Source organism: Paenibacillus sp. J31R109 (assembly GCF_059692055.1).
This window is the reverse complement of sequence record NZ_JCAUAR010000002.1, coordinates 861711-919381: the sequence shown is the minus strand read 5'-3', so window position 1 is coordinate 919381 and position 57671 is coordinate 861711. Positions and strand designations below refer to the sequence as shown.

Annotated in this window: 44 protein-coding genes (2 of these 44 cut by a window edge); 37 read left to right on the top strand and 7 right to left on the bottom strand. The window is 44.4% G+C overall.

Annotated features, from left to right (window positions below; translation table 11 throughout):
* The 10 genes from AC58QT_RS09745 to AC58QT_RS09700 form a co-directional block, all read left to right on the top strand.
* Positions 1–3869 carry the 3' portion of an Ig-like domain-containing protein gene (locus tag AC58QT_RS09745; RefSeq protein ID WP_497408744.1) on the top strand. It extends 1534 nt beyond the left edge of the window, so 3869 of the gene's 5403 nt are visible here — the last part of the coding sequence; its start codon lies off the left edge, out of view; it ends in the stop codon at positions 3867–3869.
* Positions 3870–4298: 429 nt separating this feature from the next.
* Positions 4299–7361 (top strand): S-layer homology domain-containing protein, encoded by a 3063-nt coding sequence (locus tag AC58QT_RS09740; protein ID WP_497408743.1) that lies wholly within the window; start codon positions 4299–4301, stop codon positions 7359–7361.
* A 182-nt stretch (positions 7362–7543) separates the two neighbouring features.
* Positions 7544–8359, top strand: coding sequence for a helix-turn-helix transcriptional regulator (locus AC58QT_RS09735; RefSeq protein ID WP_497408742.1), 816 nt, complete (start codon positions 7544–7546; stop codon positions 8357–8359).
* Between the two features lie 109 nt (positions 8360–8468).
* The gene (locus AC58QT_RS09730) at positions 8469–9413 is read left to right on the top strand and encodes a DUF1861 family protein (protein WP_497408741.1); all 945 of its coding nucleotides are present in this window, start codon (positions 8469–8471) and stop codon (positions 9411–9413) included.
* 121 nt (positions 9414–9534) lie between these two features.
* Complete coding sequence (locus tag AC58QT_RS09725) at positions 9535–11829, top strand: helix-turn-helix domain-containing protein (protein ID WP_497408740.1); 2295 nt, start codon at positions 9535–9537, stop codon at positions 11827–11829.
* A gap of 170 nt (positions 11830–11999) precedes the next feature.
* A complete protein-coding gene (locus AC58QT_RS09720; protein WP_497408739.1) occupies positions 12000–12965 on the top strand; it encodes an ABC transporter permease in 966 nt (321 codons plus the stop codon).
* Between the two features lies 1 nt (position 12966).
* On the top strand, positions 12967–13845 hold the full coding sequence (locus AC58QT_RS09715) for a carbohydrate ABC transporter permease (protein ID WP_497408738.1): 879 nt from the start codon (positions 12967–12969) through the stop codon (positions 13843–13845).
* 52 nt (positions 13846–13897) lie between these two features.
* On the top strand, positions 13898–15436 hold the full coding sequence (locus tag AC58QT_RS09710) for an extracellular solute-binding protein (RefSeq protein ID WP_497408737.1): 1539 nt from the start codon (positions 13898–13900) through the stop codon (positions 15434–15436).
* Positions 15437–15506: 70 nt separating this feature from the next.
* The gene (locus AC58QT_RS09705; RefSeq protein ID WP_497408736.1) at positions 15507–16568 is read left to right on the top strand and encodes a glycoside hydrolase family 130 protein; all 1062 of its coding nucleotides are present in this window, start codon (positions 15507–15509) and stop codon (positions 16566–16568) included.
* Between the two features lie 18 nt (positions 16569–16586).
* Positions 16587–17453, top strand: coding sequence for a protein phosphatase 2C domain-containing protein (locus AC58QT_RS09700; RefSeq protein WP_497408735.1), 867 nt, complete (start codon positions 16587–16589; stop codon positions 17451–17453).
* 68 nt (positions 17454–17521) lie between these two features.
* Here the strand turns inward: AC58QT_RS09700 and AC58QT_RS09695 are convergent, their stop codons facing one another.
* Entirely contained in the window at positions 17522–18331 is an 810-nt protein-coding gene (locus tag AC58QT_RS09695) for an HAD family hydrolase (RefSeq protein ID WP_497408734.1), read from the bottom strand.
* A 218-nt stretch (positions 18332–18549) separates the two neighbouring features.
* On the opposite strand from AC58QT_RS09695, the gene pbfA reads away from it, so the two are divergent.
* From pbfA to AC58QT_RS09660, 7 genes are all read left to right on the top strand, one after another.
* The gene (gene pbfA / locus AC58QT_RS09690; protein WP_497408733.1) at positions 18550–19914 is read left to right on the top strand and encodes a (R)-1-hydroxy-2-aminoethylphosphonate ammonia-lyase; all 1365 of its coding nucleotides are present in this window, start codon (positions 18550–18552) and stop codon (positions 19912–19914) included.
* 32 nt (positions 19915–19946) lie between these two features.
* Entirely contained in the window at positions 19947–20744 is a 798-nt protein-coding gene (gene phnX / locus AC58QT_RS09685) for a phosphonoacetaldehyde hydrolase (RefSeq protein WP_497408732.1), read from the top strand.
* A 17-nt stretch (positions 20745–20761) separates the two neighbouring features.
* Positions 20762–21868 carry a 2-aminoethylphosphonate--pyruvate transaminase gene (gene phnW / locus AC58QT_RS09680; protein WP_497408868.1) on the top strand — a complete coding sequence of 369 codons (1107 nt, stop codon included), beginning with the start codon at positions 20762–20764 and terminating at the stop codon, positions 21866–21868.
* Positions 21869–21993: 125 nt separating this feature from the next.
* A complete protein-coding gene (locus AC58QT_RS09675) occupies positions 21994–23106 on the top strand; it encodes a putative 2-aminoethylphosphonate ABC transporter substrate-binding protein (protein WP_497408731.1) in 1113 nt (370 codons plus the stop codon).
* A gap of 183 nt (positions 23107–23289) precedes the next feature.
* Positions 23290–24324, top strand: coding sequence for a putative 2-aminoethylphosphonate ABC transporter ATP-binding protein (locus AC58QT_RS09670; protein WP_497408730.1), 1035 nt, complete (start codon positions 23290–23292; stop codon positions 24322–24324).
* A complete protein-coding gene (locus AC58QT_RS09665; protein WP_497408729.1) occupies positions 24324–26045 on the top strand; it encodes a putative 2-aminoethylphosphonate ABC transporter permease subunit in 1722 nt (573 codons plus the stop codon). The genes AC58QT_RS09670 and AC58QT_RS09665 overlap by 1 nt, the downstream gene beginning before the upstream one ends.
* Positions 26046–26093: 48 nt before the next feature.
* Positions 26094–26879 carry a DeoR/GlpR family DNA-binding transcription regulator gene (locus AC58QT_RS09660; protein WP_497408728.1) on the top strand — a complete coding sequence of 262 codons (786 nt, stop codon included), beginning with the start codon at positions 26094–26096 and terminating at the stop codon, positions 26877–26879.
* Between the two features lie 65 nt (positions 26880–26944).
* Here AC58QT_RS09660 and AC58QT_RS09655 read toward each other — a convergent pair whose 3' ends face one another.
* On the bottom strand, positions 26945–28324 hold the full coding sequence (locus tag AC58QT_RS09655; RefSeq protein ID WP_497408727.1) for an extracellular solute-binding protein: 1380 nt from the start codon (positions 28322–28324) through the stop codon (positions 26945–26947).
* Positions 28325–28469: 145 nt separating this feature from the next.
* On the opposite strand from AC58QT_RS09655, the gene AC58QT_RS09650 reads away from it, so the two are divergent.
* Complete coding sequence (locus AC58QT_RS09650; RefSeq protein ID WP_497408726.1) at positions 28470–30707, top strand: hypothetical protein; 2238 nt, start codon at positions 28470–28472, stop codon at positions 30705–30707.
* Positions 30708–30734: 27 nt separating this feature from the next.
* Positions 30735–31637, top strand: coding sequence for a DMT family transporter (locus tag AC58QT_RS09645; RefSeq protein WP_497408725.1), 903 nt, complete (start codon positions 30735–30737; stop codon positions 31635–31637).
* Between the two features lie 64 nt (positions 31638–31701).
* Here AC58QT_RS09645 and AC58QT_RS09640 read toward each other — a convergent pair whose 3' ends face one another.
* Positions 31702–34140 carry a WG repeat-containing protein gene (locus tag AC58QT_RS09640; protein WP_497408724.1) on the bottom strand — a complete coding sequence of 813 codons (2439 nt, stop codon included), beginning with the start codon at positions 34138–34140 and terminating at the stop codon, positions 31702–31704.
* A gap of 340 nt (positions 34141–34480) precedes the next feature.
* Between AC58QT_RS09640 and AC58QT_RS09635 the strand changes: the two genes are divergently transcribed.
* The 8 genes from AC58QT_RS09635 (at position 34481) to AC58QT_RS09600 (ending at position 44265) form a co-directional block, all read left to right on the top strand.
* Positions 34481–36508: an MGH1-like glycoside hydrolase domain-containing protein gene (locus tag AC58QT_RS09635; RefSeq protein WP_497408723.1), complete on the top strand. Its 2028-nt coding sequence runs from the start codon at positions 34481–34483 to the stop codon at positions 36506–36508.
* A 246-nt stretch (positions 36509–36754) separates the two neighbouring features.
* Positions 36755–37612, top strand: coding sequence for an ABC transporter permease (locus tag AC58QT_RS09630; protein WP_497408867.1), 858 nt, complete (start codon positions 36755–36757; stop codon positions 37610–37612).
* A gap of 1 nt (position 37613) precedes the next feature.
* Positions 37614–38486 (top strand): carbohydrate ABC transporter permease, encoded by an 873-nt coding sequence (locus AC58QT_RS09625; protein ID WP_497408722.1) that lies wholly within the window; start codon positions 37614–37616, stop codon positions 38484–38486.
* A 64-nt stretch (positions 38487–38550) separates the two neighbouring features.
* Entirely contained in the window at positions 38551–40104 is a 1554-nt protein-coding gene (locus AC58QT_RS09620) for an extracellular solute-binding protein (RefSeq protein ID WP_497408721.1), read from the top strand.
* Between the two features lie 147 nt (positions 40105–40251).
* On the top strand, positions 40252–42510 hold the full coding sequence (locus tag AC58QT_RS09615; protein ID WP_497408720.1) for a helix-turn-helix domain-containing protein: 2259 nt from the start codon (positions 40252–40254) through the stop codon (positions 42508–42510).
* 160 nt (positions 42511–42670) lie between these two features.
* Entirely contained in the window at positions 42671–43018 is a 348-nt protein-coding gene (locus AC58QT_RS09610) for a VOC family protein (protein ID WP_497408719.1), read from the top strand.
* Positions 43019–43057: 39 nt separating this feature from the next.
* Positions 43058–43798, top strand: a complete 741-nt coding sequence (locus AC58QT_RS09605) for a WecB/TagA/CpsF family glycosyltransferase (protein ID WP_497408718.1) — start codon at positions 43058–43060, stop codon at positions 43796–43798.
* Positions 43799–43824: 26 nt separating this feature from the next.
* Entirely contained in the window at positions 43825–44265 is a 441-nt protein-coding gene (locus tag AC58QT_RS09600; protein ID WP_497408717.1) for a GNAT family N-acetyltransferase, read from the top strand.
* A 75-nt stretch (positions 44266–44340) separates the two neighbouring features.
* On the opposite strand, the gene AC58QT_RS09595 is transcribed toward AC58QT_RS09600, so the two are convergent.
* Positions 44341–44790: a VOC family protein gene (locus tag AC58QT_RS09595; RefSeq protein ID WP_497408716.1), complete on the bottom strand. Its 450-nt coding sequence runs from the start codon at positions 44788–44790 to the stop codon at positions 44341–44343.
* Between the two features lie 226 nt (positions 44791–45016).
* Here AC58QT_RS09595 and AC58QT_RS09590 point away from each other — a divergent pair, with 226 nt between their 5' ends.
* The 6 genes from AC58QT_RS09590 to AC58QT_RS09565 all read left to right on the top strand — a co-directional run bounded on the left by AC58QT_RS09590 (position 45017) and on the right by AC58QT_RS09565 (position 51426).
* Positions 45017–46642 (top strand): WD40/YVTN/BNR-like repeat-containing protein, encoded by a 1626-nt coding sequence (locus AC58QT_RS09590; protein ID WP_497408715.1) that lies wholly within the window; start codon positions 45017–45019, stop codon positions 46640–46642.
* A gap of 27 nt (positions 46643–46669) precedes the next feature.
* The gene (locus AC58QT_RS09585; protein ID WP_497408714.1) at positions 46670–47368 is read left to right on the top strand and encodes an ankyrin repeat domain-containing protein; all 699 of its coding nucleotides are present in this window, start codon (positions 46670–46672) and stop codon (positions 47366–47368) included.
* A gap of 23 nt (positions 47369–47391) precedes the next feature.
* Positions 47392–47628 carry an NUDIX domain-containing protein gene (locus AC58QT_RS09580; RefSeq protein WP_497408713.1) on the top strand — a complete coding sequence of 79 codons (237 nt, stop codon included), beginning with the start codon at positions 47392–47394 and terminating at the stop codon, positions 47626–47628.
* 331 nt (positions 47629–47959) lie between these two features.
* Positions 47960–48487: a hypothetical protein gene (locus AC58QT_RS09575; protein ID WP_497408712.1), complete on the top strand. Its 528-nt coding sequence runs from the start codon at positions 47960–47962 to the stop codon at positions 48485–48487.
* A gap of 328 nt (positions 48488–48815) precedes the next feature.
* Positions 48816–50960: a pectate lyase family protein gene (locus AC58QT_RS09570; RefSeq protein WP_497408711.1), complete on the top strand. Its 2145-nt coding sequence runs from the start codon at positions 48816–48818 to the stop codon at positions 50958–50960.
* A gap of 118 nt (positions 50961–51078) precedes the next feature.
* Positions 51079–51426 (top strand): hypothetical protein, encoded by a 348-nt coding sequence (locus AC58QT_RS09565; RefSeq protein WP_497408710.1) that lies wholly within the window; start codon positions 51079–51081, stop codon positions 51424–51426.
* A gap of 10 nt (positions 51427–51436) precedes the next feature.
* Here AC58QT_RS09565 and AC58QT_RS09560 read toward each other — a convergent pair whose 3' ends face one another.
* Positions 51437–52603 (bottom strand): FAD-dependent monooxygenase, encoded by a 1167-nt coding sequence (locus tag AC58QT_RS09560; RefSeq protein WP_497408709.1) that lies wholly within the window; start codon positions 52601–52603, stop codon positions 51437–51439.
* Positions 52604–52745: 142 nt separating this feature from the next.
* Here AC58QT_RS09560 and AC58QT_RS09555 point away from each other — a divergent pair, with 142 nt between their 5' ends.
* The 3 genes from AC58QT_RS09555 (at position 52746) to AC58QT_RS09545 (ending at position 55501) form a co-directional block, all read left to right on the top strand.
* Positions 52746–53531: a hypothetical protein gene (locus AC58QT_RS09555; RefSeq protein ID WP_497408708.1), complete on the top strand. Its 786-nt coding sequence runs from the start codon at positions 52746–52748 to the stop codon at positions 53529–53531.
* 95 nt (positions 53532–53626) lie between these two features.
* Positions 53627–54745 (top strand): alpha/beta hydrolase, encoded by a 1119-nt coding sequence (locus AC58QT_RS09550; RefSeq protein ID WP_497408707.1) that lies wholly within the window; start codon positions 53627–53629, stop codon positions 54743–54745.
* Positions 54746–54838: 93 nt separating this feature from the next.
* Entirely contained in the window at positions 54839–55501 is a 663-nt protein-coding gene (locus AC58QT_RS09545) for a serine/threonine protein kinase (RefSeq protein ID WP_497408706.1), read from the top strand.
* Between the two features lie 85 nt (positions 55502–55586).
* Here the strand turns inward: AC58QT_RS09545 and AC58QT_RS09540 are convergent, their stop codons facing one another.
* Both AC58QT_RS09540 and AC58QT_RS09535 read right to left on the bottom strand, forming a co-directional pair.
* Positions 55587–56495, bottom strand: a complete 909-nt coding sequence (locus AC58QT_RS09540; protein ID WP_497408705.1) for a haloalkane dehalogenase — start codon at positions 56493–56495, stop codon at positions 55587–55589.
* 96 nt (positions 56496–56591) lie between these two features.
* The gene (locus AC58QT_RS09535) at positions 56592–57446 is read right to left on the bottom strand and encodes an AraC family transcriptional regulator (RefSeq protein WP_497408704.1); all 855 of its coding nucleotides are present in this window, start codon (positions 57444–57446) and stop codon (positions 56592–56594) included.
* 156 nt (positions 57447–57602) lie between these two features.
* Here AC58QT_RS09535 and AC58QT_RS09530 point away from each other — a divergent pair, with 156 nt between their 5' ends.
* Positions 57603–57671, top strand: partial view of a hypothetical protein gene (locus AC58QT_RS09530; RefSeq protein WP_497408703.1) — the 5' end (the start) only. 180 nt of this gene lie beyond the right edge of the window; only the first 69 of its 249 coding nucleotides appear in the window; its start codon is at positions 57603–57605; the stop codon falls past the right edge of the window.

The following is a 57671-nucleotide window of genomic DNA, read 5'->3' as shown; positions in this document are numbered from 1 at the left end:
AGGTCAAAGCGTTGGCTCAAGGAACCGTAACGATTACGGTGTCGACAATGGATGGCGGACTAAGCGACAGCTGTACAATCGTTGTAGTGGGTTCTCCGTCGTACCGAGCTACTTGGGGCTTCGCTGGTGTACAAGGCGAGAACCATTGGCGTTATCAGTATCGCTCGTTCGGTGACGAGTTTTTCACAGATTTGCCAGTATTCAGTGGAGGCAATTGGTGGAAGACAGGCAACAATTGGGACTGGGGGAAAGTATCTGGCAATGAAGTGACTCCGGGTTCGCAGGCAGATACGTCCCGTACGTTTGTTGCACCAGACTCCGGAAGTTTAACGGTGACTGCGGCTCAGCCGATCACGATTCATCCGAATACGTATGGCGGCGCAAGATTAAAGTTGATGAAGAACGATACGCAGATTTGGCCTGCGACAGGAGAATGGGTCTCGCTTGCTGCAAAAGAAAGCATCGTATTCCCAATGTTACCTGTATCTGTCTTAAAGGGAGATCGCTTATATTTTATTGCAAATAGCGGTGCGGATCGTGCGAATGGCTTTGATGATATTCAGTGGGATCCTGTGCTGAAATACACGGAGGTGACGGAATCGGTCTCGCCAACACAAATTACCTTGGATCAACATCACCTGCAGCCTGGCATAGGTGAAAAGCTTACGCTGCATGCCGCTATTACACCTGCGAATGTAACCAACTCGGCACTCTATTGGACATCGAGCAATCCTAAGGTAGCGGCAGTCCGCAACGGGCTCGTCACGGTTATCGGACCTGGTACGGCGAAGATTACCGCCACGACCGCAGACGGTGAATTAACGGATCACTGTCAGATTACGGTGGACGGTTCAGGAGCTATCAATCGTTCCGAACTGTTATTCATGCTGACACAAACATTGAAACTACCGAGTGTACCTTATCGAGGTATCTTTAACGATGTGGCTGCTGGGACGGGATATGCCGATGATTTGCAAAGCGCGCATGATAACGCACTCATCGATAGTCATCTGATTGAGAATGGCAGCCTGCATCCGATTGCACCCATTACTCGTGAAGAGGCAGCATCGATGCTAATCAATGGTTATAATCGTGCCATGCTGCAAGATGCCGTGCTTGGCGATATCAGCACACTTTCGGATAAGGACCAGATTCAAGCATGGGCTGCAGCTCATGTACAGGCAGATCGCAAGCTTGGCATCGTCTATCCGCAGGATACGTATCCGACGCAGTTTAATCCGCAAGGTGCTGTGACAAGATTCGAAGCGCTGGACATGATGAAGCGTTTGCTTGCTGTCATGGATATTCAAGCGATGATTGCATCTGCTGTTGCAGAAGGCAAGAGTCAGCTTGTTATTCCGCCCAATACGTACCGTATCTCACCGAAATCCGGTTCGACCATCATTCCAATCTCCAATGCGCACAACTTGGACATTATCGGTGACGGCGTGACGGTGATCGGAACAACGTTAACGCGTATGCTCGAAATATCTAACAGCACGAATGTGACGATTAGCGGCATTACCATTAATTATGACCCGCTGCCGTTCACCCAAGGACATGTCAAGGCAATAGCACCTGACCTTTCTTATTTGGATATTGAGCTTTCCGCTGGTTATCCAAGAGAGCTGTTTTCCAGATTGTCCATCTATGATCCCGTTACGAAATTCCAAAAGCACGGCATTAATCATTTATGGGGCACGACGGCCAAATGGAATGAAGACGGCACGATGCGGATATCCCTGAACGGTGTGGGAACCAACGTGAACGTTGGCGATCCGGTCTCGATGGCAGGCGGTCAAGCATCGGGCGGAGCGCCGCACGGTATTACGGTTGGCGGCAGCAGCGGTATTGTGTTCCGCAATGTGACGGAACATACAGCCCCTGGCTTTGGCTTTCTGGAAGCAGGAAGTGAGGGAGGCACAGTGTTGGACGGCTTCAAGCTCGTTCCAGGCCCTGCGCCAGTAGGAGCGACAGAAACACCTTTACTAACGGCAGTATGGGACGGTATTCAGTTTAAAACGTCCTACAAAGGCCCGATTGTGGAAAACTCAGTAGTACGCAACGCTGGTGACGACAGTTTTAGTATCCAATCTGGCGATTACGGCGTCGTGAAGGTGCAAGGGAATGAAATTGTTATCGTTATGCGGGACGGCAGTCAAGGAGTCAAAACGGGGGATAGACTAAGACAATTTAACTCTACCCCAGAAGCGATTGTAACATCGGTGGAAAAAGTGATGAAAGCTTCTGTGGGCATGGATCCAGCACTCCTACGCAAAATTAATGAGGCAGCAGATTGGACGCCATGGCGCTTTACGGAAGAAACGTACTACAAAATTAAGCTGGATCGTCCGTCACCCTTCCAGGTAGAGGACTTTATTTTCAGCCCGGACCGTATGGGCAATGGCTTTATTTTCCGCAATAACGATATCTACAGTCCAGGACGGGGCATGCTGCTGAAAGCCGGTGATGGCCTCATTGAAAATAACATGTTCCATGGTGGTGACAAAGCGATTATTATTTCCCCGGAAGTTGTGACCGATTCGCATGCGGGAGCGGGGAACAATCTCATTATTCGCAATAATACTATTCTTGAGACCGGTTATCATCATTATATGCCTTGGTCCGATCAAGCGGGCGCAATCGGATTTGCTGCCGGCAATGTGAAGAGCGAGAAAGCGTTCTCTCATATCACGATTGAAAATAACACGTTCGATGGTGTCAACGGCCTTAATTTAAACCTAAGCAATGTTAAAAATGTGACGGTGAAAAATAACCAGTTTCTTCGTACGCATCTGCAAGAGCCAGGCAATAACGGCGCAGACAAAGGGATTGATCCTTCTTCGGTCATCTGGGTGAACAACGCGGAGGATGTAACATTTGCTGGCAATGAAATTGACCGGATGGGGGGTTACTCTTCCATGGCGGTGAACGTACGGCCTGACACCAGCGGAATAACGGGTGCGGATGACGGCGTCACCATCGTCAATTCCACAGCGCCGAATAAACTCAGCCAAGTGGTGCTTGCTGTAGACGCTGTTTCGCTGCAACCGGCGGATTTCACAACTGCACGCATCAAAGGCATGTTAAGCAGTGGAGTCTCTACGTCATTGATCGGAGCTAAAATTGTTTACAGCACAAGCAATGCATCGGTAGCCGTTGTAGATGTGCAGGGTAAAATTACTGCGGTTGCAAAAGGTTTAGCGCAAATTGTTGCTGCGGTGACGTGGAACGGTGTAACCGTGGCAACGAATAAAGTTGCCATTCATGTTGTTGTACCTCCCTCAACAGCGAAGCCTGGGCAGCCTGTCCTCTCGGATACGAGCGGACACGCAGCGGGATTGAAGGACGGTAACTACACCGTCACCATGAACATGTGGTGGGGCAATAACGGTACCGAGTACCAATTGTTCGAGAATGGTGTCTTGATCCACACGCAGACCTTGACGGATGGAGCTCCTGCAGCGCAGCAGGCTAAGTTTGACGTGAAGGGCAAAATCAACGGAACGTATACGTATACGGCGGAGTTAATAAATAAATTTGGCAAGTCAACGAGTGCACCGCTGGTCGTTTCCGTAACCGATGCAGCGCCAGGCAAACCGGTGATTTCGCATAATAATTGGGATGGAGACGGAACATATCAAGTGACGATGAACCTGTGGTGGGGGACAAATGCCACGGCATATCGACTTTATGAAAATGGGGTGTTGCTGGATTCAAAATCGTTATCAGCAGCAACGCCGAATGCTCAAACGGTTACCAGCTTAATTGCAGGCCGAGGTATCGGCGTGTACGAGTACCGAGCGGAATTAGTGAACAGCGCAGGAATTACGTCGAGTGAGAAGCTCAAAGTAACCGTGACCAAATAAAGGGAAAAGCTGTCCGATAAGTAGATGATCCTACTTTAGGACAGCTTTTTATTGCCTATAGAATGGCCAATATTTCATGATGATTTCACTTATTTTTTGAATAAAAAAAACTCCCTATAAGGGAGTTATGAGAAAGCGCATTCAAGTCGGAGGAGAAGGCGCTGAACTACCGAAACATGAATTGAAATCCTTGGTTGTTGGGAAGAAGGGTATGTTTCTATTATAGGCAGTTTCTAACCAAAATAGGATGTCGAAAAGGAAGTTTTCCCCTGTTTATTTTGAAGATATTTATCTTCAAATTCACCAGAATCATGTTCATTCCGTACATCACATCTTCTTTAGGCTTCCGCTACACTGAAGAGGACGAATGATGATATCCAGATATCGCTATCGCACGTTTAGCTACAATTGGGGAGGAATTTAGAAATTATGAAAAGACATTTATCTGTGTTGACTTCAGCCGTACTCGCATTTTCCTTATTAACTTCGACGGCTTTTGCTGCTGAACCCGTGCAAGGAACGACAGCACCAGCTGCATCGGTTGCAGCTTCGAAAACGACGGCGGATTTTAAAGATCTGGCAAGTTTGGAGGCGGGGCTGAAAGTTCAAATTGATGCCCTTCTCGCACTGGGTTACATGGACGGAAAAGGTGATACTTTTGACATTGTGGGGCAAATGACACGTGCGGAGGCTGCTAAGCTGGCTGCAAAAGTGTTTAAGCTTGCCGTCGATGAGAAAGCGGTTTCCACCTTCACTGATGTGGATGCTGAAGACGGAGCGGTAGCTTGGGCAATTCCTTTCATCGAAGCGGCAAAAGCAAAAGGCCTTGTTGACGGCGTAGCGGACAATGCTTTTGCACCGAAGGAGCCTGTAACCATTGGCCAGTTAGCGGCTATTCTTGTTCGTGGTTTTGGCGAAGCTAGCGAGGTCAAAGAGACGGATCCTTGGTTTAACGGCTACTTGGAAGTGGCCAAAGAAAACGGCGTAGATCTCGGTCTAGATGGGGCTAAGAAAGCGACGCGAGGCGATCTTGTGGCGGCTGCCTATCTGTCAGCTAAGGTCGTAGAGCAAGCGAGTAAGCCAGCTAAAGCTTCAATTAAAGAAGCGAAGCAAACGGGTGCCAAAACGATTTCTGTCGTTCTGGATCGTGATGTGGATACGGCGAAGGCGACACTTGCTCTGACGAGAGGGACAACCAGCGTCGCAACGACAGCGACGTGGGCAGATGATAAAAAAACAGCTACGCTCGTGCTGAACGATGTCAAGATGATGGACGGTGATTATACCGTTACACTAGGCGGGTTAGATGCAATGGCGATTGACAAAGGGGCAGGGACGCTCAAAGGGGCAGCGGAGAAGGTAGTCAAGCTTGAGTTTGTGAACAGTGGGGATACGATTGCGAAATCACCGAAGGTCAGGGTGGAAGTAAAGCCAACCAATCAATTTGGAGAGACAGCAACGTTCTCTAGCGCGAATTACACGGTGTATGCGACAACGACAAATGCGGCAACAGTGGCCAAAACCGATGACGGCAAGCTATACGTGCAGCTGAACACCTCGGATGCAGGCTTGATTTCTAATGCGAGTCAGATCTCCGTTAACATTTATGATAACATTGAACATCTTTCGGCAACGAAAACATTTACAGTAGGCGTTCAACCACTCCTATCGAAGGTTGAGTTAGGTACGGTAACGTATAAAAATACCAAAACGGCTCTGTCGGTCGCGGGAGATACAGCCGTTATAGCATTGACCCAGTATGACCAATATGGGACTATCATTACGAAAGATTCAGGTTCGGTTGTTCCGCCGATGGTGTCCATTGCTCCATACGAATCAAAGTTAAAAGCGGAAATTACGGATGATAATTTGGATGGTGTGGACGATGTCGTCGTTAGGGTGGATGCGAAGGTGGAGATTGGCGGCGATTATACGGTTCAAGTCTTCGGGGGCAATACAACCGCAACAGCCAAGCTGACGACGAAAGCAACGGCGATGGCGAACAAAGTGGAACTCGTGCAGCCAGGAGACACATGGGCGGCAGGCGACAGCAACAAATATATTGAAATTGTCGCTTATGACGCTGAGGGAAATAAATTAACCCCAGACGATATTGCTCAAAATGCGAAGGATGGCCGATTTACCGTATCTGTGGGTGGTAATGTGGTGACTGGTGAATCTGGAGATGTCCCAGCCGTGATGCTCGATGCCAAACGACTAATCATAACCGATGGTCCGAATAAAGGGAAAATTTACATTAAGAAGCTAGAGGGCAAAGGGATTGCGAATATTTTCATAGCTCTGATTGGCATCGGATTGAATAGTCAGGCGCAGTTGACACTGCCAGTTTCGGATGCTCGTTATCCTATCGGGTTGCGAGTTGCAACGAATCTAGCTTCAAAAGCCGTTAATACCGCAGATAACAACGGAAAACTTCAGCTTGTTGACCAATATGGCAGTACGATTACTAGCTTTGCAACAACGCAATCGGGTAATCGCATTGATCTTATTGAGAACGGGCGCTCCGTGACGTATGACGTGTATGCAACGGTGATACCTTCATCTGACTATAGTGGTACCTATTCAGGTGATTTGACGCTGGCTCCTGGCTCACAAGAGCTTGCGATTGGCACCTTCAGTGATAAGGAGTTTAAATTTACACCCGTTGGCGCAGCGAAAAATGCAACCATAACAGCCAAGTTTCAGCTGCGCAAACGTGATTTTAGCGGCGGTATCCTCGGCAATGTGATGGATGAGGCGGTTAGTACCAAATCAATGAAGTTTCAGGTACTCGACCCTGCGTCTGAAAAATTAACGTACAGCCTCAACGGTGCGAGAGATTTGTTTAGTACGCTCGACAATGATTTGACCAAAAATATTCCGGCTGCTACGGTTGTAGACTCCTCTATTCTGGGCATTTCGCTCTCACTCTCTGCAAAAGATGCTGGGGCTAATGAGGTCAAAATTCCTAACACGATCGTCTCGGTTGTCTCTGACACCTACAACACGGCTAATCTCCAGGTTTCCGGTGGCAAAGTGTATGTGCTGGGGAATAAAGCAGGCACAGCTAACATAACCGCCATCTACACGACGCCGAAAGGAGAAACGGACTTCGTTCGCTCGACGGTAACTGTGAAAAGCGATGCCATTGCGATTCAATCCATTTCAAGCAGCTCCAGCAAGACGTTTAAGCAGTCTGATGCGAATGGGCAACTCGCTTGGGTTATCATGGGCGATGTTGCCGTGAAAGATCAATATGGCGACGAATTTAAAAATGCCAATCTTGCGCTATTCAGAAACGTGGCGCCCGTCATCTATATGGTAAATGACGTATCACCAGGCCTAAACGTGACTTTGTCTAACAGCTCTGAAGGCGTGAATAACCAAGTGAACGTCATGTATGATTCCGGTGTAAGCGGTGGAAGCTTTACGATGACGGCTGTTACAGCTAACGGGAAATCAACTACGACAAGAGTGATTATTAACAATTAATCGCAAGTTCGAAATGCAGTTTGTCTCTAGATGAGACAAACTGCATTTTTTATTAAAATTAAATTAAAAATAACTGAATTTAAATTAAAATTGTATTGTATTTTAAACTAAAATTATATATTGTTATAGTATAAAATAAATGGAAGCGCTATCTATTGGTTGATTCAAAGAAGAGAGGGGTCATGCCATTGTTATCTTACGATATGAGTTCACATCTCGTTCCTGCCCGTTTATCGCTGCCGTTCCGTCTTAACTCGGTGACATATCTTCACCATTCCAATACGGAATATGAGGCAGAAGGCGTTGGTTACAGTCAGATGATCTTATGCTATAAGGGAAAGAGTCAGGTACGGTTTCAAGATCAAATATGTATCTTGCAGGCGGATCAGGTCATGATTATTATGCCCTACACGAAAGTTGAAACTGCCGTATTGGAGGATCAAACGGAGCTTGCTGTCATTCGGTTCGACTGCCATCTGACGATGCTGCTGCAATTCCGTTTGCCGCTGAATAAGCCCCTCTCCGCATATTCAACGCAACGGATCCAAGCGTTAGTCCATACGCTGCACAAATACGAGCATGAGCATGAACGCGCACTGCTAGCGTCGGAGACGATTTATGCCCTATTGGCAGAGCTGAAATTGCAATCGACAAGCGCGGCTGCCCAACCGGCTGCGCCGAAGTTGACGATTCAGAAAATCATCAACTACATTTACATTCATCACTCCACAAAGCTTACGTTAGACGGCATATCCCGGAGATTCGGCTACACAGCTCAGCATTTAAACAAGCTTTTCAAGAATGAATTAGGCGATTCGATCTATCAGTACATATTGAAAGTTCAATTGGACCAGGCGGCACATTTACTTGAGAATGAAGAAATGACCATTGAGCAGGTAGCGGAGAAAGTAGGCATGGAACCAAGATCGTTCTACAGGCTGTTTCAGAAGCTGTATCGTGTTTCCCCAGGAGAGTTTCGGAGGACAGCAAGAAAGTGAGTGTTAGGTCAGTGCTTATTTTCAAAGTCATTCCTAATATTCGAAATTTACTTTTCACTATGCCTACTTTATGATCAAAATCATCTCAGTTAGGAATGGAGAAGGTAAAGTGACACTTTCTATAGGTAATGAAGCAAAGTCTTCCAAGCAGCTGCTGGAGACATTTAATAGACAGCCTTACCATGCGGAAAAGCTTGTATTCGCAAACGTTGGCAATAGGGATGTCTATAATATTGCGGCTCCTTTTTTAGACGATGGCGAGATGGTCCTTGCGGGTCGTGTGGAGGCTCGTGATTCAGAGCGTTCAGAGGTTATGTTTTTCGTTAATCGGGGTGGCACATGGATACCGAGGGAAGGATGCGCATCTTTTGCTTTACAGGATCCTTTTTTCACGTTCATCTCGGGGGAGTTAGTTTTCGGTGGTGTTGAGGTCGTCTTTGATACGGAGAATCCGAAGAAAGTCTTAACATGGCGTACCTTGTTCTATAGAGGGGCAGATATACAATCGTTAACTTATTTTGCCTGCGGTCCAGATCATATGAAAGACATCCGTCTTGTTGAGCTTGCAAGCGGCAGAATTGGTGTATTTACGCGTCCGCTGGGTGTAGGTGATGCTAGGGGCTTAATTGGATATACCGAGATTGAACGGCTGGAGCAGCTGAATGAATCCGTCATCGATGCAGCCACGTTATTTACTGATCAGTTTCGGAAGGACGAATGGGGAGGCGTCAATGAAGCGCATTTACTTAAGAACGGGCTTGTCGGTGTTCTTGGTCATATCGCTTACATGGAGGAAGGCGACATTCGCCATTATCATGCGATGACGTTTGCAATCGATCCGACGACATTTGAACGAAGTCCAATTAAGATTATCGCAACACGCAATCAATTTCCTCAAGGACCTGCCAAGCGGGATGATCTGATGGATGTGATTTTTAGCGGGGGACTTCATCGTTTGAGGAATGGTAAGGCGATGCTGTATGCTGGGGTCAGTGATACCGAAGCTCACAAAATGCTTATGGATGACCCCTTTGAGGAATATGAAAATAGGTAAGAACATGGCTCCTCCTTGTAATCAGGAGGGGCTTTTTGCTGATTTTTGACATAGATTCCTCTTTTTCAAAGATGCTTCAGAGTGGTGAATGAGTTATGATGGACGCAGGGGTGACAGCATCATGGGGTTTTTAAAGCGTATTCAACATTATCGCGTTTATCGAAGGTTAATCTTATCTTACTTGTTCTTAATTATGGTGACGATTACGTTATTGTGCACCATTTTGTATTCGATGTTTTCGGCTAGAGCCGTTAAAGAAATCGATCTCTCTTCTCGCGAAATGCTAGCGCAAGTCAGTTATACAGCGAATGTCGTGTTCGAACAAGTTCAGAACATTACCAATCAACTCGTAAGCGATAATCAGATTAATACGTTTATGTATGCGAATGTGGATGATAAAATTGCCGATTACAACGCTAATCTTCTCTTAACGAAGATGCAGAGCGTATATCCTTTCTTAGCCAATATCAGCATTTATAATTTTATTAATAAGGCGTATATAGATGTTATTTCGCTGCCACCAGACCCGCAAATGGGGGAAAGAACACAAACCGGTTATCTTGGTTTCTATCCTCGTAAGGTCGTGGATGGAAACGGATCTTCACTTCAATTATTAACATTCAAAATGATTCCTGAGCCTGTTTTTTCGGGGCCAAATAAGTCCGCAATCGTGCTTGATTTAAAAGAGACGTATATTCAAAATACGATGAGCAGCATTAGCCGTTCGTCCCGTGATACGAGTACCTTTGTGATCGATTCAAAAGGTACTGTGATTTCTCATTCGGATTCAGAACAATTTATGAAGAACTTCTCGGAAAGCCAGTATGTTCAACGGATTTTAGCGGATGAGGGAAGTCAGGGAAGCTTTGTTCAATCCCTTGAACAGGAAAAATTTCTCATTACTTATGTGAAATCAGCAACCCTTGATTGGGTGTTTGTTAGTGTTCGTCCTTATGATCAATTGCTTTCAAATATTTATGAGCTTCGGAATTGGATGCTTCTCATCGCATTGTTTCTTTTCATTATGGGCGCATGCATTTCATTAATTGTAACGGGCAACTTGTATAATCCGATTAAAGCACTCGTAGACAAAGTAACTGAGAGTGAGAATTCAGATCAGAAATCTCTTCTCCGTTTGGACGAGTACAAGTTGTTATCGGAGGCATTCTCCCATTCTATGCAGGCGACCAAGACGATGGAGATGACGCTCTCTCGTTCCTCTGACTTGCTGAAGAATGGATATATCGCCAACATGCTGAAAGGACGTCCGCAATCGTCTGGCTATACAGAGGACATTGAACAGCAGTTGCTTTCTCGCATGCAAGGTCCCTATTTTGTCGTTCTTCAATTTCAAATTGATCAATATTATCACTTTAAGAACACATTCAGTATCCTTGATAGGGAGCTTATTCGCTTTGCCATAAGTAATATTGCACAGGAACTGCTTGGCAGGATATATCGGAATGATGAGGTTATTATTGAAGAAAATGAAATTACTTTGATAATTCAATGGGAGCAAAAAGAATCAGATGAACAGTTGTATTTTATTCTAAATGAGATTCAGGCAGCTGTTAAAGGTTACTACAAGACATCCATATCGGTAAGTATCGGCGATGTCGTTGCGGTTATTGGAGATATTGAGAGCTCTTATCGATCAGCTCAAAGGTATATGGGCATGAAGTTGTTTTGGGGGCATGGCAGTATCCTAAATGCGACGAAATTATTGGTTCCTGATGAACATACACGTTATCCAGCAGCGATAGAGCGCAAAATCATCGATGCGATTAAGCTCTGTCAGCCCAAATCGATTCAAAAAGAATTGGCGGAGTGGATTACCCTATTAGCCCGCTGTGGTTCGCCTTCACTAACGTTACAATATGTGAGCTTCTTACATCTGGCGATCACGCGAGAATTTGAGAGCATTCTGGAATGGTGGGACGCAGACCCCGAGGAACTATATTTGGCTATGAATGAGCTTCCGCATGCGGAAACACTGGATGAAATTCAAACCATGATGAAGCAATTCTGCTTTCGAATTGTGGATATGATTGAAGAGAATAAAACAAACTTGGCAGCGCTCAAGAACTCAAAGGTCATTGAAGAGGTTAAGCTCTATTTACAACAGCATTACCATAACCCAAGTCTCTCCCTGGAGAGTGTTTCCGATCAAGTGGGACTTACTTCAGGGTATATTGGTAAAATGTTTAAAAGTATGGTGGGTACATCTTTCAATGATTATGTCACTCATATTCGCATGGAGCAAGCAAAAGCACGCTTGGCAGGAACGAGCGATACCGTTGCTCAGATTGGCGAACAAGTCGGGATTTTCAATGTGTCGTATTTTTCAACACTATTTAAGAAGAAATACGGGATAACCCCTACACGCTATCGAGAGCAAAATGAACAACAAACGTAAAATTAAGACGATTGGTGCCTTTAACGGCAGGCAATCGTCTTTTTTTGATAGCATCCCTTATTTTTAACAGGGCATAACACTAATTATTGAAAGCAAACCGAATACTCGAAATTTACAGTACCTCGGTAATCTCCTATGATTAGGGCAACCCGAAAGCGAGAGGTGCTACGATGCAGACAAGATCATTGTTAACCAAAGACAACGTTCCAAAAATAAAGAAAAAAGCGGGAATATGGCAGGAGCTTTTTAAAAACCGTTTCTCATATTTGTTAATTGTCCCTGCGCTCTTCTATGTTTTTATTTTCTCCTATGCCACCTACCCATATCTGTTGATCGCTTTTCAACATTTTAATTACCAGAAGGGAATATTCGGCAGTGAGTGGATCGGTTTCCAAAATTTTGAGTTTTTCTTTAAGACAAACGATGCGCTGCTCATCACCCTAAATACGGTGAAGTTAAATGTGATGTTTCTGATCGCAGGCACGACTACCGCTGTATTCATCGCCATTTTATTTAATGAAATTAGAAGCCGGCTGTTTCAACGATTTGCCCAGACTACGATGATATTCCCTAATTTTCTTTCATGGATCATTGTGAGCTACATGATGTATGGCCTCTTTTCCACTGATTTTGGGATGATCAATCAGATGATGACTTTCTTCGGAATGGCAACTGTAAATTGGTACACCAAAGCGGAGGCATGGCCTTGGATTCTCGTCATGATGAAGATCTGGAAAGAAGCGGGAATGGGCTCGATTATTTACTTGGCAGCGATAACGGGCATTGATCATTCACTCTATGAATCTGCCGAAATCGATGGGGCTACAAGGTGGGACAAAATTTGGCGTATTACGATGCCTCTCTTGGCACCCACAATTGCTATCCTGACGTTACTAAACTTAGGCAAAATCTTCTATGGGGATTTTGGCATGATCTACGCGATCATTGGTGATAATGGTGTGTTATACCCTACAACGGATGTCATTGATACGTACGTGTTCAGATCGCTTCGCCAAATAGGAGATCCCTCCAATGCAGCGGCTGTAGGTTTATTCCAATCAACGGTAGGTTTACTGCTTGTATTCATCGCCAATTGGTTTACACGCAGATATTTCAAGGAAGGGGCGCTTTATTAAGATGCAGACACTGAGACGATTCGACACAGCGGGTATGATGATCTATATCATACTTACTATATATGCTCTCCTATGCATTCTACCTATGTATCTAACCGTAATGGTTTCCATATCAGATGAAAGCAGTATTATACGGCATGGGTATCAGCTCATTCCAGAGCATTTTTCATTAGAAGCTTATCGCACGTTATTCAATAATAAGGCGGTTTTGCTCAAAAGTTATCTGGTGACGATAACAGTCACAGTAGTCGGCAGTCTGGTAGCTGTGATGATTACGGCCATGGCAGCCTATACACTCGCCAATCCGAATGTAAAATACCGTGCAGGTCTTAATTTATACTTTTTTATTACGCTGCTATTTAATGGTGGTCTAGTTCCATGGTATATCATGTGCAAAAAGTTAGGTCTGGTCGACAATTTGTTCGCTCTTATAGTACCCATGCTGCTTTTCAATGCCTTCAACATGTTTTTGGTACGCAATTTTATGGAGGCACTGCCCCATGCACTTAGGGAATCAGCCTATATGGATGGCGCCAATGATGTGCGAATCGCCTTTCAAATCTACCTGCCCTTATGTGTTCCTGTGTTAGCTACTATTCTTCTTTTCTATGCGTTGGCCTATTGGAATGACTGGTTCAATGCCATCATGTTAGTCGATGATAAAGGCTTATATCCTCTGCAGTACGTTTTATTCAAAATACGATCCAATATAGAAATGCTCAGCATGATTCCTGCAGGTGCAAGCAGCCAATATACCGCTCCAGCGGAATCAACCAAGATGGCGACCGTCATAATAACACTGGGGCCGATCGTGTTCTTATATCCTTTTCTTCAGCGATATTTTGTGAAAGGTCTTGTTGTAGGTTCTGTTAAGGGTTGATATTTTCCTCCATAGAGGTTTATATAAGATTACATTAAAAGGAGAGGTCAAATTGAAGAAATTATCTATGATATCATTATCCGGTCTATTGGCAGTATCCGTTCTTGCAGGCTGCAGTTCAACGAATGATAAACCCGAAGCGTCTGCAACATCTACGACAGATGCGAAGGGCGTCAAAGAAACAAACGAAGTCGTCACATTGAAGTATGTTTTACCTGGGAATGAACCGAAGGATTGGCCGGCAGTAAAAGAAGCGATTGATAAGAAGCTGCAAGCAGACGGTGTGAACGTGAAAATCGTCAAAGAATATATTGATTGGGGAGCTTGGGAGCAAAAACTGAACCTTAAGCTTTCCACGGGTGAAGAGTTTGATTTGTTCCACGTTATGAACGACATGATTTCCTTGGCCAATTATATTGGTCGCGGAGCGGTGAAAGATATTGGGCCAGAGATTGCCAAATACGGACCTGAATTAAAGAAAGCGATTCCTGATTCGGTATGGAGCGGCGTGCAAAAGGACGGGAAGACTTTCGGGATCCCATCATACTGGTATGAACCTGCTGTAGACGGTTCCTTTACGGCGAATCGCATAATACTGAACGAAGCAGGCGTTAAAGACGTTCCTAAGACACAAGAAGAAATGCTGGCGGCTATGGAAAAAGTCATGGCAACAGATAAAAGTGCTACGAAGCCGTATCTGCCAATTCGTGGAGGTTTGCGCGATGCATCGGATGTCCTGCACCGTGCCTATGATTCGTATCCTTTTGCTGTAAAAGATAAGATTGCTTTCATTGATAAGGACGGCAAAGTCAAGAGTTGGGCTGAAACCGAGGAATTCAAGAAGGATGCTGCATTCTTCCGTACCGCTTACCAGAAAAAACTGACGAATCCTGATATTCTGGTCGTGAAGCAAGAGCAAATCGACAAGCAAATTAAAAGCGCTGTGTATCCGTTCCTGTTCGGTACACCGAATGACGTTAACGAAATGAAAAAGACATATCCGAATATGAAAGATGAAGATTTTACCTTGCAACGATTAAATCCGGATAAACCGCATTACAGAATGTTTAACGCGAAAAATGTGAACGCTGTAGCTGTGAACAGCAAGCATCCAGAAGCAGCTGTAAAACTATTGAATTGGTTGTATAGCTCACAAGAGAATTATGACTTGTTTATGTACGGAATCGAAGGCAAGACGTACAAGAAAGTCGGTGATCGTGGCATTGAATACTTAAAAGATACAGATGGCAAGACAGATTTGTACAAACAAGATGACTGGATGATCGGCAACTTGAAGTACATTCGTATTGATCCCAATACGTTAAGTGCTAACAAAGCTTTATTCGTCGCAGATCCGAATGCAAAAACATTCTTTGCTGCTGACTTCTTCTTCGATCCAACCTCGGTTAAAGCGGAGATGTCTAATATTCAGGCAGTTTACACATCCGATGTTATGCCAATCTACGATGGTGTGCTGGATTATGACGCGAAGAGCAAGGCAGCCATTGATAAACTAAAAGCAGCGGGTATCGATAAAGTGATTGCTGAGTATCAAAAACAATTAGACGCATACAAAGCATCCCAAAAATAATGAACAATGATGGGCTACTCCAGAAGCTTAATTGGAGTAGCCTCATCTCTACGTGAGGAGAATAATTACGATGTATGGACAAGACAAGTTGGACTGGCAACTAGGCCCATTTATTAAAGCAGATGAGGTGAATCCCATTTTGCTTCCGGAAGCTGAGGCAGCCTTTATCTGTCCGGTTCGTGAGAATGAGATAAACTGGGAAGAGAAGGATTTGTTCAATCCAGCTGCAGTGGTAAGAGATGGCGAAGTGCATCTTTTGTATCGAGCGGAAGACAAAGTAGGGAAGTACGAAGGCACTTCTCGGATTGGACATGCTGTGAGCAGAGACGGGCTGCAGTTTAAGAAGGAACCGCAACCCGTATTGTTCCCTGAAAAAGATGTCTATAACGCGCTCGAATGGGAAGGCGGATGTGAAGACCCGCGAATCGTTGAGGATGCAAATGGCACGTATTATATGATGTATACGGCTTATGATGGCGTCAAAGCTAGACTTTGTGTGGCAACTTCCATTAATTTAACATCATGGACGAAACATGGATTGGCCTTTGGCCAAGCGTTGGACGGCAAATATGCGGACATTTGGAGCAAATCAGGGGCCATTGTCACCAAACGTGTAGGAGAGAAGTTTATTGCGGAGCGAATTGACGGTGTGTTTTGGATGTATTGGGGGGAATCCAATATCTACGCGGCGACTTCCGTGGACTTAATTCACTGGACGCCAGTTGAAGCGGAGGATCCGCGCGGGTACCATTCGGAGCGGTTTTTGCTTCCGCTTTTAACTGTAAGAAAGCACCATTTTGATAGTGATCTCATTGAGCCAGGTCCGCAGGCGATCATGACCGAACGTGGAATTTTGCTGATCTATAACAGTAAAAATCATGGTCACCATGGTGATCCCAACTATACGACAGGGGCTTATTGTGCTGCACAAGTACTATTCGACCTGAAAGACCCTAGCATTGTGATAGCGCGGTCGACTCAACCTTTCTTAATACCTGACAAAGAATACGAAATTATTGGGCAAATCAATCATGTTTGCTTTGTTGAAGGGCTCGTATATCACAACGGCGCATGGCTTCTCTATTATGGAACAGCCGATTCTAAAATTGCTGTGGCGCGTTGTGAGGGATAGTGTGGTATGATGACAAACATGAAAACAAATATAAAGAAGCAGATCATTTCTAGACAAGGGAACAGCGCTTGGAACGAGGATTCCCTACTTGTTAACGACAATCTTCATCTGTATGGTGTCATAGATGGGGCTACCTCGTTGGAACCTTACAGAGGCTCAGGCGGTGAGACAGGGGGGTATCTGGCTGCACAACTGATAGCCAAAACGATACTCGAGATGTCCCAGGATAACGTGGGGCACCAACATTCTCCACAAGATCTGCTGCTGCACGCCAATCAGCAGTTACGAACAGAGATGGTGGCTGCAGGTGTGGATGTAACGCGTAAAGAACAACTATGGGGCGCTTGTGCTGTCATTGTTCGCGTACAAAGCAGCTACGTTGACTACGCGCATACAGGGGATTGTATGCTGATCGCGGTGTATGAAGATGATACGATTCGAATCATTACCCGTGATCAATTGGAAGTTGTGGACCTTCCGACTCGTCAGCTATGGGCACAAGGAGTTGCATCAGGACTCACGTCCCGCGACGATTTATGGGAACTAGTTAAGCCGCAGATCCATGCAGGAAGGGCATTAATGAATACACCGAATGGGTATTCCGTCTTGAATGGTGAACCGGAATTGGCCGATTACATGGAATTTGGACGTATTAGCCGAACACAATTAAAATCATTGTTACTTTTCTCTGACGGCCTTGTTGCTCCTCAAAGAGAGCTTTCCTTGGAGGAGGAGTTCAAACAAATCGTTTCAAGAGTTACATCCATGGGACTAGACAATTATATCGAGTGGCTCATTCAAGTGGAGGAAGCAGATCCGGATTGTCTGCAATTCCCGAGAGTAAAGAAATCTGATGATAAAACAGCGATTTATTTAGAGTTTTAAGAGAATGGTGGAGGCTGTCTCAAAAGTCGATCTAGACTTTTTGGGAACAGCCTTTTTTTGCAGAATGATTAGTCCAACTCTGTTCGGACTATGGGTGGCAGAAGCAGTAATTCCTCGAGGGCTCTGACCTCATAACTAGGCTTAAGATCATGCGGTGCTGGCCGCTGGTCATGGTTAATCCACACATTCCTCATACCTATCCCAATGGCCCCGCGAATGTCCGTTTCAATATTATCACCTACCATGATCGTTTCTTCCGCCGTCCGATTAAGCAGTTGCAACGCATGCTTAAATATGGTGGGATCAGGCTTTCCTCGACCGAAGGAGCCTGAGATCACAATATGATCAAAGTAGGCCGCTAAGTCCGGAATACTGTCGATCTTCTCCTGCTGCAGATCGGGTGCGCCATTCGTTATTAACACGAGTTCGTATTTATTCTGCAACGCATTCAAAACCTCGAAGGTAGACGCGTAGACATAGGGGCGTTTTCTGCGTTCCTGAGCAAATCGCGCAGCAAGTGTTTCTCCTAACTGTTCGTTATCGATGCCGAGTTGGAGCAGTCCTTGCGTCCAAGAACGTTTTTGGTAGTCAGGTGTGAGCTGAGCAAGTGCTTGGAAGCTAGGATGTCTGCTTGCATCGAATCGCCCCCAAAGTGCCTCAAGATGGGTGACCTCTATCATTTTGGCAAAATCATAACAAGCCATGGCCGTGAATAGCTCTAAGGAAGTTTCGCGAACAGCACGTTCAAGTGCTTGTGCATCCACCATGGCGGCATCCATCGCTAGGCTGCAAGTCGCCTGAAAGGCTTCGTCTATACTCCTCTCATCCCACAATAACGTATTATCCAAGTCAAATATGATGGCTTTTAACGGCTTCATGTTCCCCTGCCTCCATGTTGTTTTATACCTAATTTGCTTCATTACGAAGGAGAAGTCAATAAAAATATGGCCAAAATGAGTAAAAAATTTAGAAATTAACAACTAAAAAAAACTAAATCAAATGTAAAACACATATTTTACTTGTGGTTAACATTGCGAATACAAATGCTAGTTAAACTACAGTTAAGAAACAACCAATTCCAACTTGAGGTGAACACATGCCAACCAAACAAGAACCTCTCGCATTCATGAAAACGGAAGGCGATATTAATTTAACGGAAGCAAGGTCGGAATGGTGGACAGCACATATTGATGAAGCAGCACGAGCTCAATTACAAGAGGATGAGGATGTCTTCTTGCACCAAACGTTGTCTACACCTTGTCTGAACGTGCTTACTTCCTGTGAAGGAATTTATGTAGAAGATAGTCAAGGTCGCAGGATGATGGATTTTCACGGGAATAACGTCCATCAACTTGGTTTTGGCCATCCCGCTGTCATAGAAGCCGTTAAGCAGCAGTTGGATCAGTTATCCTTCTGTACGAGAAGATATACGAATGTTCCAGCTATAGAGCTTGCAAATAAATTAGTCGCCTTAACAGATGGGGCGCTGCAAAGAGTGCTATTCGCGCCAGGGGCAACATCCGCTATCGGGATGGCTTTAAAGCTTGCACGTGCAGTGACAGGCAAATACAAAACAGTATCCATGTGGGGGGCGTTCCACGGTGCCTCGCTGGATGCCATCTCGGTAGGAGGAGAAGGTGCCTTCCGCCGTGGCTTAGGACCGTTGCTGCCGGGTGCGGAGCATGTAATTCCTTTTAACTCATATCGCTGCGAGTTTGGCTGCCAAGATGAGGCGCACTCCCTTTGTTTGAAGCCAATTGAGTATGTGCTTGAGCACGATGGCGAGATCGGTGCCGTTGTCATTGAAACGATTCGGAACACAGATGTGCAAATCCCGCCAGTTGCTTATTATCAAAAGTTAAGAGAGCTATGCGACAAATATGGTGCCTTGTTGATTGTCGATGAGACAGCAACTGCGTTGGGTCGAACAGGCAAAATGTTTGCCTACCAGCATTACGGAATTGAACCCGATATGATGGTGCTGGGTAAAGGCTTGGGCGGCGGGGTGTTCCCGATGGCTGCTCTGCTCGTAAAAGAAGAGCTAAACAAAGCGCAGCAGATGTCGATCGGGCATTACACCCATGAGAAATCACCAGTAGGAGCTGCTGCAGGTCTAGCTACGATCCGAGTTATCGAGGAAGAGAATCTATTGGAGCATGCGAATCAGTTGGCAGCGCTCATGGCGAAGCGTTTGCAACATATGATGGAGCAATATGCGATTATCGGGGATGTTCGCCAAATCGGGCTGCTAGTCGCTGTCGAGCTAGTAACCGATCGTGCAAGTAAGGAACCCGCTGTCCAAGAGGCAGAGCAAGTCATGTATAACTGCTTGGCAAGGGGGCTTAATTTCAAGGTGTCGAAAGGGAATGTGCTTACGCTGTCACCTCCTTTGATCATTACGGAAGATCAGTTAAATGAAGCGTTAGATATATTAGAAATGAGCATCGCTGAACTAAAATAATCGTGCACAACTGACATGAAGGAGGAAATGAAATGATACAAGCAGTTGTTTTTGACTGGGCAGGAACGATGGTGGATTACGGGTGTTTTGCACCGTTAAATGTATTTATGGAAGTGTTCCACAAGCGAGAGATTGCGATCACAATCGACGAGGCAAGAGCACCGATGGGGCTGCTGAAGCGGGATCACATCCACGCAATTCTGCAATTGGAGCGTGTAGCGGGACTCTGGCAGGAGCGTTTCGGACAACTCCCTCAGGAGTCAGATGTTGACGCGCTTTATGCGGATTTCGAACCGATGATGCTGGCAGTCGTTCATCAGTATGCGGAGCCGATTCCAGGTGCACTTGCTCTGGTTGATCGATTACGTGAGGCCAACATTCGTATTGGATCAACGACAGGCTACACGGCCGAGATGATGGCCATTGTCACAGAAGAAGCGAAGAAGCGCGGCTATGCTCCCGACCATTTGGTAACGCCGAATGATGTACCTGCGGGTCGCCCGTATCCTTGGATGATGTACAAGAATGCGGAAGTTTTGAACGTCTATCCCATGTCGAACATGATCAAGGTTGGGGATACCGTTAGTGATATAAGAGAAGGTGTAAACGCTGGAACTTGGACGGTAGGTGTTGTGAAAGGGAGCAGTGAGCTGGGCATGAGTGAAGCGGAAGTGGCGCTTTGTGAGCCAGATGTGCTGCAGCAGCGCGTAACGATCGTCGCGGCCAAGTTCCATGAAGAAGGCGCCCATTATGTCATTGATACCATTGGCGAGTTAGATGCTTTAATTCCAGTTATCAATCAACGAATTCAACGAGGTGAACGTCCATGAGTATGAACACGAATCAATTGCCAGATAATCCATACGTTTTGTTAACACCGGGTCCACTATCTACAAGCAAGAAAGTAAAAGCGGCCATGCTCCGTGATTGGTGTACGTGGGATCAAGACTACAATCAGCTTGTACAATCCATTCGCAGTCGTCTTGTCACAATGGCTTCCTCGAAGCCGGACGACTATACGACCGTGCTTATGCAAGGAAGCGGAACATTCTGCGTGGAGTCTGTTATCGGCTCTGTTATACCGAGGAACGGTAAACTGCTCATTTTAACCAATGGGGCTTATGGTAAAAGAATTGCGCAAATGGCGGAAGTTCTCGGGATGGATTCCCTTGTACTTGACTCAGGAGAAACCAAACCCGTGAACGTGAACCAGTTGGAGGAAGTTCTCAAAGTGGATGCCTCCATCACGCATGTAGCGGTTGTTCATGTGGAAACGACGACTGGGATGATGAACCCGATTGGGGATGTCGCTCGAGTTGCCAAACATTACGGCAAAACGCTTATTGTTGATGCGATGAGCTCCTTTGGCGGCATCCCGATTGATGTAGCTGAGCTCGACATCGATTATCTGATCAGCAGCGCTAACAAATGCATCCAAGGTGTGCCTGGCTTTGGTTTTATTATTGCTCGTAAAGAAGCGCTGTACACTTGTAAAAACCAAGCGCGCTCCCTATCCCTAGATCTCTATGATCAATGGGAAACGATGGAGATCGGCAATGGCAAATGGCGTTATACGTCCCCGACGCATACGGTTCGCGCTTTTGATCAAGCGCTTCAGGAGCTGGAAGAAGAGGGCGGAGTGGCACGAAGATTCGAACGATTCCAACGAAATCAACAGACGCTAGTTGCTGGTATGGAGCGCTTGGGGTTGCAGACATTATTGCCGACTGAGCTTCAATCACCGATTATTACGTCATTCTTATACCCAGAATCACCGGTATACTCCTTCGAAGAGTTCTATGCACGCATTAAACAAGAAGGCTTCGTGATCTATCCAGGCAAAATAACGGCAGCAGCTACGTTCCGAATTGGCAATATTGGCGATGTCCATCTTGCTGATATTGAACGCTTATTGCAGGGAGTAGAAAATCAGTTGTTTTGGAAATCAACATAAAAGCAACAAAAAGAAATAAAAGACAATATCTTAACTTGTATTTAATATGTATTTTACAAAACTATTTTACAATTAACTTATCAAATTGAACTTATGCATTCATTTAAAAAAGGAGTGGGGAAAAAATGAAAAAAACGATTGGCTCTACAGCAGCGTTACTGACGGTTGTATGTATGCTGGCAGCTTGTGGTGGTAAAGCCGTACCGACAGATGGGGCGAAAACGAGTCCAGCGACATCAACAGCAACAAATGCAGCGACAGAAGCAACGGTTGATACCAAAAGCAAAGATTTAACGGTCTATACGGCATTGGAAGATGATATTATCAAAACGTACTTAACCACGTTTAAAGCGAAATATCCCGATGTGAAAGTAAACATCGTTCGGGATTCAACAGGGATTATTACCGCTAAACTACTGGCAGAGAAAGACAATGCTCAAGCAGATGTTGTCTGGGGAGTAGCTGCAACAAGCTTGCTGGTGCTTGACCAGAATGCGATGTTGGAGGCCTATTCACCAAAAGGCGTAGAGCGGATTCTTCCTGATTTTAAAGATAAAAATGCAGTTCCCCATTGGGTGGGTATTGATGCTTGGGAAACAGCCTTCATCGTAAACAAAGTGGAGATGGAGAAGCGTAAACTAGCCATCCCGCAATCCTACGAAGACCTGGCAAAACCAGAGTACAAAGGCCTTATCACCATGCCGAATCCCTCCTCATCAGGAACTGGTTTCTTGACGGTATCCGGTTTGATTCAATTGAAAGGCAAGGATGCCGCTTGGGACTTTATGAGTAAAATGCATAACAACGTTGCTATGTATACACTCTCTGGATCTAAACCAGCCAAACTGGCAGGCACGGGGGAATATCCGATTGGCATTTCCTTCGGGTACCGTGGGATTCAAGAGAAGAAAACAGGTTCACCAGTTGAAGTTGTATTCCCTAAAGAGGGTTCAGGCTGGGATGTAGAAGCGAATGCCTTGATGAAAAAGAAAGTCGTGAAGCAAGTTGCGAAAGACTTTCTGGATTGGGCAATTACCGATGAAGTGATGAAAGAATACAACAAAAATTATGCGATTTTGGCCATCAAAACAGATTCCGCTAAAATACCAGATGGTTACTCAGTAGACCCTATGAAACAGTTGATTAAGAATGACTTGAACGAAGTAGCGAAAAACCGTGACAGCATTTTGACGGAGTGGGACAAGCGTTATAACGCGAAAAGCGAACCGAAAAAATAAGTGTAAACCTATAAAACGGCTGACTGCGAATTCTGTGTTGCAGCCAGTCGTTTTTGTTTCCATGGGAATGAAATTATTAAAAACCAACCAAAACAAAGGAATAACACAAAACATACACACGCTTAACAATAAGGTAACAATCCAAGCCTATACTTAATTTAGGAAGATGAAGGGGGCTCTATTATGACACAACCATACCTGTCCATACAGGGTGTAAATAAATCATTCGGTAATTTCACGGCTTTGAAGGATGTTCATATCGATATTCAGAAAAATGAATTCATCTGCCTGCTGGGACCTAGTGGATGCGGCAAAACAACGCTGCTCCGAATTATTGCCGGCTTGGAGAAGCCATCGCAGGGACGAGTCATCGTGAATGGGAAGGACATTACAGGGCTGCCTCCGGCCAAGCGGAACTTCGGCATGGTGTTTCAATCCTACGCGCTGTTTCCAAACTTAACGGCCTATCAGAATGTGGCCTACGGGTTACAAGGCAAGAAATTCACGAAGAAAGAGATTGACGAGAAAGTGAGGGAAGTCCTCTCCTTAGTTGATCTCTTGCATCTGCATGATCGGTATCCTGCCCAGCTTTCTGGCGGACAGCAGCAGCGGATCGCTTTGGCTCGTGCCATCGTGTTGACGCCGGATTTCTTGCTGCTGGATGAGCCGCTTTCCGCTTTAGATGCCAAAGTACGCGTAAAGCTTCGCGAGCAAATCTGCGATTTGCAAGACAAACTTGGCATCACCACGGTGATGGTTACGCACGATCAGGAGGAAGCGCTCACGATGGCAGATCGCATCGTCGTGATGAAGAATGCCGAGGTGGTGCAAGTGGGAACCCCAGAGCAAGTGTATGATGAGCCTAACTCTCCCTTTGTTGCTGATTTTATTGGCTCTATCAATTTCTTACAAGTAGGATCACATGGCGAACGTCTGCAGCAGCAGGCTGTACGTCCTGAACACATTCGACTCTCAGCCCCTGGCGGAAATCGCGGTATGCAAGCGGTTGTCAAACACATTGAATTTAGAGGTGCTTTTTACAGACTGCTTCTCGAACCTTCATCAGTGAAAGGGATCGATGCGGATACACTGATTACTGTCGATGTTTCGGCACATCTCGCTCATCAACTTGAGATTGTGAAGCATGCAACGGTGTCCGTAGAATTCCCGCAAGAGAAAATGATTACATTCTCGTCGGAAGCCATGGTAGGTGCCTAATGAATAAAGGAACAGTCAGCATGTATGTACCAATTCGCCGTAATCTAGGTGCCTTTTTCACCTTGCAAAATGTGTTAATTGTTATTCTTGTTCTTACGTTAACGACGAGCACGCTAATCCCATTAATTCTGCTATTCAGCAAAGCATTTGCGAATAAAGATGACCAATTTGTAGGGCTTGCCAATTTTGTTCACTATTTTTCAACCCCAGCACTCATGCAATCCTTAACGAATACGCTTAAAATTTCAGTGCTCTCTACCGTTATCGCGGTTGCTCTCGCCTTTACTTACGCTTACGGCCTGAGTCGGACAGCGATTCGCGGCAAAAGTTATTTTCATTATGTAGCCTTGTTGCCATTGTTTGAACCGACGATGATGCACGGAATCGCCTTAACGTATCTTTTTGGTAATCAGGGTATAATCACGAACGGATTTTTCGGCCTTTTGCCAGGATTGCGAATTCCGATCTACGGTCCAATTGGCATTGTGATTTCGGAGGTCATTTACTTATTTCCTCAAGCGTTTCTCATCTTTATTACTGCACTTTCGATGTCCGATCAACGACTCTACGAAGCAGCGGAATCACTAGGAGCTTCTAAGTTAAAAACATTCTTTACGGTTACGTTGCCTTCTGTCAAATATGGGTTAATTAGTGCTATATTCGTTTGTTTCACAGCATGTTTCACGGATTTCGGCGCGCCTCAAGCGATCGGAGGTAAATTTAACGTGCTAGCCACGGATATCTACAAACAGGTGATCGGGCAACAAAATTTATCGATGGGTGCCACGGTGGGAATCTTACTTACGATCCCGGCTGTCATTGCTTTCGTGGTTGACCGATTGGTTTCGAGAAGACAGCGTTCCATGCAGTCTTCGAAATCAACTCCTTATCGCGTGCCTGAGGGCAAAGGGAGGGACACCTTTTATCGTACAGTGTGCTGGACCCTGTCTAGTCTCATTCTGATACCTTTATTCACGATCGTATTTGCTTCGCTCATTAAGGTATGGCCCTATAACTTGAGCTTCAGCTTGAAGCATTATGATTTCTCTGGAGTTGCCGGTTCAGGGTTAGAGCCGTTCTGGAATTCGCTGAAGGTTTCACTGATTACGGCAGTATGCGGAACGGTAATTACTTTCGTTTTCGCTTATTTAATTGAAAAGACGAGAACAATGAAGGGCGTGAGACAAGTCGGTTATTTCCTTTCTATTCTTCCGCTTGCGCTTCCAGGCATGGTTATTGGCTTAGCTTATATTTTCTTTTTTAACGATCCGAGCAATCCGTTGAACTGGATCTATGGAACGATGGCTATCATCGTATTAGCGAATATTACGCATTTCTATGCGGTACCTTTTATTACAGCGACTACTGCACTTCAAAAGCTGGATAAAGAATTCGAGCTCGTTTCGGAATCGATGCGTGTGCCATTTTATAAGACATTTCTAAAAGTTACTGTTCCGATGTCCTTACCTGCCATTGTTGAAATTGCGATGTATTTCTTCGTAAATGCGATGGTTACGGTATCTGCTGTTGTATTCCTGCGCTCGGCGGATATGAATTTAGCTGCTGTCGCTTTGGTAAATATGGAAGACGCCGGAGACGTAGCTGCCGCTGCCGCGATGTCTACGCTCATTGTAGCTACGAATATTGTAGTGCGTGTCTTCTATGAGCTCATCATGATTAAGGTTAAAAAAAGAACAGCTGCTTGGCAAATGCCGAAATAAAGCCATATAATGTGTACACAAGCAGTATAAACGGGAGGCTTATCCACCATGTCATTGATCGGGGAAGAACGAAAAGACTATATTCTTAACCAGCTGAATCTTGAAGGCAGAGTAAAGACGAATGATTTGGTCGAACATTTGAATGTCTCCTCGGAGACCATTCGTCGTTATCTGGAAGAGCTGGAAGAAGAGAACATGTTGAAACGCGTATATGGCGGGGCGGTGAAAATCAATCTATCTCGGGAAGAGCCCTCTCATCTCAAAAGAGAAGTACTTCATGCAGAAGAAAAACGTAGAATCGGAAGAACTGCGGCTACTTTAGTCGAGGACAATGATGTTATTTTTATTGATGACGGTACAACGACGCTGCATATCATTGACTATTTATTAAATAAGAAGAATTTGAAAGTGTTGACGATATCCATTCCAGCGCTATACTTATTGATCTATTACAAGAACAAGGAACTTTTCTCGGGTGATATTTATCTTATTGGGGGAAAAGTGAACACGACGCACTCCCGGGTGAGTGGATCACTTGCGGAGAAAATGGTGGAAAGCTTTTATGCGGACAAAGCCTTTCTTGCCATAGATGGCATCATGTTAGATAAGGGGATAACAGGCTTCGACGAAGGCAAAGCCCAAATGACGCAAAAATTTATTCAACATGCGAAACAGAGCATTGTGCTAACGGATCAATCCAAGTTTGGACATGTCCAGTTTTTTAAAATAGCAGATTTGAAAGATATCGATGTGATTGTAAGTGATGTCCCGGCACCAAAAGAATGGGAAGAAGACTTGGTGAAGAAAGATGTGACATGGGTCACAGCTGATTAATTTAAGGAATTATAGAATGAAACCACCGTGATGATACGGTGGTTCTTTACGCGTGAGCATATCAATTAGGCAAGTATCTTATTCAGTATTGCCTCAGCAACAGATGACGCCGACTCCAGTCCAGCCCAATATAGCCCCATCTCAGCCTCCATCTCCTCAAGATTACTCCAATCCGCAAATACCTCATGCTGAAAGTAGCTGTTCGCAATCGCATCGTTCACAATATGAAGAGATTGAAGTGTATCCGCATCCCAAAGCTTCTCGTTGATGGACTTCAGGACAGATAGGAACTGAGAGGTCCTACTGATTAAGTCCTGTACGTCAGGGTTGAACGCAGATTGAAGAAATTGGACGGCTAGCTCCAACTCGTTGCAGGCGGCTGGCACCATAAAAGCATTAGCTAACAGCAGGGTAGCTTTCTCATTGCCAAAGGGGAGTGGAGCAACTTGTGGTTCAAAGCCAAGATTTCCGTTTCTCCAGCCAGCAAGCTCAATGGATGTAGTCAGCACCATGCCTGCTTTCTCATGAATGAAAGCCTCTGATGTTGCATGAAATTGCGATGTTAACGTAGCGATCCGCAAACGATAAAGCAGATCATGAATAAAGGTTAACGTAGCCATAAGGGGTTCTTTTTGCGACGTGCCTTTGAATTTGAAACCGTTCTGCAAGGCCAATACGGGCCAGCGATTCGAAGAGGAATGGAGAGACAAACCATATTGGTCGACGATACCATCGCCATCTGTGTCTACTGTAAGCTTCTGCGCAGCATGGATGAAATCTTCTTGGGTCCAATGTGGACCTGGATGAGGTACGTTGTATGTATCAAATAAATTCGGATTATACGCCAGATAAACGGTTGAGAAAGTAACCGGCGCAGCAATCATAGCATCGTCTCGGCGAAAGGCAGTTACCATACGAGGATACATGGCAGGCAGATAATCTTTTAACGGCTCTCGCAAATCATAAAAGGTTTCCGCTTCCCCCTCCGACTCCATAATCTGCCGATCGCTCACCAAAATGATGTCGGGCTGCAGTCCCATTTCACTGCTTGTGCGTATGGATGCCCAAAAATCATGAGCAGGTAAGCTTAGTAATTTGACATCTACGTTCGGGTGACTTTGTTGAAAGCTATCAATAATTAACGGCATAGCGATATCGGCAAAATGGGAAGGGGAGATGGCAACGATCCGCAGCGTTTTCCGTTGTGTCGCGGGAATAACGAGATCGGGAGAGACAATTGTGCCTTGTCCTGCCTTTTTGACAATGAAGTTGTCTTTCAATAATTCTTCTAAGGACTTACGGACGGACGTTCTACTCATATCGTAGTGTTTGCACAGTTCATGTTCAGACATCAGATATTGACCCGGTCTTAGATACCCGGAAAGAATTTGTTCGCGTAGTATGTTGGCTAGCTGGGAGTACCGAAATTGGCTTTCTCGCTTCATTGTGTATCATTCTTCCATTCTTGTTTGGTTGTTTTCATTATAGCTTAAAAAGAAAAAACATTTTCAGTCGTATTTTAATCGTTTTTCAATTACAATACAAGTATGATACATGTTATTGAATTGAATGTGAAGTGGAGGCATGGAAATGAAGAGTTCATTACGAAGGAATGCGCATGGTGAGCCCTATCTCGTTTACGATGTGGAAGATATGAATGAGGTTCTTACTTCAGACGAATTTTGGAGCAATCTGCCTGTTCTCCCATTGCAATCACCCTCTACAAACATATGGAAGGTCCCATTGTTTCGCTCGTTTTTTTGGGGACTAACGGAAATGGAAGAAAAACATGTGACGTTCCAAGTAGCGAATGATACGGTGAAAAGGGATAATGAAACGCCAGTTGTCTCCAATGCGATAGGAAAACCAGTACAGGAACGACTAGTCAAGGATGACACCATGCCATTTCAACCGTTCATGACGGGGCATGACAAGGAAACCCTCACCTACAGCAGTCATTATTATCCGAGACGCATGCATGACTATGTTTTGCAGGATTATTTGCCTGCTTTCGTCTTAACGGAAGATCAACGGTTCTGGCACCGAGCGGAAGAACTTCTTGCCTTTCTTCGATTTACACGCTGGAAAGATGACGGAACGAACGATTTTGTTGAACAGTTCTATCCAGCGGCGTCATACCCGCGTCCCGACTGGGCTGGAGGTTGGGATTATGTATTCGATTGGGCATGGTTTGATGGATACGGCTATCAGTGGAGCCTTCACGAGCCCGATCATCACGTATGCTCAGCGATAGCTTCTCTTCACATCAACATGTATGAGCGAACCGGAACCCAGCATTATTTGGAGGACGCGAGAACGTTTGTTATGAAGCAGATGCCTCGATACGGATTCCATAAAGGTGTTTGGAATGGCCGCGTTTATTATTGGACGGAGTATAATCCGACAGGAGAGTCTGTAGGAAATCCAGTCGTCGACGCGACGGATAATGTAATCGCTTTAGTAACGATGGCGGTTGCAAAAACCGGCTACTACGAATCGGATCCCTTAATGAAAGGGCGATTGTTGGAATATGCTCGTGGCTTATTATGGTATTTAATCCGGGAGTGGGAGACAGACGGCAGATGGTTCTATGATGGTGCCGAAAATCCGATGAATGAACGGAAATACAAATCTCATGATATTGTCTGTATCGTATGTGCCATGATTGCGTTGGTGTATCTCTACAAAGCTGGTGCGGATATCGCTCCTTTCGTGAGTAGTCTGTCTGATATGGAGGCCAAATACGCCGCAATGTCCGGGGTTTTTCAGCGCAAAGCGTATTTGAAAATGGCAAAAGTTTACGATGGTGAGCCAGCACCGGGAAATCCGCTGATGTTCAGCACTTTTTTCCATGTTAGTGGTCCATCGTTACAAAAGGTTCAATTCAAGGATAACCTCGCAGCTGGTATTTCCGTGCCAGACACCGTAGCTATTCGAGTAAGCCGATTGCTGCCGCCAGATGTCCATACGTCCAATTGGAGGTCTGATCCAGATGCAGACCGAACGCTTCTGATTACGAGTAAACAGCTGATCGAAGGCATTGAATTACCATTTGAGTTGCAGACGGGGGAAACCTATCGCATTTGCTACTGGGCCCATTGCGAGCAGAATTTTGACCGGAGTGAGGCTGAAAATCCCGATAGCGAATTGGCATGCTGGCTGGATGTCAAAGGCGAAACCTATTGTGTCCGATCAACAACAGGAAGCTATGGCGATCGACTCCACAGTTATACGCTGCCCTTATCTTTACAATCACCGATGAATAGCGCAAACTTTCTTTCTTTTGGAGCAAGACTGCTGTTTCCATTTCCAGAAGAAGTAGAAGCGCAAGTGCTGGATAGTTCATGGCCTGAGCCGGAAGCCTATGTGCAGCAAGAAATGAACCCTATCGAATCTCAAGTTTATGTGTACGAGGTCCAAAGCTTGTTCCCTTGGCACACAGGAGGACTGTCGTTTGAGCCGGAACAGCATATTGGCAAAGGTAGGGTTTGTAAAGCTTTTGAGTTGGGACAGCATGTTGAAATGGAGTTCCAGTGGCCTAATGACACGTGTAAGGTGGAACTGTTTGTGGATTATACCATGGGACGGGATCGGGGAATCGTTCAGGCCTATGTAGACGGTGCTTCCTTTGGTAATCCGATTAACCAATTTTGTGAGACAGACGACTCCATCCCGGTCAAGCGAATTTCCATTGGCCAAACGTTGCTCGATAAAGGCAAACATAAGCTTTCCTTCCAGGTAGTTGACAAAGACCCTGCTTCATCTGGCTATTACATCGGACTGTACCATGCGATTCGTATAGAGCGTGCGGCTGGAATCAATGATTGAGTAGTTTAGTTACCTGTAGGAAAGACGGTGGAAGTGTTGAAACGGGCAGACGGATTGCTCTTGCTTTGTGTAACTCTTTGGGGAAGCAATTTTGTGTTTGCTTCCATGCTTTCAAAGGAGTTTTCCCCTTTGTTGCTGGCCGCGTTACGATTAACCTTATCTATTATCGTCTTACTGATTTACGGTCTCCTTACAAGAAAGTTAGTCCGCGTGAGCCTAAAGGATTGGAAGCAACTAGTGCCGCTCGGAATCACCGCTGTACTCATTCATCATGGCACCTTCTTTATTGGTTTAAAAGAAACAGATGCGACAACAGCTGCATTAATCATCGCATTGGTCCCTATGACAACTGCTATTCTAGCCGCATTTTTTCTGAAAGAAGCCATTACCATGCGAATAGCCCTAGGATCCATTTTGGCGCTGTTCGGTGTCTATTTGGTCATTGGCTTTGGAAAAGAAGTGCATTGGAACATGGAAATGGGAATGATATTCATCTCCATGATTGCATTTAGCGTCTCGATTATTCAGACTAAGAAAATAGCAAACAGGATAAATCCATTTGTCATAACTGTGTATAGTACAGCGATCGGCACTAGCATGCTATATCCCGTCGTTATTGTGGTTGAACCTGTCATTCATGTTAGTGAACAATTATGGGCATGGGGATTACTTCTGCTCTCCGCAGTTGTCATACAGGCGATATGTTCACTGATCTGGGCTTACCAAGTGAAAATGGTTGGAGCAAGTCGAGCTGCCACGTATATTAATTTAGAACCTTTCATCGCTATGTTTGTTGGCTTTCTTTTGTTAGGAACTAGCGTTAACCTAGCCCAGATTATTGGTTCTGTTGTTCTGGTTGTTGGTGTGACTTTGGTGACTTCGCATAAAAGTGGGAAGAAAGTGAAGCAGGAGCGGGATTTGGTGTCTTGAAAAGAATAAAAACGGAGTTCGCCAATGTGCGAGCTCCGTTTTCGATTTAAATATGGAAAATTCCTCATTGTTGAATCTTATATTTACTAGCTAGCAGTTGCTTAGCTTTATTCGCAATAGTTGCATCTTCAAGCGTTGCTGCTTTCTTCAAGCAATAGATGGCGTAATCTTTCGTACTATCCATTTTGCTAAAAGCTAGCCCTGCCTCATAGTAATAATCGCTTTTAAGTACATGATTCAAAACGATGTAAGGGTCTGCTGCAGCAGCAACTTGATATTTCTTGGCAATTTCTGCGTCATCCCCATAGAGATCTGCTTCATATAGCTGATAAAAATGGAATGCTTTCAGATCAATTTTACCAGCTTCCGTAGCAATCATGTTGGCTGCACCATAAATCGAATTGTCCTCGAATAAATGACCCAGCTCGTTCAAAAGAATGGCATATTGAATGTATACTCCTGCATTTTGAGGAGCTGCATCTATCAATTTGCCGAATTTATAATCGACTTCTTTGAGCAGATTATCTTGTACATCCAATAGTGCTTCTCCCGTACTATACAAGGTTTCCTCCGCTGCAGCCGTGGCGGCAGCTCCGTGTAGTTGAGCTTCTTCATAATTCTCTTTAGCAAGCAAAAATGCCTGGATCTCTTTATTATTCGTAATATTAAGGCTAGTAAATAAGTCAACATCGAATTCTACCGGCGAATAGGGAGTGTAGTCGACTTGTGCGCCAACGGATTGAGAAATGAAACGGACAGGTACCATGGTAGAGCCATTAATGATTTGTGGCGGCACGGGCAGAGCGACTTGTTGACCATTTACAGTAGCGGTAGATTGATTGATTTGCAGCAAGATCGTCAAACCATCTTTGGATGCTGTAATGGTTTGTTTGGCTGCATTCCAATCCAGTTTGAGATTCAAACTCTCTAGAATAGGACGCAGAGGTACAAGTGTACTCCCATCAACAAGTGCGGGCGGTACTTCCAGATTTAATAGGTTTCCGTTCACTTCTATCACCTTACCTTGCACGTTAACAAGGTTAATTTCTTCACCTTTTTCATTCAATGGTTGAATGAGACGTCCTTGATGGTCTATATACAAGTTGTTTCCGTTGTTCTGTACGTGAAACATTCCTCCACGTTCTATATACGCGAAGTCATATTGAGGCTGTACTACCACATTTCCTTGTTTGTTAATAAATCCCCACTTCCCGGATTGCTGCACAGGAGCGAAGCCCGACTCAAAAGATCCAGCCTTTTCAAACTGAGGGGAAATAATAATCTTCCCGGTCGGATCGGCGAAGCCGTATTTGCCACCTTTTTTAACAGCAGCCAATCCTTCTGAGAAGGGAGAAGCATCCTCGAATTGCAGGGGAATTATTGTTGTATTCTCTATGTTGATATAGCCCCACTTGGCATCCAAACTCACAGCAGCAAGTCCTTCGGAGAAATCTGATGCTTTGTCATATTGATAAGCAATAGCAGGGGAGCCGCTTTTATCAATAAATCCGTATTTGTTAGCGACGGCTACTCGAGCTAATCCTTCTGAGAAGGACGAAGCGTCCTCAAAACTTTTATAAATTTGAATGTAGCCATCGCGGTTGAGAAAGGCAAAGTATTTCCCTGTTACGACTGGTGCAAAATTTTCCTTGTAAGGCAGTGCAAACTCGTACATGATGTTGCCCACTTTATTACCTTTATTATTAATGTAGCCGAATTTGACGCCGTCTTGATCTTCCAAACTCACAATGGCTTTACTCTCTGAGAACGTAGATGCCGTGTGATACTGGGGAGTTATCACGATTTTTCCTGTTGTGTCTGCATATCCCCACTTGTCGTCTACCTTCACGGCAGCCAATCCTTCAGAAAAAGGGCTTGCTCCATCGAAGTTCGGTTGTATTTTCAGATACCCACTCTTATCCATGAAGCCATATTTGCGTCCTATCTTGACAGGAAATAGAGAAGCTACCTCGTCCAACGAGCTTCCACTGCCTGATGAAGACTTCCGAGTAAAGTCAATTGTCACTATTTTTCCATTGTCATAGCTTGTGGAGAAGCCGAGAAGTTGGAAGAAATCAATAGGTATAAAAATAATGTCGCCTTCTAAATGAACGGACACGGTGGTTGATAACGTGAATTCACCAAGTTTTACATGCTTCTTGTCTAACTTCGTTACCTTGTTCGAACCAACTTGCAACGTATATTCAATCTCATCTCGGAGATCCCACATACTGACAGCGTTATTTTTTTCGGTGAACAATAATGGCGTCTCCAGACTTTGGCTTTGTAACTTATTCAGCACGAAAGTAGGAATCATCGTAATACCATCTTTAGTGAGGATGACAGAAGATGTGTCATTATGATCTATTTCTCCTGTTACCATCGGCGAATCTAAGATAATACTGCCATGTTTGACTTCAATACTTGATTCCGCATAAGCAGCAGTACCAAACGAGAGCATAAATAAACACAAAGCTAGTAAACATAGTAATCTCTTACTCAAAAGACATCTCTCCCTAAAAAATGTAGAATTTTGGATGGAATTCTACCTAACTATACCATTAATTGTCGTAAAATGTTCCATATTTTAGGGAAAGGAACATTCTGTTTCGAAGGTTAGTTAAACGATCCCAGCAGAAAATGACAATGTAATAACAGTTGATGATTACTTTTTGCTTATCTAACCACGGGCTGCGGGTTTAAAGCATAAGAACCAACAGAATGAATATCGACGGAAACGGAGTGCGCTCTTTAAGATGAGGAGGTCGACGAATGCTAGAGAATTGGATACATCGAATACGACTATGAACGACTGACTGTATGAGGAAAAGGAAAGGTGAATCATGACTTATCATTTGAACGACTTTGCATTCGATTTGCGTGCTAGTGTGGCTCCAGCTAATCACATTTGGGTAGGCAGTGGATTTAGTACAGTTGCGCCAATTGCGGGTACGGTTGCTGGTGTCAGCGGGTTATTCTCACCACCGTTTGCCGCGCAGGATATGGAGATGCTGCTTGATTTAACGGCGGACGGACATTGCGTGAGTGATACAGGAAACCGCGGGAAAGGGGACTGTGGACTGTTGTACGCAGGAGCCGAATGGCGACCGGATCGAATCGAACGGACAGGCACGTACCATTACTTCGTGGAAGATCGTCTGATTTCACTCTCCGTGCGAAGCTCACTTGTTCCGCTTACGGATCGTGCTGGATTTGTGTTAACAGTTCGGGTCGTAAATCGGACGGACCGCAGTATGAAGCTGAACATGTTTCCGCGCGTTACGCCTGGCCACCCAAGCTTCCAATCCCTGAACGATTGGGATTTCGGCCATCCTTCTATGGGGGAACAAGTGTGCGAAGTTGGAGCGGGTACATGGGAGAACGATCAAGTTAGGGTTACGCTTTTGCAGGAAGAAATTGGACCTGATCTTGTAGGGTCTGGGGAAGAGGCGGTTTATCGTGCAGCTATACTGCTGACGAAGGCTGGAGAATCTGTCGGTATGGATGAAAGTCTAGCGACATGGGAACAGCGAACGCATGAGGTCTGGGAGAATCGGATTCAGCGCTATAGTGAAGCTATCCCCAAATTAACGAGCGACATTCCCGGGCTTGAAGATTACTATCGGCGCTCGCTTGTCAGCGGTCTGATCTGTCTATGGGAGCATCCCGACTTTGCTATGCAGCCCTTTCCCGTCGTAGCAGGGATGGAAGGCGCCGGAATATGTTGTTACCCGTGGGATACCGGAGGTTATGCAGCTCGGATGCTAGGACTGATGCTGGGAAGTGACAAAGTAATCGAGCTGGCGCACATGATGGCGCGAAGCGGCATTGAGCGGCACTCGAGATTTGCTCCTAGTGGGCTGGGTAAGGATGTTCCTTATTCCTACAGTCTCTGGTCCTTCTACAATTTAGTTTGGTGCAATGTGACACAGTATGGCAAAGGATTAGAACTATATGATTTGCTGAAAAATCTACTGCTTCATGACGAAGAAAGGTTACCGGCCTGGGGCGAATTGTTGGATTACGGCAAGCAGCACAATCTGCTCGAGATGAGGAGTGCTGCCCATGAGCATGTCGTATCCAGCCCGAATGCCGAAAGAGCGTGGTGTTATGATCGTTTAGCCGATATGGCAGACCGTCTTGGACATGAAGAATCAGGAACATGGCGTGATAAAGCCCGCCGTATCCGTGAGGCCATTCGGGAACACTTGTGGGATCCAGAGAACGGATGGTTTCTGTGCAGGTACCCGAACGGACACGTAGAGCGGGTGTATACGATTCAAGCATTCGATACATTAAGAATGGGCGTTTGCAACGAAGATATGGCTAAGTCTTTATTAACTCATCTAAATGATGGAGCTTTTCTCGGGCCCTACGGTGTTAGCAGTATATCCGCTGAAGACTCGCTGCATTATGAATTGAATGACCCCGACTGGTCCGGTGGAGGCAGCTATACCGGTGAGAGTCCAACGCTAGCGCTTACGTTGTGGGAGCAAGGTGAGCCCGAGTTAGCGTGGGATGTTCTGAAGCGTTTGTTCTGGATGGGCAAGCATCTCCCGTATTTCCCACAGGAGCACTATAGCGACCGACCTGCTGTTCCGAGCCATAAGCGGGGGAATATCATAGCGGGTCTCACAGGCACGGAAGCCCTGGTGTTTGGCATGGCGGGCATCAAACCGAATTTGGACGGCACGCTGGAGATATTCCCGCAGCCACCGCATGAAGGAAGTGTCTCGATTACCGGATATCGCTATCGCGACCAACAGATTGACGTCCATATGAAGCCGAACCATTGCACGATCGTTTGTAATGGTGAACCCGTATATAGTGGAGTTCCCTCCGTCTATATCTTCCCAAAGGATAGCAGATGACAACGGCACGGAAGAAAATGATTATCGCTTGGAACTAGCAACGAAATGAATATCGACGGAAACAACATAAGGCAATTAACATGAAGGCAGTGAACGATTGTTGGAGGATGTGATTGACTGATGAATAGAACAACAGCCCAGAGAAAGCGCGTGCTGTCGCATGCGACCACAGTGGGCACATCACACAAACCAGGATATCTGAAGCAGCTATTGCTGGATATCAATAAAGAAAAGCTGCTCTATTGCATGCTGATTCCAGGCTTATTATTTTTCATCTTGTTTAAGTATTTGCCGATGCTAGGTGTGGTCATTGCCTTTCAAGATTATCAACCGTTTGCGGGGATCTTAAAAAGTCATTGGGTGGGCTTGCAGCACTTTCAGCGGTTTTTCACGAATCCAGATTTTTGGAAGCTGTTCAGAAACACACTTGTGTTGGCTGTCTACAATCTGCTCTTTTTCTTTCCGTTGCCGATTATTTTAGCACTGATGCTAAATGAGGTGCGGAAGGAGTTTTTCAAAAGATTCGTGCAAACCATCATCTATATCCCGCACTTTATTTCGTGGGTCGTCGTTGCAGGGCTGACGTATACCCTTTTTACAACAGAAGGGGGTATTGTGAATGAAGCTCTCGCTTACTTTGGCGGGGACAAGATTAATTTCCTGTTAAGTAAGGATTGGTTCCGCTCGATGATTACTTCGCAAGTCATTTGGAAGGAAACGGGATGGGGAACGATCATTTTCTTAGCGGCACTCTCAGGCGTGGATCAGCAGCTGTATGAAGCAGCGCGCATGGATGGGGCTAACCGATGGCACCAACTGTGGCATATTACGTTACCTGCCATCCAAACGACAATTGTCTTGTTGCTTATTTTGAGATTAGGCAGTTTCTTGGATACGGGGTTCGAGCAAATATTCCTTATGTTGAATTCAGGAAACCGGGAAGTTGCTGAAGTATTTGATACGTACGTGTATACGTCTGGTCTGGTCAACGCGCAATTCAGTTACAGTACGGCGGTGGGATTGTTTAAATCTCTCGTAAGCCTCATTCTGGTCGTTTCTGCAAATGCAATGGCTAAGAAATATGGTGAGGAAGGGGTTTATTAGCATGAGAGATCGTACCCAAAGCAGTAAAGCGTTCGATGCAGTCAATTATTTGATGCTTGGTATCGTTGCGGTCATTACGGTGCTGCCGTTCATTTATGTTATATCCGGTTCGCTTGTGGCGTCGGAAGAACTGCTTATCAAGAAGGTTGTACTATTTCCTACGAAGATATCGTTAGATGCCTACAAATTTATCTTTTCAACCAAAATCATTTACACCAGCCTATTCATCACTATATTCATTACGGTTGTCGGAACGCTGATCAATTTGGTGCTTACAACGCTGATGGCCTATCCGTTAGCACGCAAAACCTTGCGCGGCCGGGGGAAATTCATGCTGTTGATTGTCATTACCATGCTTTTCAGCGGAGGTATGATCCCCACGTTTCTGGTCGTTAAAACCTTTGGATTACTGGATACTTATTGGTCTCTATGGATCCCATCAGCGATCAGCGCGTTTAATCTGATCCTGTTGAAAAATTTTTTCCAGCAGCTGCCCGAAGGTTTGGAAGAATCAGCAAAAATGGACGGCTGTAATGATTTGCAAATTTTGTACAAAATCGTTGTTCCGTTATCCTTACCGGCGATGGCTACGTTTGCGCTATTTTATGCGGTGGGGCATTGGAACTCCTATTTTACGGCCATTATGTACATCAATGATGCGAAAATGTGGCCCATTCAAGTATGGCTGCGCCAAATTGTGCTGCTATCGGCAGGCGGTTTTACGGATGCCAGCGCAGCTTCGGAAATTGCAGCTCCGCCTCAGAGCATCAAGTATGCCGTTATCGTCGTAGCGGCTGTGCCCATCTTGCTTTTGTATCCATTCTTACAGAAACATTTCGCCAAGGGTGTTTTGCTAGGTTCGGTTAAAGGTTAGACGGTCAAGTCTGGTAAGGTCGTCTTTCTTTCTATACAATAAAATGAAATAGCGGAGGGTTTATATGCGAAAAACAAAGGGTCAATTGAAAACAGGGTTAGCAGTTACTTGCACGACAGTCATGATGGCATCCGTATTAGCGGCTTGCGGAGGCGGAGATCCCGTAAGTGAAAGTGCGAAGACGACACCAGGTAGTACTAGCACCGCTCAGGCTCAAAAGCAGATCAAATTCAGCATGATGTCTCCCTTCTATGGCCAGCAGCCACCGGCTACAGATGATACGAACGCTGCTTTTAAAGCCATTCAGGAGCAGACCAATAGCAAGCTGGATATCACGTTCGTCCCTGGTGCGTCCTACAATGATAAGCTGAACGTGACCATTGCCTCAGGTAAACTTCCACAAGTGATGGTCGTATTAGACACCAAGAATTCGGCGATTATTAATGCCGTCCGTTCCGGTGCTTTCTGGGAAGTCGGACCTTACCTCAAGGATTTTCCGAATATCAAGAAATATTGGAATGACAAGATCGCCAACAATATCTCTGTAGATGGTAAAATATACGGGCTCTACCGTGACCGTCCATTTGCTAGAAAGGGTATTATTTTCCGCCAGGATTGGCTCGATAACCTCGGTCTGCAGCAGCCGAAAACCGTAGATGACCTCTATAATGTTGCGAAAGCATTTACATTGAACGACCCGGATAAGAACGGCAAGAATGATACGTACGGTCTGACTTTGACGGATGATAATTTGATCACCGATGCCAGTCTTGTCCTTGTTACTGCGCTAGGTGGTTTTAATCAGTGGGGCGTGCAGGATGGCAAGGTGATTCCTGACTTTATGACCAAAGAGTACATGGATTCGCTCAAGCTGCTCAAAAAAATGTATGATGAAAAGTTGATTAATCAGGACTTCGGTGCCATCAAGGGTACCAAATTGCATGAAAACATCAACTCGGGTAAGGCAGGCATTTATCTGGCAAGTATTGATGATGCTCCGAATAAGCATGCTGATCTGTACAAATTGAATCCGAAAGCTAAGATGGATTTTGTCATCGGGCTGCAAGGGCCGAAGGGCGTTAAGCTGCCAGCGAACTCAGGTTATTCCGGTGTATTCATGTTCCCTAAATCCAGTGTGAAGACAGAAGCAGAACTGAAGGACATTTTAACTTATTTTGAGAATAATCTGAAAGACGATGTGTTGAAAACGTTTGCTTGGGGCGTAGAAGGCGTTCATTACAAAACAGAGAACAGTAATCCTGTGTTCACCAATGAGCAATTGTATAAAGATCAGGTTGGTGATCTAGGACAGCTTCGTATTGCACCTTCAACCTTGGCTTGGCCAACAGAACCCGATATGGGGAAAAAAGTGAAGAAGCTGTATGAAGAGGGGATGCCTAATGCGGTGCCAAGTGTCATTGAGCCGTTTCTTTCTCCTACAAAAACTCAGCTGGGCGCAGAGCTGGATAAGCTAATCAACGATGCTCGTGTTCGTTTTATCATGGGCGAGATCGATGAGGCTGGCTTTAACAAAGTCACGGAAGAGTGGCTTAAAAAAGGCGGCGATAAAATCATCGAGGAATTTACAGCCGAGCAGAAAAAGGCTCAGCAAAAATAAGGATGCTGAAAAGCAGCGCTTGTTCCCGCATGGATTCGGGGATCAAGCGCTGATCTTATTGACATTTCCGCGCATTTGCTGATAAAAGTAAAGAACCGAGAGTAAACAATAAGTTATGGTTAGTACTAGGACAGCGGGGGCTTGTTTATGAAATTACGTGCATCTACATTTTTATCCAAGCTCATATGGTTTACACTGCTGCTAGGGACGATTCCAGTTATGGTTCTAGGTGCTTTTTCCTATTACCAGGCCTCCGACGCCGTGCAAACCAAGGTCTATGAGAGCAATCAGCAAATGCTGAAACAGACAGAATCACAAATTGAACAGCTTCTGAGGCTAATTGATTACTCGGCTATTCAATATATGAATCAACCGGTAGTAATCGACGCTCTTAAGGGAGAATTAGTCGGTACGGATGGATACGTTCAGAAGGTGAAAAGTCTGCTCGAATCGATGAGTAAGCTGCAAAGCAATGAGCTCGGTACAATGGGCATGGAACTTATAAGCATAACCAACCAATGGTCCATTAATGAATCCGGTTTGTCCATGTTGGAAACGAAGTCTGTTGAGAATTATGCGGGATGGGTGAAAGATCCTAGAACCTCATTCTGGTCTACGAGCTCTACCGGAATGAAACTCATCAAAAAAATTCCGGCCTATTCCCCCAACCCGTCGGGGTTGCTGATTATGACAATTCCGATCTATGAAGTCAATAACTTAATAAGCAGGGATACGGCTATGGGGAACGTTCTGCTTCTGGACGATCAGCAAGTCGTCTTCGCCGGCAATGCCGCTAATCTGCTGGGCAAGCAGTTTCAAGAATTAGCGATCAGCAAGGATCAGTCGATACCTGCAGCGGAGCAAGGCTTCTACACAGCCCGTTCGGAACGGGAGCGCGTCGGGATCAGTTATCGTAAATCCGATTATAATGGTTGGGTTTATTTGTCAGTGGTGTCCATCGATGAGCTAAACAAGGAGTCCCAGGGCATAGGATGGTTCACCTTATATATTTGTCTAGGTATTTTACTCATCGCCTTTCTCATTGCTTATTTGGGATCAAGGAAGATGTATAAACCAATTCGTAAGTTATATGAGGTCGTGCGCAACTCACCAGAAACCGTAGGCGTGGATGCAGCCATCGATGAATTTGAATTTATCAATGAACGTTTCCGAGGACTCATGCAAAGGGAGTCAAGTCTTCTACAGGAGGTGCTGGGGCAGTCCCAGCAAATGAGGGAATACTTTGTTTTCAAACTATTCCAGAGCGATATGGCAAGGACGGAAGCTCAGGATAAGCTGGAGGCTTTCGGGCATCCAACAGCATGGAACACCATGTGTGTCATGACCATCCAAATCGATACGTTAGCCAATACACGTTTCGAAGAACAGGATCAAGATTTATTGCTGTTCGCAATCAATAATATTGTTTCCGAGCTTTTCCTGCCGGAGCAGAGGCTGCCACCCGTCGTAATGGGGGACTCGCAGGTTACTTTGCTAGGAGGGGCCGAAACGGATCCTAAGCTGTTCAAGAATCAGCTCGACACGGCGGCACATCACATTATGCAAATGATTAATCAGTATCTGGAACTGAAAGTGAGCATTGGCTTCAGCCATATGTTTACGGACATGAAGCAAATCCGTCATGCCTATGGTGAATCGTTGCAAGCCCTGAAGTACCGGATGAACCTGGGAGAAGAGTCGATCCTATTCATTGAGGATGTACAGCCTGAGAAGAGCATGCAGTTGAGTTATCCGGATGCCCTAGAGCGGCAGCTGCTTGATGCCTTGAAGCTTGCAGACCGAGAGCAGGCTACGCGCTGTCTTCATCAATTCATCACGACGCTTGCTGTCGATGAGCGAACGCATGAAGAATATTTCATGTCTTTCGTCCGCCTACTCGTGCAAATGCTTCAGGCTGTCAAAGATGCAGGCGTGTTGCCTAAACGTTTATACCCCGACGAGCAGACCTTATTTATTCAATTATTTCAATTGAAAACAGTGAGTGAGGTGGAACGGTGGTTTCTGGATATGGTGATGCTTCCGTTCTTAATTCACTTGGAAAATAAGCTAGATGCGCAGTACCAAAGTATTTCCAGCCAAATTATTCATATGATAGTGACTGGTTTCGATACTGATCTTTCACTGGAGGTATGCGCACGTCGGATGAATTACAGCCCGAATTACTTAACCAAAGTATTCCGCAAGGAAACGGGGGTTAATTTCAGTGATTACTTGTCGGAGTATCGTATGAAAATGGCCAAACAATGGCTGTTAGAAACGGATATGAAAATATCCGAGATCGCGGAGAAGCTGAAGTATAATACGCCTGCCAATTTCATTCGTTATTTTCGTAAGTTGGAAGGAACGACGCCAGGTCAATATCGTGATAACATTTTAAACAAATAGGGGATAGTAAGTGATAGTGATGGAGCTTGCCTTGCGGCGGCTCTTTTTTGTTCATTCAAGTTGCAGGTGGTATAGTTGAGAAAGGAACTTACATGTAAATCTCGAATAGCTAAAGGAATCGGACAGTTAGAAATTTGATGACAGACAGGAGATAGATACGATGATAAAAGGTTTCGGAGGCATATTTTGGAGAACTAAGAATCTTGAAGTTACCAAAAAATGGTACAGTGAAGTGTTGCAGATTGATATAGAGAATTGGAACGGGACTGTGATAAAACCTCAATCAGGAAACGAAACGATTTTCTCTTTCTTTTCTGAGGATGATCGTTATTTTCCAAAAGAACAACAAGTCATGTTAAATTTCGAAGTACATAATCTAGACGAGACGATTCAGCATCTTGCCCATATTGGTGTACCTCTTGCTAAGAACAAAGAGAGTAGTGACTACGGACAGTTTGTCTGGATTGAAGATCCTGAAGGCCGACTGGTCGAGCTTTGGGAGAGATAATGTAAACTAAGGATAACCAGAGATAAAGGTGGACATGCCATGACAGAGAAATACGCCAAAGTAATGGGAGTTGACTTTCCCAAAATTACATTACAACGAACCATTGAGATTCTCAGTGATGTCATTCAAGAGAATAGATCCGAACTTTTTCATGTCATAACGGTTAATCCAGAGATTACGATGGCTTGCCAAAAGGACATGTCGTTGCGTTCTATCATTGATCAAGCAGGTCTCATTACTGCGGACGGCATCGGCATTGTGATGGTATCTCGACTAAGGGGTGGAAACCTCCCTGAAAGGGTTACTGGGTATGATACGTTGTTAAAGCTACTGGATTCAGGGAATCAAAAGAAGTGGTCCTTTTATTTTTTGGGTGCAGATCCGCTTACGAATGAAAAAGCATGTGAAGTTATTCGTGAAAAATTTCCTAACCTTGTAATCGCGGGGAGGCATCACGGCTTTTTTAATTCATCCGAAGAAGAGCAAATCGTTGAAGAAATTGGCATATTAAAGCCTGATATATTGGTCGTTGCACTGGGAGCTCCGTATGCGGAGAGATGGATTCATCAATATAACGCACAACTTCATGCGAAAATTGCGATAGGGGTTGGTGGGAGTCTCGATGTCATAGCTGGAAAAGTAAAGGAAACTCCCGAGATCTGGAAAAGGCTAAACTTGGAGTGGCTTTTCAGATTGAAACAACAACCTTCTCGATGGAAACGACAGTTGATCTTGCCGCGGTTCGCTATTCGTGCATTGTTTTTTAGGGGGAGTAAGTAGGTAAGCCAAACGATAGTTTTGAAGGGATGACTCTTGTGTGTAAATTTGTAAGGTGGGCCAATGGAAATGATGCCGAGATTCTTGTCGCCTTGAACGAGGAATTTAATGGGGTAGGGATGACGGCTAGTGAAGTTAAAGAAAGCCTTACGAAGAACAATGAATTAGTAGCACTAGCCATATTGGATGATATTCCGGTTGGATTTGCTTGTGCCCAATGTTTTAAATCCTTTTGCTATCGCAGTTCACAAGGTGAAATAACGGAAATGTATGTGCAAGATGCTGCTCGAAAAATAGGGTTAGCTACTATGCTTATATCGTTCCTGGAACAAGAACTTTCCTCACGAGGTGTTACAAGCATAAAGATTCTAACAGGCCCCAATAATAGGGCTGCTCATAAAACATATGAACGGTCAAGTTATGTGCTGAAAGATGAAATGACGTTCCAAAAAAAAGTTGAACTCATATAGAAGTTGAAGCGTAGTGATTTGAAAAAAGGATGTTCTTCGGCAAATTTTTGTCGTGGAACATCCTTTTGTTTCTATTTATTTACGGAGTTGTTCCGCCAAACCGACGAGAATTCCTTCCGTTCCGCGAATGTAGCAGAGCCGATATGAATCCTGGTACGTAACGACTTCGCCAACGAGCTCAGAACCAATCTTAATGAGTCGGGATACCATTTCGTCAATATTTTCAACGGCGAACATGACGCGTAGATAACCGAGGGCATTGACAGGAGCTGTTCGGTGATCTGCTACAATGGGTGGGTTGATGAAGCGCGAAAGCTCAATTCGACTGTGGCCATCTGGGGTAGCCATCATAGCAATCTCTACATGCTGTGAACCCAGCCCGGTTACGCGACCAGCCCATTCTCCTTCAATCGTAGCTCGCCCTTCGAGCTTCAAGCCAATCTCTTCGAAGAACGCGATGGCATGATCAAGGGATTCAACCACGATGCCAACATTGTCCATTCTTAGTAATTTGTTATTTTCCATTGTTTTATCTCCTTATGAGTACATATGGATTATCGGAATATCCTCCTAGTTATTCTTCCAAGAATGACTGATTCCTTCCAAAAGATTAACTTCTTATCACGGATTGCTTTTAACCTAGCCATTGAAAAATAGATTAAAGTATCTCATTTGAATAAATGGTATAATTTGAAAGGAAATTCTATTATCTACTCATGAAATGAAATGAAATGAAAGGGTGGTCATCGCTGTGATACCATTGCTAATAAAAAGAGCCTCCATCCTGCTAAGCTGTCTAGTGTTCCTTGGTATGACAGGTTGTACTTCTGATGAAACAAAGACGACAGAAGTATCCTTGTTAACATCGAATTCATCCATTGTACAAACAGAGTTTGAAACGATGACACCCCCAATTGCTGTAAAATATATCCGTTCCGTGATGAGACCTAGCATGATTCAAGAAGATCTATTGAGACTACTTGGGAATAAGTATAAAGAATCTCAAATTCATTCTGGCAATAACACCGAGACTTTATGGAGATACGATATCGGAGTTAAAGAAGGATTTAGTCCCACAGCAACACGAGATTTTCACGACTGGGCCGATGAAACAGGGATACAAAAAGGGAGCGTATACGCTCAGTTCTTGATCCGATGGGTAGATGGTAAGTCCGAAAGCTTCTGGTTGGCCTACCGAGGGGCTGATAACGAAAGCAAATTTGAGGAAGTAACAGGGGAATTTCAAGGGATAACATGGGAAATGGCTCCAAAAGAACCACCTGCAGTATTCCATGCGGATATCTTTGGTTATAGCGATATGAATGACTTCAACAATGGTTGGGCAGCTGGCAGAAAAGTGTGGAAAACAAGCGATGGAGGGATAACATGGGTCGATCGTACACCTCCTAAGGAAGACGGATCCTACGAATTACTAAAATTCGCAGATCCAAACACGTTAATGGCCTTCTTTCGTCCGAAAGAGTTTACTGAAGAGATGACAACGAATACAGATTTGTCTTTGAGTGAAGAACCTGTGTATCGCACTACGGATGGTGGGGATAACTGGGAGAAATTGGATCATCCACTAAAGGGACACTGGGGTATTCATCCTATGGTTACAATGGGCGAGGCACAATTTGTAGATGAGCATGTTGGATATTATTATGCTTATGCTGAGCCTGGAATGGCAAAGGAACGTCGAAATTTGTTTTTGAAAACCATAGATGGTGGGCGACATTGGACTGTACTCAGTGAAGATATTACGAACCAAAGAGATCTCGGGTATGCTAGTCCTAACGGATTGGTGATTCGGAATCATAATGAACCTTGGATTACTTACAACAATACGGGTAAAGGAAAACCTATCATTTTCAAGTCCACTACGAATGGTCATTCTTGGGAACAAGTGAAATTGGAAGTACCCATGCAGGCATTAGACACAAATATGTATCCTTTAAATAAGCCGATGTTCTGGGGACCTCATGATACAAGTGGGCTCATGACTTTTTCATTTTACAAAGACAATAATCTGAATGGGGTTATTTGGTACAAAACCACAGATGGAGGAATGAGCTGGACAAGTCGGGTTTCGACTTATGAAAGTATAACAGCCAAGCCTACTTCTCCGGGGCGGAATAACGGGAGTTTTTCGGTTTACGCCTATGATATCAACAATCTATGGATCCTTGAAAATAATTTAGGCGAAATGTACCGTTCTATAAATGGAGGTGAGACTTGGCAGCTTGTTGGCTCTTCTCCATCCTTTCAGAATGTTCAAAGTCTTATTTTTTCAAGTCCGAATGAAGGTAGGGCCTATTCTCGGTTTATCAACCTGTATACCAAAGATGGCGGAGTAACATGGAAGGAACAACAATAACGAGACGAGATTAAGGGAGTGTTCATCATGGATTCGTTCGTACAAGCCATTCAAACAGGAGACGTGGACGCGTTGCGTCATCTCCTAGAAGAATATCCTGAATTGGCTACAAAGAGAGAAATAGACAAAATAGGCAGTGCTCGTACTGCTCTGCACGTTGTGAGCGACTGGCCAGGATACTTCCCTAACGGACCCATGATCACCAAAATACTCCTTGCCGCAGGTGCTGACCCAAACGTGCCTATGATTGGAGGAAGTCACTCGGAGACACCGTTGCACTGGGCGGCCAGCAGTGATGATGTGGATGTCGCTGCTGTGCTGATCGAAGGCGGCGCAGACATTGAAAAGCTGGGCGGCTCGATTGGCGGTGGCACCCCTTTGGACAATGCAGTGGGCTATGGGTGTTGGCATGTTGCTCGATTACTAGTACACCAGGGAGCTAGTGTTGATAAGCTTTGGCACGCATCGGCTTTGGGATTGATGTCGCGTGTAGAGGAACTTATTGACAGTAATCCATCACATGCAGGGGAAGACATTACCATCGCATTCTGGCATGCGTGCCATGGAGGACAACGGAGGGTTGCCGAGTATTTGCTGACACGTGGAGCAGACATCCATGGGACTCCTAGTTATAGTAGAGAGTCGGCTATTCATATAACAGGTTGCCTGGACACTCGCAGGCAGACTATGGTTGGTTGGCTAAAAAGTAAGGGCGCACTAACTTAATGGTGAGCCAAGGAGGAAGAGACATGTATCCACGTGCCAATGTATTAGGAATCGTTATCCGGAACAATCAAGTGCTTGTTGAGGAACAATCTGGCAAACATTCAAAAGGTACTGGTTTTTACTATCGACCAATTGGTGGGACAATTGAATTTGGGGAACATTCACAAGAGGCACTTGTTAGAGAATTCCAAGAGGAATTAGGTGTCCAAATCAGTATTAAAAGTCATATGAAATGTATAGAAAATATTTTTAAAAATTGATGAGCATATAGGGCATGAAATAACTCAAATATATCTCGTTGAACTAAGTGACCCCACGCTATATAAGCAAGAGCGTTTTAAGGTTAGTGAGGGTGCTAAAATAACTTATGCGCAATGGATACCGGTATCTGATTTTGAACTAGGATTACGAATTTTATATCCAAATGGCTTAATGGAACTACTTAAAGATGTTACTTAAAAACACTGCATAGCTCATAGCTTCTAAAATAAAGTATACCTTATATTTTCCTTTATATGGTATAATATCCCAGATGTTGGTTTAATGATTAAACTAATTCACGAGGATATATTTTAGAAGGAGTTTATGGGGATGAACATGTTTAAAAACAAGGTAGTTCGATGGTCTTTATTTGGATTGGCGCTTGTTATTGTAATGAGTGGTTTATTTTTAACATTCGGAAGAACATCAGCTTTAGCTTCTGATCCTCAACGAGTGCTACAGGCATATTTGGATAGCCTTATAGCGGAAGATACGAATAAAGCTTTCTCCTATGTTACCTTCACTGGAAAAAATGAAATAGATATGAGGCAAGAATTTGAACTTGCCATGAAGTCGGATAAATTATTGTCGTACAAGATCGATAAGTTTTTTAATGACGATGACACACATGCTAGCGCCTCTGTTACCCTTCATTTTTTAAATCAAGGAGAACAGAGAAGTGTAAATGAATTACTTAAGACAACCGGCGTTTGGAAAGTTATTCGAGACATAAGTGCTTCTTCCACAGAGGATCAATTGCTGCATCATCCAAGTCAAGCAGTCATTTATCAAGTTCAGGAAGATGTTCGGAATGGAAAAGTTGGAACTGCACAGCCAAGTACGAAGCCATTAAAATGATTAGAAGCATGTGATTAACACGCATACATACGATACAACCTGAAGGCTGCCGATTAGAAATAATTGGTAGCCTTTTATCCGTAATATCATTGTCAGTTTTTGAGATTCGGCAGGGAGAGTATCATTCACACGGCTGATAATCATTATCTCAGAAAATGAGGAGATATGATCAAATGATTGTTTCGGAACCTCTTTTTAAACTGATAAGCTGTGGTTGTTGGAAATATTTGAGATTAAGAAGAGTTTGGTTGAGAGAAGGGAGCGGATAAGACAAACTTGTAAGCGATTCCATGTAATGCTAGACCAATTGATCGCGGGAGGTATTAAATTGAAAAATCGTGCAGCGAAAGTTACGAGTTACGTTTTATTGTTTGCTCTAGTGTTTTCAATCATCGTAAGCGGAGTGGGGAATACGGTCGTACATGCATTGGGTGTTTCGATCACCAGTAGTGGAGGATGGAATGAGACGGCCTACGTAGAATGGTCACCTGTCAGTAACGCGCAAGGATATAATGTTTATGTTAAACCTGCAAGTGCAGCAGACTCACAATATAAACAAATCGATACCCAATTAATTCGAAAATACGCTTCCTACTGGAGAGCTGATGCTGTAGGGCTTGCAGCTGGAAGTTATGTCATGAAGGTTGAAGTGGTATTGGCTGATGGTACGAAAGAAAGCACGGTTTCTAATACGCTATCTGTTGCGGCACATGACAGATCTGGATTTGCCTTTGCAGATAATTCACCTTTTGGCACAGGTTCAGGTGCTTATAATGATGATGGTACACTCAAGAGTGGCGCTCAAGTTATGTATATTACATCTGCGACTGCACAGACGGTAGCGCTTGATGTGAAAGTCAATAGCTCAGGTGGTAAACAGACAGGTGTTGGACTGGGTGCAATTCTGGCACTTAGACAAAAAGGTTACGATACAACACCCCTTGCTATCCGATTTATTGGAAAAGTAACAGATGCGAACATGAGTGGTCAGCTTAACAGCAGTGGATTTTTGCAAGTAAAAGGTAAAGCCAATTATGCAGAAATGAATATTACATTAGAGGGTATCGGGAAAGACGCCTATGCCTATGGATGGGGAATACTGCTTAGAGCTGTCGGTAATGTAGAAGTAAGGAATTTAGGGATAGCGTTATTCCCTGACGATGGGATTTCACTTGATACAGGTAATGCGAATATTTGGCTGCATAATAATGATATTGTCTATGGAAAAGCAGGAGGAGATGCGGACCAAGCCAAAGGGGATGGTTCAACTGACCTCAAAAAAGGATCAACCTATATTACCATTTCATACAATCACTATTGGGATTCCGGAAAAGCAGCGCTTGTCGGTTTTGATGATTCAGCAGAGTTCTTTGTTACGTTCCACCATAACTGGTTCGATCATTCCGACTCTCGTCACCCACGTATTCGGACAGGATCTATTCATATTTATAATAACTTCTTTGATGGCATATCCAAATATGCGGTTGGTGCTACAACGGGAAGTAATGCATTTGTAGAATCCAATTATTTTAGACACACGAAGAAACCAATGATGATTTCCTTGCAAGGTACGGATGCTTTAGAAGCAGAAGGTACTTTCTCAGGTGAAGATGGCGGTATGATTAAAGCCTATAATAACACGATTGTTGATGCTGAAAGTATCATTTATGCCAATTCCAACATTGGAACAGCGCCTGCTAGTGCAACCTCATTTGATGCCTACTTAGCTTCGTCAAGAAATGAAACAGTGCCTAGTTCATACAAAACACTAGTTGGTGGAACTTCGTACAATAACTTCGATACAAGTATCGATACGGGTGTAAATGCTGCCGATATTGATAGCGTAAGCAATGTTGAGCAAGTAGTTACGGCAGAAGCAGGGCGCCTAAGTAAGGGAGATTTTACATGGGATTTTGTAGATTCTGTTGATGACCTATCCTCTAGCCTTAATGCACCGTTGATGACTAAAATACTAAATTATGCAACGCAACTTGTATCCGTTGGCGGTAATTCAACACCACCAAGCTCTACACCAGCACCTACGACTACGCCGGCATCTACGACGACACCAGCGCCAACGACCACGCCTGCCCCAACGGCTACACCAGCACCGACGGCAACACCAACACCACCGCCTGCATCGACAATAGTTCACAACTTTACGACGGATGGAAAAACAAGCAGTTTCTTTACGATTACAGGCTCCCTCTCAACGACCAAGGGAACAGTGGTATACAATGGTTTAACGTTAACCCAATGTTTGAAAATCGAAAGTGCAACCAATATTGCCTTTACTACAACCGCTGCTAAAACATTAACCTTAGTGTTAAATACAGCAACTGGAACCAAAATAAAGGTTGATGGAACAAGCTATGCGGTAACAAATGGTGTTGTCAGTGTACCAATTGCAGCTGGCGCACATACCATTACGAAGGATGATGTCGCGAATCTTTATTACATGAAAGTAGAATAAAAGTAATGTTGCCAACTGTATTGCGAACGTAGCATATGGTTGGCATTTTTTATCAACTACTGCAGTTACACAATATGGTATAGTGTAATGGATATAAATTCCATTCGGTGGAGTGAAGATGATGAGTGAAGACAAAATGAAGAATATCGCTTCCTATATAGGACTTCTCGCTTTAGCAGTTACGATATTTCTTTTTATCAAGATTAAGTTTGAGAATGGCTCAGACTTAGGAGGTCTTCCAGCCATAATGATCCCGCTCAGCTTAGTGTTAATTATCGCATCCATTACGCGAAAGGCCTTATTCCTAAATGTGAGTTTGCTTTTGAGCTTGCCTCTTGTTTCTTTTTGGAAACCGAACATGGGAAGTGTGGGACTTCTTGCAATAATTCCAATGTTGATTTTACTTGCCTCATTGTTAATGACTTATCCATGGCTCCGATCTAAATTGTTAAAAGCACACTCATAGATCAAGTTGTTTATTTTACTTCATAGCCAATGATAGGATCAAAACGTCTAATATATAGGGCTTCTGACAAAGAAGCCAGAAGCTTATTGCGGCCATAGATAAGTAGAGGGTTCTTAAGTTGTACGATTCGTCCCATCGATCGAGACATGCTAGTGATGCGGTTTACACGTGGCATACGTTCCTTCTCATAGGCTGCAAGTGCAGACGGAATATCCGAGTGCTGCAGGCATCTGGCTAGGACGATGGCATCTTCAATGGCTTGCGCACCTCCCTGTCCTAAATTGGGCAGCATGGGGTGTGCAGCATCGCCGAGAAGTGTTATTCTACCGAAACTCCACTTTGGTAGTGGTGCTCGGTCAACAATGTTATGGGCTAAAATGGTAGAGGCCTCTGTTGCTTCAATAGCAGTCAGGATCGGACTATGCCAGCCGTGAAATTGACGCAGTAGCTCCGATTGTCTCTCTTCTACTTGAGGTAAATTTCCTTGACGTGCATTGATGGCGGCAAACCAGAATGCTCGCCCATTACCGAGACTCGAGAGACCAAAACGTTTGCCAGGACCTAGTGCCTCGAAGCCTCCACCATCGTCAGCAGCTTGTGACGCTTCGTACTGACAAACGCCTCTTAGCGCGATATATCCCGAGTAACGTTCCATGCTATGACCAAAAAGTCGTTCACGTACGGCAGAGTGAATGCCATCAGCGCCAATAATGACATCTCCATTCTCCACGGTTCCATCTTCGAAAACAGCGATAACACCTTGATCACTCTGTTTTGAATCCATCCATGGTTTGTTAGTATGAATGGTTGTCGTTGCAGTGACTGCTTTTACCAGAATTGATTGAAGATCAGCTCTAAGAATGACATAGCTTTGGGTTCCGTATAGAGCAGCTTGTTTCGCAACGGGGAGGCTCGTAATGAGTTGGCCGTCCCAAGTTCGAATGTCACCATGCGTGACCGAAGCTCCCGCTTTCCGGACGGTATCGCCAACGCCAAGCAGATCAAGGGCTTTCATCGCATTGGCAGCCAACACAATTCCAGCGCCAGATTCTCTTAAGGATGCTGCCTTTTCAAAAACGGATACGTGCCATCCTTGCAAATGAAGTGACAATGCTGTGCATAATCCACCAATCCCTGCTCCAATCACGATTGCCTTACGTTGTATTGCTGTAGCCATAAGTAAATCCTCCCTCCTCGTCAAACCGTGCTTTACTAGTTAGTCTCATCATAATCAATGAGGTCGTGGATGACCACCCCAAAATATGGCGTATTTTCAAGAAAATTATGAATAATGGAAGGAGTATGAGATGAGGTTCAAGATGGCTCTGATGCTTACCCTATTCGCCTTGCTCACCGCCTGTACGACTGCCATGAATAAAGAAACTGATTCCATACGCGTGAATAATGATACAACGACTACTACACCAAATGTAACTTCAATTGCCGGAGATGCAAGTACAGTAGATAACTCGATTAGAGCAGTTGGAACAGTTCAAGACGGACGCTTACTCGTAAAACCTGCTAGTCAAGCTAACAGAGCACCCTTAGGGGCTCCTAGTTGTCTCGGATTAGAAACGTTCTTCAGATGGTCAGGAGATTATGAAGTCGTATGGGAACCAGCATCGGGTGGGGCTTCTAGCAAGGTATTCTCCTTTCCGGTAGATTTCGATATTGTGCAACCAAGCGAGACACCCATGCTATTGCAGCAGTTTACCTTAGAAAAAACAACCATATTCGCATACGTTCCACGTTATACGGATTGTCACGGCCTCGAAACGTATTTGTTTGGGATCGAGGAAGGGAAGGCATTTCCGATCCCATTTGTAATGAAACCGGATCAGATTTTAGCGGAGATAAGTCAGCTTCCACAGCATCCTTTTCAGGTATCAAATGGTGAGCTCATCCTAACTGGCGGCTATGGAGCTGGTCAAGATTTCATTCCTGTGTATCATTTTAATTATGATAGGAATAAACATGCCATGATTTTGAATAAGACTGATCAAGTGAAGCCAAATGATTTAGTAACACTCAAACCTAAAAATGACCGTCAGGATGAAATTTACCTGAAGGTTTTTTTATTGTATTTGAAAGATCAATATTTTTAACGGAAAGGTAAAATATGTATATATAAATTCAAATATATAATAGTTACAATTTTAGTTGAAAACATACTAAGGGGAATTTGAACGGAGGTTGTTGATTGGAACTTCGTAAAAGTATGCTGATGATTACCGTATTTTTTGCATGTTTGAGTGTTGTAGGAATATCAAGTTATCTAATCTCTTACAAAGTAATCACTTGGTCGAAGGAATTAGATCAATGGAAGTTAGGCGATCTAGAATTTTTTAAAAAATATGCATTTGAGATACAAATTATCGCGATAAGTTCCATCATTCTACTTATACTTTCAACGATAATGTTCATCAAAATGAATCAAAAACAGGGAAGAAAATTAAAAATAGTGGTGATTTTAACTTTTTCAATCCTAGTTGGCACGTATTCATGCCTTTGCCTCTTTATTTATCACAATCTAAATGGAATTATTAATATAAATCACCTTGTTTACCAACCCAAAAAATTGGATCAAGCTAGTTCAGATCAGATAAGCTTACTTTACAGTCATGCGGAGGAAATCAAAATAAATACAACCGACAATATCCAATTACAGGGCTGGCTTTTGAGGAATACGGACAATGATAAACAAACTCCGCTTATTATATACTTCGGTGGTTCTTCAGAAGAAGTATCAGATATGCTGTCAATCGCTGAGATACTGGATGGTTGGTCGATCGCGCTAATTAATTATAGATCGTTTGGACGGAGCGAGGGAGAGCCAAGTGAGCAAAACTTATACCTCGATGCGAATTCCATTTATGATTATTTCTCAAAAAGAGGCGATATTGATAATACGAAAATAGTAGCTATGGGATATAGTCTTGGAACTGGGGTCGCCGTGAATTTATCAAAGGAACGCTCTACAATCGGTACAATTCTTGTGTCTCCCTATGATAATTTCGCTAAGTTATTGAGTACAAATCTCTCAAATTCATTACAGCTGCATCATATGTTTCCGCTTTCCCTTTTTATAGAAGAAACCTTTAACTCAATAAAAAAAGCGCCTTCAATTCATACTCCTTTACTATGTCTAGCAGGTGAGTTAGATCGAAATATTCCTATTGCTTATACTAAAAAACTAGTAGATAAATGGGGAGGCAAGAAGACAATGAAGACGATATATCGCGGTGATCATTTTTTCTTGTTCTCGAGCGGGGAGGCTTGGAAGGAAATAAAGAGCTTTTTAAAGACTATTTCCCTATGAAACATAGTATAAACGTGCTTACTAAATTTCTTCTAGCATATTACATCATATTTTTGTATAATACCTCCAATAATAGATGGGGGTGACAGGCGCGTGCAGAAACGCTGGATCGAAGTAATTGAAGCGCAATTGCTTCCGAATTTGCAGATTGCCAGTGAGCGACCTTATGACCCAATCGTCGTTTATCGTGTCCCTGAACCATGGCAGCTTGTCGGAGCGGGTAATTATGCGGCTGTGCTGATGCATCCAAGCTTTCCGGATTTGGTGGTGAAGGTGTATGCGCCAGGGCGGCCAGGCTTAGAGGATGAAAAAGAAATATATCGACGGCTGGGCAATCATCCAGGGTATTCCGAATGTCTTTATGCGGGGGATACGTATCTTGTGCTGCGTCGTTTAACGGGCGTTACCTTATATCAATCGGTGTTGCGCGGCATTCCAATTCCGCGTCAAGTACTGCACGATATCGATGAGGCGCTTAAGTATGCGGTTAGCCGGGGATTAAAACCACATGATGTGCATGGCAAAAATGTGATGCAAAACAATGGTCGAGGCTTGGTCGTCGACGTATCGGATTTTTTGAAAGAGGATCATTGCTCGATGTGGGACGATTTGAAGCGTGCTTATGATCGCTTTTATTTCCCATGGGTACGCAAGCTGCCGTTTCCAGAGATCCTGCTGCTACTTGTGCGCCGAGGTTACCGGAAATACCGCAGTTGGACACGAACTTCGGGTGGTCTATCCAAGAAAGGTACGTAGGCAATTATTTATCATTCTATCAAATTAAAAAGAAGGCTGCCGTGATCAATTAATACTTGATTCGGCAGCCTTTTTCGTTAGTTGACTATCCCCGTGTTATCTGATGGTACCACTTTTGCAACTCTTGTCCAATGAAATGTGGGTTTTCCTCGACTAAATGATGAAAGCCCTTGCCAATATCCTTTATCTCCAAGTTCTGTAGATGGGCATGACACCAGCTAAGTTGCGGTTCACGAATGGTACATCCGGGTGCAGCGTAAAACAAAATTTTTGGCATGGCGGACGCAGTGAACCATGTGTTCCTTTCCTCCACGGCTTGTACGACTTCGCTTGGCTTACCTTCGATCGGAATTTGGTTTGGAAACACCCACATTGGTTTTCGCTTCTCTTTGTCCCTGAAGGGTTCACGATAATGTTCATGCTCATCCAGTGTAAAAGGTCGATTGATGATGATATGCGGCATGCCTTCCACAAATACGTTATTATCTCGCATGAACGGCCATCCCAATTCGGGATCGCGAAGTGTCTGGAAAAGCTCTTTCGATTCAGTCGGCGTAAATTCAGACCACGTCGGGCAAGGATACAACGCTTGCGGTTCAATCATCGCAACAGCCTTCACCCGATCAGGATGATTCATCGCGTACTGCAAGCCAATGGCCATTCCCCAATCGTGTCCGACGATAGTGATATTGGTAAGATCCAGTTTCTCAATAAACTGGCTAATATACTCGACATGCTCAAAAAAGGTGTAACCGACTTCTGATTTGTCGGAGCGGCCCATACCCATTAGATCCACAGCTATGCAACGGGCAGTATTCTCCAGATAGGGAATAATGTTTCTCCACATGTAAGACCACGTGGGGTTACCGTGCAAATACAGGATAGGCTCCCCTGAACCTTGTTCGATATAATGTAAGTGATGACCGTTTACTTCAAGAAAACGGGACTCGAATGGGTACTCTTTTCTGATAGGGAGAGACTCCGGGTTAGTCATACAGTTGCAGCTCCTTCACATGTTTGTTTCAACATGGTCTATTGTATCCTTTGTTGAGCGTATCCCATTGTAAAAAAGCGTCATTGTTTGGAATAACTATTGATACATAATATCCGTTGTGAGTGATTGGTCGCGGCTTTCGCTAAAATGTTTAGTGAGTTCCGGTTGCACTTCATTTCGGAAAAATTGTTCAGGCGTACACCCGGTGAACGCTTTAAAGTCATGCGCGAAATGAGCGTGATCGTTAAAATTACAAGCATGAACGATATCCAGGTAATCGTGACCGGATTTTTTAAGTTGAAGGGTATGCTGAAACCTGACGATATTGGCAAACTTTTTGGGTGTGATACCAATAATCGCGTTAAACTTTCGTTCCAACGTTCGTTTGCCAACCCAAAAGTCATCGGCTAATTGTTTGATGGAAACGTCCCCTTTTTGCTGTTGGATCTGCTTTGCGACTTGTACAATCACCTGATCCCCCGACTGATGCTCCAGCGTCAAAAGTAAGAATGCTTGTACAATAGCTACCCGATCGGCAATCGTCGTTGCTTCGCTAAGTCGCTGTTCCATCTCAGAAACCAGATGCATCTTGAAGATGAGATGTAGATCGATGTTAGCATCCTGAAATTCATGAATCGGATAGGGTGTAAATGCCTTCAAACCACCTGGCTTGAAGCGAATAATGATCGTTCCGACGCTCCCAGTGCTTAGATATTCTCTATACGTGGTTTGCAGACCGGTTAACCCGCTAGTACCTAGCAAATCGATTTTGCGGTCCACAATGACTTTCATTCGATTGCCATATTGTATCCCAATAACAGCAAGTGTCGAAGGAAGAACCTTAACGGGGTTCCGATTGGCGAAGTTGATGGGGTTAAAGTCCTCCTGAACCAAAATGCTGTCAACATACGCACTAAGCTGCGGAAGTGGGCGGAATTGTTCAAACAACATAGGCTATATATCCCTTCCTAGCTTTGGTAGTTCATCTTTATTATACGTATGATCTGCACTTTATGAAATGAAAACCAAACGAATCAAACCATCAAGTGTATATATATGGTAAAATTGTCAAGGGGGAAGGGGCGGCGAAATGGAAGGTGATTAATAATGAATAAATCTATAAAAATAGTAGGAATTGTATTCAGTTTACTCACTGTAGCTATTGGCCTGTCTATT

What these genes read in the sequence shown, in the direction of transcription:
- AC58QT_RS09675 (WP_497408731.1), top strand. Translation starts at nt 21,994, where the DNA reads ATGAAAAAAACGATTGGCTCTACAGCAGCGTTACTGACGGTTGTATGT.
- AC58QT_RS09540 (WP_497408705.1), bottom strand. Translation starts at nt 56,495, where the DNA reads ATGACTAACCCGGAGTCTCTCCCTATCAGAAAAGAGTACCCATTCGAG.
- AC58QT_RS09695 (WP_497408734.1), bottom strand. Translation starts at nt 18,331, where the DNA reads ATGAAGCCGTTAAAAGCCATCATATTTGACTTGGATAATACGTTATTG.
- AC58QT_RS09735 (WP_497408742.1), top strand. Translation starts at nt 7,544, where the DNA reads ATGCCATTGTTATCTTACGATATGAGTTCACATCTCGTTCCTGCCCGT.
- AC58QT_RS09560 (WP_497408709.1), bottom strand. Translation starts at nt 52,603, where the DNA reads ATGGCTACAGCAATACAACGTAAGGCAATCGTGATTGGAGCAGGGATT.
- AC58QT_RS09600 (WP_497408717.1), top strand. Translation starts at nt 43,825, where the DNA reads ATGACTCTTGTGTGTAAATTTGTAAGGTGGGCCAATGGAAATGATGCC.
- AC58QT_RS09655 (WP_497408727.1), bottom strand. Translation starts at nt 28,324, where the DNA reads ATGAAGCGAGAAAGCCAATTTCGGTACTCCCAGCTAGCCAACATACTA.
- AC58QT_RS09660 (WP_497408728.1), top strand. Translation starts at nt 26,094, where the DNA reads ATGTCATTGATCGGGGAAGAACGAAAAGACTATATTCTTAACCAGCTG.
- AC58QT_RS09630 (WP_497408867.1), top strand. Translation starts at nt 36,755, where the DNA reads ATGCTGATTCCAGGCTTATTATTTTTCATCTTGTTTAAGTATTTGCCG.
- AC58QT_RS09580 (WP_497408713.1), top strand. Translation starts at nt 47,392, where the DNA reads ATGTATCCACGTGCCAATGTATTAGGAATCGTTATCCGGAACAATCAA.
- AC58QT_RS09535 (WP_497408704.1), bottom strand. Translation starts at nt 57,446, where the DNA reads ATGTTGTTTGAACAATTCCGCCCACTTCCGCAGCTTAGTGCGTATGTT.
- AC58QT_RS09625 (WP_497408722.1), top strand. Translation starts at nt 37,614, where the DNA reads ATGAGAGATCGTACCCAAAGCAGTAAAGCGTTCGATGCAGTCAATTAT.
- AC58QT_RS09595 (WP_497408716.1), bottom strand. Translation starts at nt 44,790, where the DNA reads ATGGAAAATAACAAATTACTAAGAATGGACAATGTTGGCATCGTGGTT.
- AC58QT_RS09565 (WP_497408710.1), top strand. Translation starts at nt 51,079, where the DNA reads ATGATGAGTGAAGACAAAATGAAGAATATCGCTTCCTATATAGGACTT.
- AC58QT_RS09700 (WP_497408735.1), top strand. Translation starts at nt 16,587, where the DNA reads ATGAAAACAAATATAAAGAAGCAGATCATTTCTAGACAAGGGAACAGC.
- pbfA (WP_497408733.1), top strand. Translation starts at nt 18,550, where the DNA reads ATGCCAACCAAACAAGAACCTCTCGCATTCATGAAAACGGAAGGCGAT.
- phnX (WP_497408732.1), top strand. Translation starts at nt 19,947, where the DNA reads ATGATACAAGCAGTTGTTTTTGACTGGGCAGGAACGATGGTGGATTAC.
- AC58QT_RS09575 (WP_497408712.1), top strand. Translation starts at nt 47,960, where the DNA reads ATGAACATGTTTAAAAACAAGGTAGTTCGATGGTCTTTATTTGGATTG.
- AC58QT_RS09650 (WP_497408726.1), top strand. Translation starts at nt 28,470, where the DNA reads ATGAAGAGTTCATTACGAAGGAATGCGCATGGTGAGCCCTATCTCGTT.
- AC58QT_RS09555 (WP_497408708.1), top strand. Translation starts at nt 52,746, where the DNA reads ATGGCTCTGATGCTTACCCTATTCGCCTTGCTCACCGCCTGTACGACT.
- AC58QT_RS09605 (WP_497408718.1), top strand. Translation starts at nt 43,058, where the DNA reads ATGACAGAGAAATACGCCAAAGTAATGGGAGTTGACTTTCCCAAAATT.
- AC58QT_RS09715 (WP_497408738.1), top strand. Translation starts at nt 12,967, where the DNA reads ATGCAGACACTGAGACGATTCGACACAGCGGGTATGATGATCTATATC.
- AC58QT_RS09740 (WP_497408743.1), top strand. Translation starts at nt 4,299, where the DNA reads ATGAAAAGACATTTATCTGTGTTGACTTCAGCCGTACTCGCATTTTCC.
- AC58QT_RS09665 (WP_497408729.1), top strand. Translation starts at nt 24,324, where the DNA reads ATGAATAAAGGAACAGTCAGCATGTATGTACCAATTCGCCGTAATCTA.
- AC58QT_RS09585 (WP_497408714.1), top strand. Translation starts at nt 46,670, where the DNA reads ATGGATTCGTTCGTACAAGCCATTCAAACAGGAGACGTGGACGCGTTG.
- AC58QT_RS09720 (WP_497408739.1), top strand. Translation starts at nt 12,000, where the DNA reads ATGCAGACAAGATCATTGTTAACCAAAGACAACGTTCCAAAAATAAAG.
- AC58QT_RS09615 (WP_497408720.1), top strand. Translation starts at nt 40,252, where the DNA reads ATGAAATTACGTGCATCTACATTTTTATCCAAGCTCATATGGTTTACA.
- AC58QT_RS09705 (WP_497408736.1), top strand. Translation starts at nt 15,507, where the DNA reads ATGTATGGACAAGACAAGTTGGACTGGCAACTAGGCCCATTTATTAAA.
- AC58QT_RS09620 (WP_497408721.1), top strand. Translation starts at nt 38,551, where the DNA reads ATGCGAAAAACAAAGGGTCAATTGAAAACAGGGTTAGCAGTTACTTGC.
- AC58QT_RS09610 (WP_497408719.1), top strand. Translation starts at nt 42,671, where the DNA reads ATGATAAAAGGTTTCGGAGGCATATTTTGGAGAACTAAGAATCTTGAA.
- AC58QT_RS09635 (WP_497408723.1), top strand. Translation starts at nt 34,481, where the DNA reads ATGACTTATCATTTGAACGACTTTGCATTCGATTTGCGTGCTAGTGTG.
- AC58QT_RS09670 (WP_497408730.1), top strand. Translation starts at nt 23,290, where the DNA reads ATGACACAACCATACCTGTCCATACAGGGTGTAAATAAATCATTCGGT.
- AC58QT_RS09725 (WP_497408740.1), top strand. Translation starts at nt 9,535, where the DNA reads ATGGGGTTTTTAAAGCGTATTCAACATTATCGCGTTTATCGAAGGTTA.